53 protein-coding genes (2 of these 53 cut by a window edge) are annotated in these 57,671 nt (G+C 68.8%); 37 read left to right on the top strand and 16 right to left on the bottom strand.

The annotated features are described in order from the left end of the window. The 5 genes from AAF430_07450 to AAF430_07430 form a co-directional block, all read left to right on the top strand. A protein-coding gene (locus AAF430_07450) for an MFS transporter (GenBank protein ID MEM7410050.1) crosses the window boundary here: on the top strand, positions 1 to 363 show its end. It extends 933 nt beyond the left edge of the window; 363 of the gene's 1,296 nt are visible here — the last part of the coding sequence; its start codon lies off the left edge, out of view; the stop codon is at positions 361 to 363. Between the two features lie 77 nt (positions 364 to 440). Then, on the top strand, positions 441 to 2,174 hold the full coding sequence (locus tag AAF430_07445) for a DUF3592 domain-containing protein (GenBank protein ID MEM7410049.1): 1,734 nt from the start codon (positions 441 to 443) through the stop codon (positions 2,172 to 2,174). Positions 2,175 to 2,178: 4 nt separating this feature from the next. Continuing rightward, positions 2,179 to 2,550 carry a hypothetical protein gene (locus AAF430_07440; protein MEM7410048.1) on the top strand — a complete coding sequence of 124 codons (372 nt, stop codon included), beginning with the start codon at positions 2,179 to 2,181 and terminating at the stop codon, positions 2,548 to 2,550. 1 nt (position 2,551) lies between these two features. Beyond that, positions 2,552 to 3,217, top strand: a complete 666-nt coding sequence (locus tag AAF430_07435) for an AAA family ATPase (GenBank protein ID MEM7410047.1) — start codon at positions 2,552 to 2,554, stop codon at positions 3,215 to 3,217. Between the two features lie 23 nt (positions 3,218 to 3,240). Beyond that, on the top strand, positions 3,241 to 5,064 hold the full coding sequence (locus AAF430_07430; GenBank protein ID MEM7410046.1) for an FAD-binding oxidoreductase: 1,824 nt from the start codon (positions 3,241 to 3,243) through the stop codon (positions 5,062 to 5,064). On the opposite strand, the gene AAF430_07425 is transcribed toward AAF430_07430, so the two are convergent. From AAF430_07425 to AAF430_07410, 4 genes are read right to left on the bottom strand one after another with little or no spacing between them, the layout of a single operon-like run. Continuing rightward, a complete protein-coding gene (locus AAF430_07425) occupies positions 4,995 to 5,750 on the bottom strand; it encodes a hypothetical protein (GenBank protein ID MEM7410045.1) in 756 nt (251 codons plus the stop codon). The two genes, AAF430_07430 and AAF430_07425, sit on opposite strands and share 70 nt — an antisense overlap. 17 nt (positions 5,751 to 5,767) lie before the next feature. Then, positions 5,768 to 6,112, bottom strand: coding sequence for a hypothetical protein (locus AAF430_07420; protein ID MEM7410044.1), 345 nt, complete (start codon positions 6,110 to 6,112; stop codon positions 5,768 to 5,770). A gap of 27 nt (positions 6,113 to 6,139) precedes the next feature. Next, the gene (locus AAF430_07415; protein ID MEM7410043.1) at positions 6,140 to 6,892 is read right to left on the bottom strand and encodes an alkylhydroperoxidase-related (seleno)protein; all 753 of its coding nucleotides are present in this window, start codon (positions 6,890 to 6,892) and stop codon (positions 6,140 to 6,142) included. Between the two features lie 15 nt (positions 6,893 to 6,907). Further along, positions 6,908 to 7,327 carry a nuclear transport factor 2 family protein gene (locus AAF430_07410; GenBank protein MEM7410042.1) on the bottom strand — a complete coding sequence of 140 codons (420 nt, stop codon included), beginning with the start codon at positions 7,325 to 7,327 and terminating at the stop codon, positions 6,908 to 6,910. A gap of 81 nt (positions 7,328 to 7,408) precedes the next feature. Between AAF430_07410 and AAF430_07405 the strand changes: the two genes are divergently transcribed. The 4 genes from AAF430_07405 to AAF430_07390 are packed head-to-tail and all read left to right on the top strand — an operon-like array spanning position 7,409 to position 12,245. After that, positions 7,409 to 8,293, top strand: a complete 885-nt coding sequence (locus AAF430_07405) for an alpha/beta hydrolase (GenBank protein MEM7410041.1) — start codon at positions 7,409 to 7,411, stop codon at positions 8,291 to 8,293. Continuing rightward, positions 8,290 to 9,354: a hypothetical protein gene (locus AAF430_07400; GenBank protein MEM7410040.1), complete on the top strand. Its 1,065-nt coding sequence runs from the start codon at positions 8,290 to 8,292 to the stop codon at positions 9,352 to 9,354. The genes AAF430_07405 and AAF430_07400 overlap by 4 nt, the downstream gene beginning before the upstream one ends. 57 nt (positions 9,355 to 9,411) lie before the next feature. Further along, on the top strand, positions 9,412 to 11,211 hold the full coding sequence (locus AAF430_07395) for an ATP-binding protein (protein MEM7410039.1): 1,800 nt from the start codon (positions 9,412 to 9,414) through the stop codon (positions 11,209 to 11,211). Continuing rightward, complete coding sequence (locus AAF430_07390; protein MEM7410038.1) at positions 11,208 to 12,245, top strand: zinc-binding dehydrogenase; 1,038 nt, start codon at positions 11,208 to 11,210, stop codon at positions 12,243 to 12,245. The genes AAF430_07395 and AAF430_07390 overlap by 4 nt, the downstream gene beginning before the upstream one ends. 3 nt (positions 12,246 to 12,248) lie before the next feature. Here AAF430_07390 and AAF430_07385 read toward each other — a convergent pair whose 3' ends face one another. Continuing rightward, positions 12,249 to 12,806: a gamma carbonic anhydrase family protein gene (locus AAF430_07385; protein ID MEM7410037.1), complete on the bottom strand. Its 558-nt coding sequence runs from the start codon at positions 12,804 to 12,806 to the stop codon at positions 12,249 to 12,251. Between the two features lie 148 nt (positions 12,807 to 12,954). Between AAF430_07385 and AAF430_07380 the strand changes: the two genes are divergently transcribed. The 3 genes from AAF430_07380 to AAF430_07370 all read left to right on the top strand — a co-directional run bounded on the left by AAF430_07380 (position 12,955) and on the right by AAF430_07370 (position 16,683). Beyond that, positions 12,955 to 14,340: a Coq4 family protein gene (locus AAF430_07380; GenBank protein ID MEM7410036.1), complete on the top strand. Its 1,386-nt coding sequence runs from the start codon at positions 12,955 to 12,957 to the stop codon at positions 14,338 to 14,340. A 67-nt stretch (positions 14,341 to 14,407) separates the two neighbouring features. After that, the gene (locus tag AAF430_07375; GenBank protein ID MEM7410035.1) at positions 14,408 to 16,066 is read left to right on the top strand and encodes a GMC family oxidoreductase; all 1,659 of its coding nucleotides are present in this window, start codon (positions 14,408 to 14,410) and stop codon (positions 16,064 to 16,066) included. Further along, positions 16,063 to 16,683 carry a gluconate 2-dehydrogenase subunit 3 family protein gene (locus tag AAF430_07370; protein MEM7410034.1) on the top strand — a complete coding sequence of 207 codons (621 nt, stop codon included), beginning with the start codon at positions 16,063 to 16,065 and terminating at the stop codon, positions 16,681 to 16,683. The genes AAF430_07375 and AAF430_07370 overlap by 4 nt, the downstream gene beginning before the upstream one ends. 30 nt (positions 16,684 to 16,713) lie before the next feature. Here AAF430_07370 and AAF430_07365 read toward each other — a convergent pair whose 3' ends face one another. Together AAF430_07365 and AAF430_07360 are read right to left on the bottom strand one after the other, a co-directional pair. Next, entirely contained in the window at positions 16,714 to 18,411 is a 1,698-nt protein-coding gene (locus AAF430_07365) for a class I adenylate-forming enzyme family protein (protein MEM7410033.1), read from the bottom strand. A gap of 77 nt (positions 18,412 to 18,488) precedes the next feature. Continuing rightward, positions 18,489 to 20,900, bottom strand: coding sequence for a PEP-CTERM sorting domain-containing protein (locus AAF430_07360; protein MEM7410032.1), 2,412 nt, complete (start codon positions 20,898 to 20,900; stop codon positions 18,489 to 18,491). Positions 20,901 to 21,175: 275 nt separating this feature from the next. Between AAF430_07360 and AAF430_07355 the strand changes: the two genes are divergently transcribed. The 6 genes from AAF430_07355 to AAF430_07330 all read left to right on the top strand — a co-directional run bounded on the left by AAF430_07355 (position 21,176) and on the right by AAF430_07330 (position 26,117). Then, a complete protein-coding gene (locus AAF430_07355) occupies positions 21,176 to 21,892 on the top strand; it encodes a tetratricopeptide repeat protein (protein ID MEM7410031.1) in 717 nt (238 codons plus the stop codon). A 173-nt stretch (positions 21,893 to 22,065) separates the two neighbouring features. Continuing rightward, the gene (locus AAF430_07350) at positions 22,066 to 22,587 is read left to right on the top strand and encodes a hypothetical protein (GenBank protein ID MEM7410030.1); all 522 of its coding nucleotides are present in this window, start codon (positions 22,066 to 22,068) and stop codon (positions 22,585 to 22,587) included. Next, the gene (locus AAF430_07345; protein ID MEM7410029.1) at positions 22,587 to 23,246 is read left to right on the top strand and encodes a PspA/IM30 family protein; all 660 of its coding nucleotides are present in this window, start codon (positions 22,587 to 22,589) and stop codon (positions 23,244 to 23,246) included. Before AAF430_07350 ends, AAF430_07345 begins: the two co-directional genes overlap by 1 nt. 3 nt (positions 23,247 to 23,249) lie before the next feature. Further along, positions 23,250 to 23,987 carry a YqiJ family protein gene (locus tag AAF430_07340; protein MEM7410028.1) on the top strand — a complete coding sequence of 246 codons (738 nt, stop codon included), beginning with the start codon at positions 23,250 to 23,252 and terminating at the stop codon, positions 23,985 to 23,987. After that, entirely contained in the window at positions 23,984 to 25,753 is a 1,770-nt protein-coding gene (locus AAF430_07335; GenBank protein ID MEM7410027.1) for a flotillin family protein, read from the top strand. Before AAF430_07340 ends, AAF430_07335 begins: the two co-directional genes overlap by 4 nt. Positions 25,754 to 25,814: 61 nt before the next feature. After that, positions 25,815 to 26,117, top strand: a complete 303-nt coding sequence (locus AAF430_07330; protein ID MEM7410026.1) for a hypothetical protein — start codon at positions 25,815 to 25,817, stop codon at positions 26,115 to 26,117. Here the strand turns inward: AAF430_07330 and AAF430_07325 are convergent. Further along, complete coding sequence (locus AAF430_07325) at positions 26,114 to 27,883, bottom strand: ATP-binding protein (protein ID MEM7410025.1); 1,770 nt, start codon at positions 27,881 to 27,883, stop codon at positions 26,114 to 26,116. The genes AAF430_07330 and AAF430_07325 overlap by 4 nt on opposite strands. A gap of 207 nt (positions 27,884 to 28,090) precedes the next feature. On the opposite strand from AAF430_07325, the gene AAF430_07320 reads away from it, so the two are divergent. Genes AAF430_07320 through AAF430_07295 form a run of 6 tightly spaced genes read left to right on the top strand, consistent with a single transcriptional unit; the run spans position 28,091 to position 32,975 of the window. After that, positions 28,091 to 28,483 carry a hypothetical protein gene (locus AAF430_07320; GenBank protein MEM7410024.1) on the top strand — a complete coding sequence of 131 codons (393 nt, stop codon included), beginning with the start codon at positions 28,091 to 28,093 and terminating at the stop codon, positions 28,481 to 28,483. A gap of 39 nt (positions 28,484 to 28,522) precedes the next feature. Continuing rightward, on the top strand, positions 28,523 to 29,584 hold the full coding sequence (locus AAF430_07315) for a Gfo/Idh/MocA family oxidoreductase (GenBank protein ID MEM7410023.1): 1,062 nt from the start codon (positions 28,523 to 28,525) through the stop codon (positions 29,582 to 29,584). A 16-nt stretch (positions 29,585 to 29,600) separates the two neighbouring features. Next, a complete protein-coding gene (locus AAF430_07310) occupies positions 29,601 to 30,131 on the top strand; it encodes a VOC family protein (GenBank protein ID MEM7410022.1) in 531 nt (176 codons plus the stop codon). An 8-nt stretch (positions 30,132 to 30,139) separates the two neighbouring features. Next, the gene (locus tag AAF430_07305) at positions 30,140 to 30,604 is read left to right on the top strand and encodes a DUF3565 domain-containing protein (GenBank protein ID MEM7410021.1); all 465 of its coding nucleotides are present in this window, start codon (positions 30,140 to 30,142) and stop codon (positions 30,602 to 30,604) included. A gap of 29 nt (positions 30,605 to 30,633) precedes the next feature. Then, on the top strand, positions 30,634 to 31,647 hold the full coding sequence (locus tag AAF430_07300; protein ID MEM7410020.1) for a TIGR03617 family F420-dependent LLM class oxidoreductase: 1,014 nt from the start codon (positions 30,634 to 30,636) through the stop codon (positions 31,645 to 31,647). 5 nt (positions 31,648 to 31,652) lie between these two features. Beyond that, positions 31,653 to 32,975 carry a hypothetical protein gene (locus AAF430_07295; GenBank protein MEM7410019.1) on the top strand — a complete coding sequence of 441 codons (1,323 nt, stop codon included), beginning with the start codon at positions 31,653 to 31,655 and terminating at the stop codon, positions 32,973 to 32,975. Here the strand turns inward: AAF430_07295 and AAF430_07290 are convergent. The 4 genes from AAF430_07290 to AAF430_07275 form a co-directional block, all read right to left on the bottom strand. Then, positions 32,972 to 33,823, bottom strand: a complete 852-nt coding sequence (locus tag AAF430_07290; GenBank protein MEM7410018.1) for a DNA-binding domain-containing protein — start codon at positions 33,821 to 33,823, stop codon at positions 32,972 to 32,974. The two genes, AAF430_07295 and AAF430_07290, sit on opposite strands and share 4 nt — an antisense overlap. After that, entirely contained in the window at positions 33,820 to 34,668 is an 849-nt protein-coding gene (locus AAF430_07285; GenBank protein ID MEM7410017.1) for a DUF692 domain-containing protein, read from the bottom strand. Before AAF430_07285 ends, AAF430_07290 begins: the two co-directional genes overlap by 4 nt. A 95-nt stretch (positions 34,669 to 34,763) precedes the next feature. Then, positions 34,764 to 35,024, bottom strand: a complete 261-nt coding sequence (locus AAF430_07280; GenBank protein MEM7410016.1) for a hypothetical protein — start codon at positions 35,022 to 35,024, stop codon at positions 34,764 to 34,766. Positions 35,025 to 35,296: 272 nt separating this feature from the next. After that, entirely contained in the window at positions 35,297 to 36,430 is a 1,134-nt protein-coding gene (locus tag AAF430_07275) for a DUF1214 domain-containing protein (protein MEM7410015.1), read from the bottom strand. Positions 36,431 to 36,624: 194 nt separating this feature from the next. Between AAF430_07275 and AAF430_07270 the strand changes: the two genes are divergently transcribed. The 10 genes from AAF430_07270 to AAF430_07225 all read left to right on the top strand — a co-directional run bounded on the left by AAF430_07270 (position 36,625) and on the right by AAF430_07225 (position 50,012). Next, on the top strand, positions 36,625 to 38,157 hold the full coding sequence (locus tag AAF430_07270; protein ID MEM7410014.1) for an aldehyde dehydrogenase family protein: 1,533 nt from the start codon (positions 36,625 to 36,627) through the stop codon (positions 38,155 to 38,157). A 187-nt stretch (positions 38,158 to 38,344) separates the two neighbouring features. Beyond that, positions 38,345 to 39,220: an SDR family NAD(P)-dependent oxidoreductase gene (locus AAF430_07265; protein ID MEM7410013.1), complete on the top strand. Its 876-nt coding sequence runs from the start codon at positions 38,345 to 38,347 to the stop codon at positions 39,218 to 39,220. Between the two features lie 34 nt (positions 39,221 to 39,254). Then, a complete protein-coding gene (locus AAF430_07260) occupies positions 39,255 to 40,505 on the top strand; it encodes an amidohydrolase family protein (protein ID MEM7410012.1) in 1,251 nt (416 codons plus the stop codon). Between the two features lie 5 nt (positions 40,506 to 40,510). Continuing rightward, positions 40,511 to 41,131, top strand: a complete 621-nt coding sequence (locus AAF430_07255) for a TetR/AcrR family transcriptional regulator (protein MEM7410011.1) — start codon at positions 40,511 to 40,513, stop codon at positions 41,129 to 41,131. A gap of 10 nt (positions 41,132 to 41,141) precedes the next feature. Beyond that, positions 41,142 to 42,374: an amidohydrolase family protein gene (locus AAF430_07250; protein ID MEM7410010.1), complete on the top strand. Its 1,233-nt coding sequence runs from the start codon at positions 41,142 to 41,144 to the stop codon at positions 42,372 to 42,374. A 72-nt stretch (positions 42,375 to 42,446) separates the two neighbouring features. Next, complete coding sequence (locus AAF430_07245; GenBank protein ID MEM7410009.1) at positions 42,447 to 43,214, top strand: acetoacetate decarboxylase family protein; 768 nt, start codon at positions 42,447 to 42,449, stop codon at positions 43,212 to 43,214. A 95-nt stretch (positions 43,215 to 43,309) separates the two neighbouring features. Continuing rightward, positions 43,310 to 44,023 carry a PEP-CTERM sorting domain-containing protein gene (locus tag AAF430_07240; protein ID MEM7410008.1) on the top strand — a complete coding sequence of 238 codons (714 nt, stop codon included), beginning with the start codon at positions 43,310 to 43,312 and terminating at the stop codon, positions 44,021 to 44,023. Positions 44,024 to 44,088: 65 nt separating this feature from the next. Continuing rightward, positions 44,089 to 45,675 (top strand): hypothetical protein, encoded by a 1,587-nt coding sequence (locus AAF430_07235; protein ID MEM7410007.1) that lies wholly within the window; start codon positions 44,089 to 44,091, stop codon positions 45,673 to 45,675. Positions 45,676 to 45,956: 281 nt separating this feature from the next. Next, entirely contained in the window at positions 45,957 to 46,289 is a 333-nt protein-coding gene (locus AAF430_07230; protein MEM7410006.1) for a hypothetical protein, read from the top strand. A gap of 54 nt (positions 46,290 to 46,343) precedes the next feature. Continuing rightward, entirely contained in the window at positions 46,344 to 50,012 is a 3,669-nt protein-coding gene (locus tag AAF430_07225; GenBank protein ID MEM7410005.1) for a hypothetical protein, read from the top strand. Positions 50,013 to 50,063: 51 nt separating this feature from the next. Here the strand turns inward: AAF430_07225 and AAF430_07220 are convergent, their stop codons facing one another. Then, the gene (locus AAF430_07220; GenBank protein ID MEM7410004.1) at positions 50,064 to 50,696 is read right to left on the bottom strand and encodes a hypothetical protein; all 633 of its coding nucleotides are present in this window, start codon (positions 50,694 to 50,696) and stop codon (positions 50,064 to 50,066) included. 189 nt (positions 50,697 to 50,885) lie between these two features. Between AAF430_07220 and AAF430_07215 the strand changes: the two genes are divergently transcribed. Continuing rightward, positions 50,886 to 51,296 carry a DoxX family membrane protein gene (locus tag AAF430_07215; GenBank protein MEM7410003.1) on the top strand — a complete coding sequence of 137 codons (411 nt, stop codon included), beginning with the start codon at positions 50,886 to 50,888 and terminating at the stop codon, positions 51,294 to 51,296. Positions 51,297 to 51,326: 30 nt separating this feature from the next. On the opposite strand, the gene AAF430_07210 is transcribed toward AAF430_07215, so the two are convergent. Continuing rightward, complete coding sequence (locus tag AAF430_07210; GenBank protein ID MEM7410002.1) at positions 51,327 to 53,762, bottom strand: MMPL family transporter; 2,436 nt, start codon at positions 53,760 to 53,762, stop codon at positions 51,327 to 51,329. A gap of 144 nt (positions 53,763 to 53,906) precedes the next feature. Here AAF430_07210 and AAF430_07205 point away from each other — a divergent pair, with 144 nt between their 5' ends. Next, a complete protein-coding gene (locus tag AAF430_07205) occupies positions 53,907 to 55,175 on the top strand; it encodes a cytochrome P450 (GenBank protein MEM7410001.1) in 1,269 nt (422 codons plus the stop codon). Between the two features lie 68 nt (positions 55,176 to 55,243). Next, positions 55,244 to 56,251 carry an LLM class F420-dependent oxidoreductase gene (locus AAF430_07200; protein ID MEM7410000.1) on the top strand — a complete coding sequence of 336 codons (1,008 nt, stop codon included), beginning with the start codon at positions 55,244 to 55,246 and terminating at the stop codon, positions 56,249 to 56,251. 141 nt (positions 56,252 to 56,392) lie between these two features. Here AAF430_07200 and AAF430_07195 read toward each other — a convergent pair whose 3' ends face one another. Next, on the bottom strand, positions 56,393 to 57,196 hold the full coding sequence (locus AAF430_07195) for an SDR family oxidoreductase (protein ID MEM7409999.1): 804 nt from the start codon (positions 57,194 to 57,196) through the stop codon (positions 56,393 to 56,395). A gap of 14 nt (positions 57,197 to 57,210) precedes the next feature. Continuing rightward, positions 57,211 to 57,671, bottom strand: the end of a protein-coding gene (locus AAF430_07190) for a sulfatase-like hydrolase/transferase (GenBank protein MEM7409998.1). 1,162 nt of this gene lie beyond the right edge of the window; only the last 461 of its 1,623 coding nucleotides appear in the window; its start codon lies off the right edge, out of view; the stop codon is at positions 57,211 to 57,213.

The following is a 57,671-nucleotide window of genomic DNA, read 5'->3' as shown; positions in this document are numbered from 1 at the left end:
GTGCTGACCAACCTCGCCGTGTGGGCGCTCCTCTACCTCGAACCCAGCTACCCGCTGTTCGTCGCGACCGGCGCCCTCTACGGGTTGGGCATCGGCGCCGCCATGCCGCTCTTCGGGGTGATCCTCGGTCGCTGCTTCGGTCGCCTCGCCTTCGGACGCGCCCAGGGCCTCGGGGGCCTGGCCACCCTGCCGCTGGTCGCCGCCGCGCCCGCGATCGCGGGAGCCCTCTACGACGCCACCGGCACCTATCGCACCGCCTTCCTGATGCAGCTGGCGCTACTGTTCTTCGGGGGGGTGTTGCTGTCGTTCGTGCGGATCCCGGGCGACGAGCCCGCGGAGACGCCAGCGCCGGCCCCCGCATAGGTTCGATCCCCCCGAACAGGTCGCATCCCCCCCGACGCGGGTGACCACCTGCGTGTGTCGGAGGTTCGCCGAGGCCCGTGTCGCGACTGCGCCTACGGATGGGGAAGAGGAAGGCCAGCAACGAGCCCATGGGGTTCGGTGCGAAGCTCGTCGGAACCCTCTTCTTCGGCTTCTTCTTCGCGATGGGAGCGGTGTTCACCTGGCTCCTCGGCCAGGAGCTCCTGAAGAGCGCCGACACCTACCAGTGGCAAGAGCGTCGCTGCGAGATCCTTCACAGCGAAGTGTCACGGGATGGGGGCGAAGACCCCTACGTGCCGGTCGTGCGCTACCGCACCCTCGACGCGGGACCGGAGCTCCAGGGCCAGCAGCTGCGTCGCGACGACCCGACCTTCGGCGACTACGGAAGCGCGGCGAACCAGCTCGCTCCCTATCCGGCGGGTGCCACAGTGGCGTGCTTCGCTTCGAGCGAAGGCGATCTGGTGCTCCAGCGCGGCCCGCTCTGGATGGCGGCCTTCCTCCTGCTGCCGCTGATCTTCGTGGCGATCGGGGGGATCGGCATCGTGGCCATGTGGCGTCGCGACGCCACCGACGCCCAGGGACGCCCGCTCCCCGAGGACCTGGGACGGCACGCGAAGAAGACCGGAACCGGCCGCGGGCTCATCGGGATGGGTGTTCTCTTCGCGGCGGTGGGGGCCCTCGCCGGCTGGTTCCTCGCCTTCCAGCCCCTCCTGCAGATCCTCGACGCCCAGCGCTGGAACGCCCACCGTTGCATCGTCGAGCACAGCTCGGTCCGGTCGCATTCGAGTGACGACGGCACCACCTACAGCGTCGACATCCTGTATCGCTGGGACCGCGGTCGCGGCGAGGAGCGCTCGAGCCGCCACGGCTTCTTCGGCGGATCCAGCTCGGGCATCGAGGGCAAGCGCGAGATCGTTCGCGCGCATCCGGTCGGCGCAGAAGTCGACTGCTGGATCCACCCCGAGCGATCGAACGAAGCCGTGCTCGAACGCGGGCTGACGGCGCACGCCTGGCTCGCCGTGATCCCGCTGGTGTTCTTCGGGGTCGGGGCGCTGCTCATCCACCAGGGGCGAAGGCGACTGGCAAAGGCGGAGTCGCTCGGGATGCTCTCGGGAACGGCTCCCTCGGAAACGCGCGACGCCCACGACGCGGTGCTCCCCGAGCACGATCCGCGCTCCGGCTCGGCACCGCTCGCGCCCGAGTCGTCGCGCGGCATGCGCCTCGCCGGGATCGTCTTCGCCGCCCTGTTCTGGAACGGCATCATGAGCTTCTTCGTGTACCAGGCGTGGCAGGAGTACGCGCGGGGCCGCACCGACTGGTTCTTGATCCTGTTCCTCGTTCCCTTCGTGTTGGTCGGGATCGGCCTCGTCTTCGGCATCGGCTACGGCATCCTCGCGCTCCGAAACCCGAAGCCCGAGCTCGTCGCGAGCCAGCCGACGCCGCGACTCGGGGACGCCCTCGATCTCCAGTGGCGCTTCCACGGGAACGCACAGCGACTGCAGCAGGTGCGCATCGTGCTCCGCGGCGAAGAGCGCGCCACCTACACCGTCGGCACCAACACCCACACCGCCACCGAGACCTTCATGGAGCGTGTCCTGGCCGACCTCCCGGCGCCTGCGTGCGGGATGGGCGGGCACGTCCGCGTCGAGATCCCGGCCACGTCGATGCACAGCTTCGAAGCCGAACACAATGCGGTCGTCTGGTCGCTGGCGGTCGAGGGAGACATCCGGCGCTGGCCCGACGTGTCCGAGAAGTACCCGATCGTCGTGCTGCCACGGCGCGCAGAGGGGTGAGCGCATGATCGAGATCCGCACCGAGGGCGGCGAGACCGCCTTCGCTCCCAAAGCAACGCTGCGGGGGGACCTGCAGTGGATGTGCGACGCCGCCCCGGAGACGATCCGCCTGCGTCTGCTCTGGTACACCGAAGGGCGCGGCGACCGCGACGTCGGCATTGCGGAGGAGATCCCGCTGGGAGCCCCCGTCGCGAGCGGCTCGAGCCCCTTCCGTTTCACCCTGCCCTCGGGTCCCTACTCGTGCTCGGGGCAGCTCGTCTCGGTGCGCTGGGCGATCGAGGCCGTTTCCGACAGCCCGCGCGACGTGGGACGTCTCGAACTCGTGCTCGGGCCCGATCGACGCGAAGTCGTGCTCGGGGAAGACGAGGGCGACTGACGTGCGCGCACGCGAGAACCCGTTCCGCACGTCGCGACTCGACGCCCTCGCCTACCGCCCGCGTGGCGAGTCCATCGAGCGCTTGCTCGCGCGCTGGGAACGCCAGGGGCGCCGCGGCGTCGTGGTGGGAGCCCACGGATCGGGAAAGACCACGTTGCTGCGCGCCCTCGCAGCCCGCTTCACCGCCGGCGGGAAGCGGGTCGTCTCCTGGCGGTTCAGCGAGGCCCAGCCCGTCCCCACCGCGCGCGCGCTCTGGTCCCAGGCGCGGCGCTTGCCGCCCGAGGCGGTGCTCTTCGTCGACGGGGTGGAGCAGCTCTCCGCGGCCGCGCGGCTCGGGCTGGTGCGAGCAGCCAGCCGCGCACACGGCTGGCTCTTCACCGCCCACGACCGCGGGTCCCTCCCCGTGGTTCACGAGACCCGGGTCGATCCGGCGCTGCTCGCCGAGCTCGTACGGACGTTGCTCGGCCCCGGCGCCCGGGGCCTGGGGCCGCTCCTCGATGGACTCCGCCGGCGGCGCCAGGACAACCTCCGCGAGGTGTTCCTCGACCTCTACGACCTCGCGTCGCGCGACGATCCGCGCATCCTCGAGGCGCTCGAGCGGTCGTCGGCACCCCCCTCGCTGACCGGGCCGCCCGTTGCGCCGGCTGCGATGCCCGCGTCAGACTAGAGTCGCGCCAACGGGGGGACGTCTTGGAAGCGAAGCGCATCGTGCCCGAACCCTGGGTTCCCGACCCCCAGGACGTCGAGAGCTTCGACGTCTGGGGCTTCCGCGACACCGCCTTCCAGCTCCGCGACGACGGAACCGTCGTGCTCACCGGCTCGCGCTATCCGCTCTGCGGCGAAGAGCTGGCCGAGCTGTTGGGCTGGGTGCACGACACGATCCACCCGGCCGTGCGCTCCGACGATCGCCACCCGGCTCGCTACCCCCCCGAGATTCCGTCCGCGCGTTCCCACGCGGCCTTCGAAGACGAGATGGCGAAGGTTCTGGCCGACGATCAGATCTCCCGCGACCCGGAAGTCCGGTTGCGCCACGGCCATGGACACACCCAGGAAGAGATGTACGCCATCAAGTATGGGCGCATCGAGCGGGTGCCGGATCTGGTCGTGTTCCCCACCGAACACGAGCAGGTCGTCGCCCTGGTGGAAGCGGCCCTGCGACACGACGTCTGCCTGGTGCCCTACGGCGGTGGGACGAACGTCACCGATGCGCTGCGCTGCCCGACGAACGAGTCGCGCACGATCGTGTCGGTCGACCTCTCGCGTATGAACCGCATCCTGTGGATCGACCCCGAGAACCGGATGGCCTGCATCGAGGCCGGGGCGGTCGGACGGCAGCTCGTCGAGCAGCTCGCCGAGCACGGCTTCACGCTGGGTCACGAACCCGACAGCGTCGAGTTCTCGACCCTCGGCGGTTGGATCGCCACCCATGCCAGCGGCATGAAGAAGAACCGCTACGGGAACATCGAGCAGATCGTCCTCGATGTCACGGCCGTCACCGCCCGGGGTGTGCTCGAACGCAGCGCGACGGTTCCCCGCGAATCGGTCGGCATCGCCGACGCGCGACGCTGGATCTTCGGGTCCGAGGGCGGCCTGGGGATCGTGACCCGCGCCGTCGTGAAGCTCTTCCCCCTGCCCGAGAAGCAGGTCTACGGCTCGATCGTGTTCCGCGATTTCGAGAGCGGCTTCCGGTTCCTGCGCGACCTCGAGCGCGAAGGCATCCCGCCCGCGAGTGTGCGCCTGGTCGACAACATGCAGTTCCAGCTGAGCCAGATGCTCAAGGGAAAGCGCACCGGCTGGAAGGCCTGGAAGTCGAAGCTCGAGAAGGCGTTCGTCGTCGGGCTCAAGGGGTTCGATCCCGAAACGATGTGCGCGTGCACGCTCGTCTACGAGGGCGGCGCCGAGGAAGTCCGGACGCAGCAGCGTCACGTCCGCCGTCTCGCGTCGCGCCACGGCGGCCTGGCCGGGGGCGCCGAGAACGGTCGCCGCGGCTACCAGCTGACCTTTGGAATCGCCTACATCCGCGATTGGATCATGAACCACTGGATGCTGGCCGAGTCCTTCGAGACGTCGGTCCCGTGGAGTCAGGCCCTCGACCTCTGCGAACGGGTGAAGCAACGCATCCGCGATGAGCACCGGGAGCGCGGTCTCCCCGGGAAACCCTTCATCACCTGTCGCATCACCCAGCTCTACGACACGGGCGTCGCCGTCTACTTCTACTTCGCCACGTACTACAAGGGCGTCGAGAATCCGAGCCAAGTCTATGCCGAGATCGAGCACGCGGCGCGCGACGAGGTGCTGCGCTGCGGCGGTTCCCTCTCGCATCACCACGGCATCGGCAAGATCCGCAGCCCGTTCCTCGGCCGGATCCAATCCGGCGGCATGCTCGAGTGGGGACGCCAGCTGAAACGGGCGGTCGACCCGACCAACGTGTTCGGGGTGGGGAATCAGGGCTTCGGCGAAGGCCCCAGCTCGGGCAACAGCACCTCGCGGATCCAAGGCGAAGGCGGCGCGTAGGCCAGCCCTTCGAGGTAGTGGGCGCGGGCTTCCTCGGGTCGGCCCGCCGCTACCAGCGCCTGGCCGAGCCAGGCCGCGACGTCGACGCGCCCCCAGCCGGGCCAGGCATCGGGCGGCTCGGTCTTGAAGAGCAGCTCGGCGCGCTCCAGTTCGGCGAGCGCCGCGTCGGTTCCGCCCCCCGCGAAGCCGGGCGCGTACAGCCGGAACACGCCCCGCTGGAGGGCCGCGCGCGGGTTGCCCGGCCCCCGCGCGATCGCGCGCTCGAGCAGCTCGTAGGCGGTGCGGCCGAGCGTGAGCCGTTCCCAGACGCTGCGCTCGGAGAGCTCCCCGAGCACGGCGGCCTGGAGAACGAGCGCCTCGACGTGGTGCGGATCGGTCGCGAGCACCGCGTCGAGATCGACGCGGGCCGTCTCGAGCCAGGCGTTGCGCGCCGACGCGCTGTCAGGCTTCGCGCGGAGCACATGGTTCGCACGCCACGCGATGAACGCCCGCAGGTAGCGCCTGCGAAGCCCGAGCGTTCCTTCGCGGTCGAGCGCCTTGTACTGGGTCTCGAGCGCCGGCAGATCGTTCTGCCGGTGCGCCGTCTCGACGGCGGCGATGTCCACCCGTGCGTCTCCCGCCGCGAGGGAGACCGCGCCCAGCAGGACCAGCAGCGTCGGCAGAAGTGCGCGTCCCACAGCGCGCATCGCTTGGCTCCGTCGGCTCAGCGCGCCGCGCGCGCCTCGGGGGTCTGACCGTCCATGCCGAGCTCGCTCCCGATCGCGTAGCGCAGGTCGTGGGTGCCGCCCTCGTCGATCGGAATGCCCGTGGCGTCGGCGACCCGATCGACGATGTTGAACATCGCGATCACCCCTGCTGCATCGGCCACCGCCTGCTCGCCCAGCGCTGCTGTGACCGCATCGCGGGTGCGCGCCATGGCCTCGGGCTCGTTCGCCATCACGGCGTCGGTGAAGGCAATCAGCACGTCGCCGTGGGCGACGCCCCCGGTCCCCTTGCCGTCGGCCACGCTTCCGAGCTCGATCTCGGTTCCCGTCATCGCGCCGCTCACACGGAGCAGGCTGGCGTGCGCCGTCGTTCAGTAGAAGCACTCGTTGATCGCCGAGACGCGGGCCGCTATCAGCTCGGTCTGCAGGCGATCGAGGGTGCGGCCCGGCTCGACGTACGACGGGTCGATCACGTGCTCGAGCTTCATGTAGTGAGGCTGGGCCACGAGGTTCATCATCCGCACCTCGTCGGGGACGAGACTCAGCGCCCGGCCGATTTGCGGCACGCTCTCGCGGTCGCCGTAGACGTCGCGCCAATCCTCGCCACCGTCTTCGCCCGGCGGGATCTGCGGCACCCAGGCCCCGTCGTGCCGCGCCGTCGCCGGGCGTGCACGCGTCGGCTCGCCGGTCAGCGGCTCGTGCAGGGGCGCTGGCGTCACGCCGACGGCGAGGGCGAACACATCGAGCGCGTTCTGCAGGATCGCGACGGCCGCCAGCTCGACGTACGCGGCGTCGGTGAGGACGTCGTCGGCGAGCAGCTTCTCGTACCAGGATCGCGAGAGTCGTCCCGGATCGGTGACGATGCGATGGATCGTGTCCACGACGCGATGCGGGAGATCGGTCACCGACGTGCAGGATCCCTCGACGGCCGTCGGGGAGAGCGCCTGCTTGCGCTCCTTGTTGAACGGACAGTCGCGCGCCGCCCGCGCCTCAGCGGCAATGGCCGTTCGCTCGGCGCCGCTCCACCAGGTGCCGGGGGCCGCGATGCGTGCGCGGAGTTCCTCGTGCACGGAGACGAGGTCGTCGCGCAGAGGGTAGGGGGCGGTCGCGTCGTTCGATCCCATCGGGAGAACCTCCGACTAGCGGTCCTTCATCTTCTCGAGCATCGAAGCCATCTGCTGATGCACTGCGTTCACCGCCTGCAGCGGGCGGATCAGCACCTTGAACTCGATGATCTTCCCGTCGTCGTTGCAGGTGATGATGTCGACGCCGTTCACGTGCTTGCCGTTCATCTCGGTCTCGAACTCGAGCATGGCGTGGTTTCCGGAGAGGATCTCCTTCGTGTACCGGAACGCGCCGGTACTGCCGCCGCTCGCGTCGCCGCCACCCAGGGTGTTCCCGGCTGCGCCGAGGTAGAGCTTGGTGATGTCCTTCCCCTTCTGGGGGGTGAACACGACCGGCGAGTAGAACACCACGTCGTCGGCGAGCAGCTCGTCGAGGCCGCCGGGGAACTTGCCGGCGATGTGGGCGTGCCAGTTCTCGATGGTCTGGTCGATCATGGGGGGTCCTCCGAAACGAGCAGGGTAGCGTGACCGCTCCCGCCGGCGCCGGGCGCCCTGCCACGATAGGTTGGGACGACCATGTCCGCCGAGTCCCTCCCCGACGACCTCCTCGCCCCCCGTCCGATCGCCTTCGACGTCGCTCCCGGCGTCACCCTCGCCGGGGACGACTGGGGTCCCGAGGCGGGGCGGCCCGTCGTCCTGCTCCACGGCGGCGGCCAGACCCGGCATGCCTGGTCGGGCACGGCGGCAGCCCTGGCGAAGCGGGGCTGGCGCGCCATCTCCCTCGACCAACGCGGGCACGGCGACAGCAGTTGGGCCCCCGACGGCGACTACCACCGCACGACCTACGCCGACGACGTCGTGGCCGTGGCCCGCGCCCTCCCGCAACCGCCGGTGCTGGTCGGAGCCTCGCTGGGCGGCATGTCCTCCCTCCTGGCACTGCACCGCGGTGGCGGTGACCTCGCCGCTGCACTCGTGATGGTGGACATCGCCACGCGCATGGAGACGAAGGGGCTCGAGCGCATCTTCGAGTTCATGCGGGCGCGGCCCGACGGCTTCGCCAACCTCGACGAGGCCGCCGACGCGATCGCGGCCTACAACCCGCATCGTCCGCGCCCCAAGGATCTCTCGGGCCTCGAGAAGAATCTGCGCCACGGCGAGGACGGACGCTGGCGCTGGCACTGGGACCCGCGCTTCATCCAGGGGAAGGAACCCGCCGAGCCGCCGCGGGAGCACACCGACATCGATGCGGCCGCCGAATCGCTGCGAGTGCCCACCCTGCTCGTGCGCGGCCGCATGAGCGACATCTTGAGCGAAGAAGGCGCGCGCATCTTCCTCGATCAGGTGCCCCACGCCCAGTTCGCCGACATCTCGGATGCAGGCCACATGGTGGCCGGCGACCGCAACGATGTCTTCTGCGACGCGGTGCTCGCCTTCCTCGACGGCGTATTCGAGACCGAGTGAGGGGCGCGGCCGGGCTCGCCGCGCTGCTGCTGGCGGCCACCTTCGCGATCGCCTGTGCGCACACACCGGAACCGCGCGACGAGAGCGTGCGTGCCCAGCGACTCGTCGACGCTCCGATCATCCACCCGGGCCTTCACCCCTCGCTGGGCGAGAACATCCAAGGGCCTTCGCTGATCCGCGTCCCCGATTGGGCCCCGAACCGGCTGGGTCGCTACTACCTCTACTTCGCCGATCACAAGGGTCGCTACATCCGACTCGCGTACGCGGATACGCTCGAAGGACCGTGGTCGATCCATGCGCCGGGGAGTCTCCAACTCGAGGACTCCGGGTTTCCCACCGAACCCCCCGAGGCCTCGGACGGCGAAGTCCGCCGCATGGCGCTCCTGTATCGCCTCGCGGGCGTGAAGCTCCCCCACAGCCCCCGGCTGGATTTCACGACCCCCCACATCGCGTCGCCGGACGTCCATGTCGATCACGAGCGACGGCAGATCGTCATGTACTTCCACGGGCTCTCGGGCTTCGCGGAACAGACCAGCCGCGTCGCGCTGTCGTCCGACGGGATCCACTTCGAGGCGCTCCCGGAAACCGCTCCGAAGACCTACCTGCGCGCGTTCCGCTATCGCGACACGACCTACGCCCTCGCCATGCCCGGCCAGTTCTACCGTTCGGGTGACGGACTCTTCGATCTCGAGCCAGGTCCCCGCCTCTTCGACCGCAACATGCGGCACTCGGCCGTCTGGGTCCGGGGCGACACACTGTGGGTCTTCTGGACCCGAGTGGGGGACGCCCCGGAGCGGATCCTCCTCACCCGGGTCGAGCTCGGCGCGAACTGGCTCGATTGGCGGCAGGGCACGACCACCGAGGTCCTGCGGCCCGAGCGCGCCTGGGAGGGCTCCGCAGGGCCGGTCGAGCCGTCGCAGCGTAGTGTCGCCTACGGTCTCGTGAACCAGCTGCGGGATCCCGCCCTCTTCCATGAGGAAGGGCGCAGCTACCTGCTCTACGCCGTCGGCGGCGAGAGCGGCATCGGACTCGCCGAGCTCCACGTCCGCGAAGCGCGTTGATCCCACTCGCCCGGCGCTCGAGTCGGGTACCCTGAGGCGCTCCGACGGAGAGCAGGGTTGAACACGAACCTTCCCGAGCGCGCCTTCCGCTGGATCGACGGGTTCCTTCCGCCGGACCTCAGCGGAGCCGAACCGGATCGTCTGAGCCAGGCGCGCATCACGGTGATCGCGTGCACGTTGTCGGCCCTCATCCAGGGCGCGACTTCCGTCGTGATGACCCTCCAAGGCCAGTGGCCCGTCGCCATCGGCAACGGTGCGGCAATGGCTTGCTCGGCCGCGTTGCTCTTCTTGCTGAGCGCTGGAGTCTCTCTCACCTTCGTGGCGAACGCGCTGGTCCTCGGGCTGATGCTCTTCGTGGCCGGCATCGCAGGCGGTTCCGGCGGCGATGCCAACGCCGCGTTGCATACGGTCGCCGTGATCCCGGCGGTCTCGGTACTGCTCTCCGGCTGGCGCGTGGGGCTCGGCTGGTTGGGTGTGGCATGCGCCTTCACAGCGGGTCTCTGGTGGTTGCGCGCAAGCGGCGTCGCCTTTCCGATTCAGCTCGATCCGACCACCACCGCAACCGCGAAGTTCCCTGGCGTGATCGCCCTGACGCTGGGTACTGCCGGCGTGGTCCTGCTCTCGGAATGGGTGAAGAAGCGCGCGCTGCGCGACCTCGCCGCGGCCCAGCAGCAAGCCCTCGAGAACGAGCGCGCTCGTCGGCGTCTCGAAGAAGCGATGACCGAGTCGCAGAGCCTGGAGAGCCTCGGCGTACTGGCGGGCGGGGTCGCCCACGACTTCAACAACCTGCTCACCGGCATCCTGGGCAATGCCTCGATGCTGCCCGGCGATTCACCCGAGGACACGGCGACACTGGCCGAGGAGATCGCGCTCTCCGCCGAGCAGGCCCGCGATCTCACCGACCAGCTGATGACCTACGCCGGTCGCAGTCGCTCGGTGCGCGGCGCGGTATCGGTCTCGGCGCTCGTTCGCGACGTCGACTCGCTCGCGCGCACGGCACTTCCGGCCGACGTTTCCCTGCGCTTCCACTTGAGCGACGCCCCCTCGACGGTGATCGCCGACGCGGGACAGCTGCGACAGGTGGTGCTGAACCTGATCACGAACGCGGGCGCCGCGATCGATCGGTTCGGCACGGTCACCGTGCGCACGGGCCGAGAGGAAGCCGCGCCCGGCGGCGTCATCCCGGACATCGCCCTCGCGGGCCCGATCGTCTTCCTCGAAGTCGAGGACGACGGCAGCGGCATGGACGAGGACCTGACCTCGCGCATCTTCGACCCGTTCTTCACCACCAAACCGGCGGGTCGGGGGCTCGGCCTTTCGGCGGTTCTCGGCATCGTGCGGTCCCACGGCGGGAACATCCACGTGTACACCGAGTCCGGGCGCGGGACGCGCATTCGCGTCTCGGTTCCCTTCGTCGACGCCGAGCCCGCCCAGACCGAGGCGAAGAAGCGGCTCCACCTCGCGGTCGAGATGGCGGGGGCGGCGCTGGTCGTGGACGACGAGGAATCCGTGCGGCGCTTCGCTGGACGAGCGCTGCGCGAGCTCGGACTCGACGTGCACGAGGCTCGGGATGGTCACGAAGCACTCACCCGCATCGAAGCGCTTCGGGATCTCCGAGTCGTCCTGCTCGATGCACGCATGCCGGGCCTCTCCGGCGAAGAAGTGCTCGCGGAGCTGCGCAAGAAGCGCCCCGAACTCCCGGTCGTGCTGTCGACGGGGAACGCCCAGGGTTTCGCCCAGGCCGACCTCGGCCCCGACCAGGTGTTGTGGCTCCCGAAGCCCTACCGCGCCGCCGCGCTCCAGCAGGCGGCGATTCGCGCCATTGCGCGCCCCGAGCAGGAGGCAGACGAGACGTGAAGGCGTGGCGGGTCGAACAACACGGACCTCCGGAGAAGGCCCTGGCCCTGCGCGAGATCCCGGCTCCCGAGCCGGGCCCGGATGAGGTTCGCATCGCGGTCAGCCACACGGTCCTCAACAAGAACGACGTCGACGGCTGCTTCGGTCGCTACGCCACGGTGAACCCGCCGCTGCCCTACACCGCCGGCATGGAAGTCACCGGCCAGGTCGACGCCGCGGGTACCGGCGCCGAGGCCTGGCTCGGGAAGCGGGTCGTGGCCTGTCCCAGCGGCGCGACCGGCGGTTACGCCGAACAGGCGATCGCCCCCGTCGACATGACCTTCGAAGCGCCGAGTGCGCTGGAGGGTTCGGACGCTGCGGGCTTCTTCTACCCCTTCCATCTCTCTCACCTCGCCCTGCACGAACGCGCAGGCCTGCGCGCCGGCGAAACCGTCCTGATCCATGCCGCGGCAGGCGGCGTCGGTTCGGCTGCGGTGCAGCTCGCGAAGGTGGCGGGCGCGCGAGTCATCACCACCGCCGGCGGCGAAGCGAAGCGCGACTTCTGCGCGCGGCTCGGTGCCGACACGGCCCTCGACTACCTCGCCGAGGACTTCGCTGCGCGCACCCTCGAAGCCACCGAGGGACGCGGCGTCGACGTGGTCTTCGACACCGTCGGGGGCAGCGTCACCGAGCAGAGCTTTCGCTGCATCGCGCGCAACGGACGGCACATCCTGGTCGGTTTCTCGGCCGGCATCGAGGCCGAGGACGAAGCCGGGATCACCCCCCGCCCCCTGTGCTTCGGGAACTTCTTCGTCGGGGGCGTGCTGCTCGCCTACAGCGCCGACCCGGCCCCACTGAAGCAGGCGATGGGCTGGAACTTCATGCCGCGATCGGTCGGCGACGCCGTGCACGCCGAACTCGGGGCGCTGCTCGCAGCGCAGCGCGTGCGCCCGATCGTGGCGGAGGTGGTTCCCTTCGCCGACCTGCCGCGCTGGCTCACCGCGCTGGAAGAGCGCCGCACGGTCGGTCGCATCGTCGTCGAAGTCGCGGGCTGAAGGTCAGGCGACTTCTCGGAGCGCGGGACCCGCGGGCGCTTCCTGCGCGTATCCCGCCGCCCGGTAGGTGCGCCCGTTCTCGGCGTAGTAGCGCGCCACCGCGCCCAGCGGGGCCGACTCGTGCTCGTGCAGCTCCCGGCGCACCTTCGCCGGTACGCCCGCCGCGAGGGTATGCGGCGGGATCACGCTGTTCTCGGGCACGACAGCTCCGGCGGCGATGATGGCGCCTGCGCCGATCACAGCACCGTTCAACACGGTGGCGTTCATCCCGATGACGGCGCCGTCTTCGACCCGCGCCCCGTGCACCACGGCACCGTGGCCGACGGTCACGCCGTCCCCGATCTCGCAGGCGAAGCCCGGGTCGGCGTGGAGGATCGCGCCGTCCTGGATATTCGAGCCCGCGCCGATCCGGATCGCCTCCTCGTCGCCGCGGACGACCGCCTGGAACCAGATGCTGCTGCCCGCACCCACCTTCACGTCGCCGATCAGCGTCGCGCCCTGTGCCACGAAGGCGTCGGGGTCGAGGTCGAGGAGTGCAGGGTCGAGTCGCAGGCCGTTCATGGTCGTCTCCGGTGTGGGGCGCTTGGGGTGTTGCCGTTCGGATTCCAGCCCGGCGGCCGGGTTACGGCGTAACCTGGACCGCGAGGCCCGCATCCGAGGAGGCACTGGCGGTCGGACCGCCCCGCCTCCCGCGACCAGGAGCGACGTCATGCCCCTCGACTCCACCGACCCGATCGCCAACCCCGCCTTCGACGCATTCGCCGAGGGGGTGCGGCGTCCCTGGAACGATATGGACACGCTCATCGATCTCGCACGCGTGCTGTATCGCTACGACGACTTCCATGCCCTCGTCCGCAGCTTCGAAGACGATCCTGCGGTGGTGCGGCTGCTGATCGAGCGCCCGGATGTCGGCGTCGACTTCGATGCGCTGGCCGACTCTCCAGTCGGCAGTCTCGGTGCCGCGCTGCACGCGCGCCACGGCGACGATCCGTTCGTTTGCTTCGACTTCGGCGGTAGCCCGGTGCACACCTACCTCGTGTGTCACTTGCTCGAGACGGCCCCTCTCTGGAACACGGTGCTCGACACCGACCCCGAGGACGACACCCGCCTCCTTCAGCTCGCGTTCGTGGCGGCGCAGGTACCGACCGCACCGGTGCTCGCCTTCCTCGCGCGCAATCTCTCGAAGGTCGGGCTCGAGCGCTTCGACCGGCACGACGCGGCGATGGGCTCCCTGGTCCAGGGTTGGACCCTCGGGCGGCGCGCACGCTCCCTGCTCGGAGCCGACTGGCCTGCCTTGACGCGCCGCCCCCTCGAAGAGGTACGCGCCGACTTCGGGATCACGGCGGCCGACGCCGCCAAGAACCGCCGCTGCTCCAGTGCCCTGCGCGCAGGCGATCCGGTGTTGATGGACGACGTCGACACCGAGGCCTTCCTCGAAGCCATGGGTCGCATCGTGCTCCTGCCCTATGGCGGAACCGGCTTCGAAACCGGCGCCGCGCTGCGCGAGGCCCTCGTCAACCCGCCGCGGGTGGGTGAGTTCGCGAAGCAGATGTTCTCGCAGGAGGCGCTCGCCGCGCGCGGCCAGGAGCGCCCGCGCCTCGGCGATCTCGACCTCGCGTCACTCCACGAGCTGCCGGAGGGAAGTCTGGGACGCATCTTCGGTGACCACATGGCGCTGAAGGAGTTCGAGCCGCCGCCGGCGGTCCCCGAGAACGAGAGCGACTTCGCCCGCTATTTCACCGCGCACATCATCGAGACCCACGACCTCTGGCACGTGGTGACGGGAGCGCGGACGGACAAGGCGGGGGAATGCGCCCTGCACTCGTTCTACACGGGGCAGTTGAGCCCCCTGCCGGTGCAGCTGGCCTACGTCGCCCGCTGCATCCTGAAGACCGCGATCTGGGACATGGATCTCGCCACCCGACACCTCGATGGCGTGGCCCGCGGTTGGATTCTCGCGCGGCGGGTGGCACCGCTCGCCCTCGTGGATTGGCGCTCCGAGTTCGACCGACCGCTCGAAGCGGTGCGCGCCCGGTTCGAGGTTCCGGCCGAAGGCATCGACGCCGTCCCGCTGGATACGGGCGACCTCGTCTAGCGCACATGGCCCGCGTCGCAGGCGCTTCTGTCGCCTCGCGGAACGCCGCTTCGGGTAGAGTGGGCGCGTGGCCAAGCCTGAAGTCTTCGACGTCTGCGTGATCGGAACCGGCGCGGGCGGCGGCGTCATGATCGATCAGTTGACCGCCGCAGGCATGCGCGTGGTCGCCCTGGAGCGCGGGCCGCGGCTGTCGCTCACCGACTTCGACGACGATGAGCTCCGCAACGTGATCCGCGACCAGGTGTTCTCGCGCGATCAGCTCGAAACCGTGCGCACCGAACCGGGCGCACCCGCCCAGCAGGGTCGGATCAGTCAGATCGCCCACTGCGTCGGAGGTTCGATCACGCACTGGGCCGCCTGGTCCTGGCGCTTTCGGCCCGACGAGTTTCGGGTCCTGTCGGTCGATGGCCCTGTGGCGGGCGCGAGCCTGGCCGACTGGCCCTACGGCTACGACGACCTCGAGCGATTCTACGAGCGGGCCGAGCGCGACTTCGGCGTAGCGGGCGTCGGCGACGCCAACCCCTTCGCGGGCCCGCGCAAGAACGGGTTTCCGAACCCGCCCCATCCGACCCGGCGCTCGGCCGAGCTCTTCGCACGCGGCGCGAAGAAGCTCGGCTACACGCCCTTCCCCGTGCCGATGGCGATCAACTCGCAGCCCTACGGCGGACGACCGGCCTGCATGTACGGCGGCGCGTGCCGCTCCTACGGCTGTCCGATCCACGCGAAGGGCACGCCCTTCTCGGTCTCCATTCCCCGGGCCGAAGCCACCGGGAAGCTGGATCTGCGCGCGGAGGCGCGGGTCTTCGAGCTGCCCGTCGGCGAGGACGGGCGCCTCCTGGGAGCGCGCTACTTCGACCGCGACGGCAACACCCACGAGGTGCGGGCACGCCAGGTCGTGGTGGCCGCCGGCTCCATCGGGAGCCCGCATCTCCTGTTGCTGTCGACCTCGAGCCGATTTCCCGACGGCCTCGCGAACGGTTCGGGGCAGGTCGGCCGCCACTTCACGTTCCACCACCATCCGTCCTGCGTCGCGCTCTTCGACGAGGACGTCCGCGGCTACACCGGCTTCGAGAGCCATGCCGCGATCGACGACCTCCACGCGAGCGACCCGAAGCGCGGCTTCATCCGTGGCGGCGTCGTCGCCGAACTCAACACCTTCACACACCAGCCGTTGGCCTACGGCACGCTCGTGGCCGATGCGCTGCCTGGGCCGCGCTGGGGCGCCGCCCTGAAACAGAAGCTGCGGGGCTTCCCGCGTACCGTCGTGCTCGCCGGGATCTGCGAAGAACTCCCCATGCCCGACAACCGCGTCGACCTCGACCCCGAGGTCAAGGACCGCTTCGGCCTGCCGGTGCCGCGCATGACGAAGCGGCAGCACCCGAACGACCTCGCGATGTACCGCTGGTACGAGAAGAAGCTCGTCGAGGTCGCCGAAGCCGCCGGGGCGAGCGAAGTGCACTCCGGACGGCTGCACGGCGTGCACATCGACGAGAACACCCACCAGCCGAGCAACGCCCACAACCACGGTACCTGTCGAATGGGAGACGACCCCAAGGGCTCGGTGGTCGATGCCTGGTGCCGCAGCCACGAGGTGCCCAACCTCTGGGTCGTCGACGGGAGCGTGTTGCCCACCAACGGCGGCTACAACCCGACGCTCACGATATTGGCCAACGCCTACCGCGTGGCCGACCACTTCATCGCCGAGGCGAAGAGGCAATCGCTGTGACCGACGTCTCGCGTCGAAACTTCCTCGTGTCGGGTTCGCTGTGGGGCGCCGGCCTCTGGATCGCGGCCCAGCTGCCGAAGCCCGCGGCCCAGGCGGCCGCCGCCGAATCGAGCGAGCCCGCGACCTTCACCGCCGACGAGTGGAAGACGGTCGAGGCGATGACGGCGCGGATTCTCCCCACCGATCACGAGCCGGGCGCCCGCGAAGCGAACTGCGTGAACTTCATCGACAAGGCACTTGCTCACGAGGACGCCGCGGCGGTGCCGCTCTATCGACTCGGCCTGCCGGTGTTGAACGGCGAAGCCGAGAAGCGCCACGGCACCGCCTTCCACGCCCTCGACGTCGACCAGCAGGACGAGCTCCTGACCCGCTTCGAGGCCAACCAGGTCGACCTGTGGCCGAGTGGGGCCCCGGTGCCGCCCGCCGTCTTCTTCGAGACGGTCCGCGTGCAGACGATCCTGGGCTTCCTCGCCGATCCGAAGTACGGCGGAAACCGAGACTACGCGGGCTGGAAAGTCTCGCGCTATCCAGGTCCGCGGCATCACCGGGGCGGCTACAGCGCGGAACAGCTCGCGGGCACCGCGCCGGTGAAGCCGATCTGGGAACACGAGCATTGACCCCAAGGCGCGCTGTGCGCGCGCCCGACGCTAGACCGCGTCGGGGAGCTTCAGCTCGTCGCGGAGCTGGCGCTTCAGGAACTTGCCGCTCGCGTTGCGCGGCAGGGCCTCGTCCAGCAACCAGATGTAGCGGGGCACCTTGTACTTCGCGATCCGCTCGGCGCAGTGGGCGCGCAGAGCCTGCACGTCGATCTCGGCGCCCGGCTTCACCATCACGGCCGCGGCCACCTCTTCACCCAGACGCTCGTCCTCGACTCCGAAGACCGCGCACTCGGCAACCCCTTCGTAGGAGAAGATCGTCGCCTCCACCTCGGCGCAATAGACGTTCTCGCCGCCGCGCAACACCATGTCCTTCGCCCGGTCCACGATGAAGATGAACCCGTCCTCGTCGATGCGCGCAATGTCTCCGGTGCGAAGCCACCCGTCCTGAATCGTGTCTGCCGTGGCTTCTGGCCGGTTGAGGTAGCCACGAATCACCTGGGCGCCCTTCACGCAGAGCTCGCCTACTTCGCCGGGCGGCAGGTCGTTGCCGTCCGCGTCGATGCATTTCGTCTCGAAGACCGGCATCGCAGGTCCCGCACTCGCCGGCTTGTCGACGAAGAAATCGGCCGAATTCGCGGTGATGATCCCGCAGGTCTCGGTCATGCCGTAGCCCGTACTCGGCCGTGCGGTTTCGACCTTCGACTCGATCTTGCCCACCAGGTCGGGCTGCAGGGGGGCGCCGCCGCCGCCCAGGGCCTTGAGGGTCGACGTGTCCGTCGTCGCAAAATCGGGGTGTGTGATCAGCTCGCGGGCCATGGTCGGGACGCCGCTCAGATTGGTGATCTTCTCGCGCTCGATGATCCCGAGAGCCTGGCCCGCCTCCCACTTGTACATGAGCACGAGCTTGCCACCGCTCGCGGTCATCGAGTGAGCGACGCAATTGTTCGCGGTGACGTGGAAGAGCGGGGTCACGACCAACGCACCGAGCGTCGTGGGCGCTCCGCCGCCGCGCTCGCTCTTTCCGGCGCGCTGACTCGCCATCGCGGCCGCCGTGTTCCAGAACCCGAGGCTCATCAGGTTGTTCACACAGCCCCGGTGGGTGAGCTGTGCCCCCTTCGGCCGCCCGGTGGTGCCCGAGGTGTAGAAGATGCAGGCGTCCGAGTCCGGATCGATCTCGACGGACGGAAGCTCGCCTGGTTTCGCGAGCAGGTCGCTCCACGGGATCACCGCCTCGGGCAGCGCCTGTTTCGCACGCACCGAGACGATCTGGCATTGCGGCGCGACACCGCGCTCGGGGAGGAAACGCTCGAGCCGCTCGTCGTCGCAGATCAGCACCTTCGGCGTGGCGTCCTCGACGCCGAAGACCATCTCGGGACCGGTCCACCAGGCGTTCATCCCCACCGAAACGGCGCCCACCGCGGTCGTGGCCCAGTAGGCGAGCATCCACTCGGGGTAGTTTCGCATGGCGATGGCGACCCGGTCCCCCGGCCGAACACCGGCATCGACCAACCACCGGGCGATGGCACGGACGTCACGCTGCGCGTCTGCGTAGGTCCAGCGCTCGTCTTCGTAGACGAGGTAGTCGGCGTCGCCGTGCGCGCCAGCGGCCAGCCACAGGTCGCGCAAGGAGCCGGGTGCATTCGCGTAGGCGAGCAACGCGTCGCCGCGAACGTCGACACGGCCGATCTCGAACGGACCTCCTGGTCCCGTCAGTTCCTGCCAGACCTCGCGCAGCTCGGCGTACATCGTTCCTCCTCGGCCGCCGCGGGGGTCCTTCCCGTGTCTCCCCGGCAGCGGCGAAGGAGGAGCATACCGCGAGCGCCTCAGGCCGCGCGCTGTGCCACGCGCGCCCGCCGCCGACGGCGCCAGGCCGCGAGCAGGGTCAGCCCGAACGCGGTCAGGCTGCCGGTGCCGGGCTCGGGTATCGACCCGATCGGCCCCGCTCCCTGGGCGGGGAACATGGGTGCGGCACCCTCGACGAGCGCGTCATCCGCCCCCTCAGCGGGTGCGTCGAGGTCGTTCTCTTCGTACTGGGTGTCGGTCTCCAGGACCACGGCCCCCGAGACGGGCGTGACCACCCGGTCGCGCACGGCGAGGGCGGTCGCGTCGGCCGTGTTTCCGCTGCGCGATCTCGCGAGCGCGGTGTCGCGCGCCCAGAGGCGCGCCACGTGTTCGCTGGCCGCCGTACCGGCGGGACCGATCGCCACCTCGGCGGGGGCCCGCAGACGGGTCCGCGTCGCACGAAGCTCCGCAGCCTCTCCTGTCATGTGACCCAGGGCCCGCGACAGATCCGAACCGAGCGCTCCCCTGCGCGGCGCGATCGCGAGATTCGTCCTCGCGTGCAAGCGCTTCGCGAGGGCATCTGCGCCGGGCTCGGTGGCCAGCACGCCGATCCGCAGGCGGTCGCCCAGCGCGGCGAGACGAGACTGCAGCGTCACCGCGAGGGAGAGCTCGGTGGAGACCGGTGCGTGCACCCAGAACAGGGAGGGCGCCCGGGCTCCCTCGAGAGCTTCGAGGGCCAGGGCGAGAGCGGGTGCGTTGTCGTGGCCCCCGGCGAAGGGGAAGCGGCGCAGCGTCTGGATGGCGAGCTCGCGAGACCCTCCCGGCTCCAACAGCCAGAGGGGCGGTTCGCTGGCGATCACGATCCCGAGGTCCGTCGTTTCGGGAAGCGTGGCCAGCGTGTCGGCGATCGTGTCTGCGTGAGGCGCGAGCCGCTTCGACGCATCGATCACCACCAGGAGCCGGTCCGCGACGAAGCGCGACGGCTCGAAGCGCTGTTCGATCGCGAGCCCGCGCGGGTCGTGCGGGTCGGCCCCCCAGTAGACGAGTTCGGGGTCGCGCTCCCAACGCACCCAGGCTTCGGTGGCATGGGTGAACCCGCGTCGCTTCCCGAAACCCAGATCGCCTGGAGCGTCCTCCCAACCCGAGAAATCCCCGACCAGCGTCTTCGGTGCGCGCAGCAGGACGTCCTTCTCGAGGTGCTCGGGCACGCCGAAGTCGGGCTCGACGAGGGTCGGCAACCGCCACTCGGCCGACGAGCCGACCAGCGCGAGCGGCACGGTCATGCCGAGGCGAACGCGCATGTCGCCTTTCGCCGGGACCGGGAAGCAGCGCACCGCAACGCGGTCCTTCCCCGCGTCGGTGACGAGCAAGGGGTCGAGGCGGCGCGCGGTGACGGCTTCGTAGGCCGCGGTGACGCCTTCGGTCGAACCGAAGGCGGCCTCCCGCGGCTCGCCGCGCACCCAGAGAGTCGCGCGGGTCAGGGCGGCCCCCGGCGGCAACTCCACCACGGTGCGCGCCTCGGCGTCGAAGCCGAAGCGGTTGCGCAGCACCCAGGTCCATTCGACGTACACGAGCTGGGCCTCGGGAATCACCCGAGCGGTCAGCTCCGACGTCTCGAGGACCACGGTGGTCGTCCGGTCGAACCGTTCCCCGCCGCTGAACAGGAAGTCTTCTCGCGTTCCCAACGGCCGGCCGGGCGGCTCCGTAGTTTCCGGGGGAATCCCGCTGGCGCGGTAGAAGGCCTTCGCGTCGCGGTCGAGGGGGTTCAGCGAGGCGTGACGCAGCCAGTTGTCCCCGAAGATCCAGTGACCCGTGAGATTCGCCTGGCCCCTACCGAAGTGGAGGACGCGCAGGAGGGCGTCCTCCGAACCCAACCCGCGCAAGAGCTGAACGCCGAGGCGTTGGCGCGTGGGCTCGTGGGATTCCGCGAGTACGAAACCGGTTTGGGCCACCCAGCCCGGGAGTTCGAGGAGCGCGATCAGCGCGATCGCGGCAAACACCGGGGTCCGCCGACGGAAGGCGGGTTCGAGTTCCGGTCGCTCGCGCCGCAGCCGGCGTCGAAGCCGCCAGTTGGAGAGCAGCCCGAAGAGCGGCGCGTAGGGGAGCAGGCCCATGCCCAGGAACAAGATCGCGAGGATCGAGAACGGGAGGATGGGCAGGTAGAGGAGCGTGTAGAACCACGCGACCACCAGCGTGAAACTCGAGGCAGCGCACGCCCGGGCGACGTGCTCCTCGGAGCCGTCTCGCCAGACCCGCAGGAGCCAGGCGTTGGCGATGGGCACCGCACCCACCAGAGCGAGGTGCCACCAGGACGGGATGGGATCGAAGTAGATCGACCCGCTCGAATAGGTGAAGACCTCGAAGCCGAGGGCGAAGAGCGGGAACAGGACGCCGAAGAGGAGGTGGGCGGCGATCGTCCGCTGAGAGCGAGGGGAGGCGACGTCTTCGCTCAAGGTGTCTCCTTCGTGTGTTTCTTCGGTTCGACACGCGAAGGGCGCGAGGGGTTCCCGACGCGCGAGGGCCGTCGCATTCGCGAGACAGCGGACGGGGACCGTCGCTTGCGACGGCAAGGCGCGCGCAACTGTGGTCGGAGACCCGCTCGCGGATGCTGCCTCCCCCTTCGGCCCCGGAACGCTCGCAGCAGAACCGCCCGGGTTGCGCCTGCCACCGCCTCCAGCCGGCGCGGGCGTCCGCCGATACACCGAGGGAGTTCACAGGAGATCCCCCCGTGATCCTGCTCCTCTACGCCTGGGCTGGCTTCAAGCTGTGGATGCTCGTCGACGCGATCCAACGCGGCGTCGGTTGCATCTGGTACTCGCTGATCTTCTTCGTGCCGGGTGGCGCGATCGCCTACTTCGTCACCGAGAAGGCGCCGAACCTCGGCTGGGGGTCAGCGGCGAGCTGGTTCCAACGTCCGGTACCCACCGCCGCCCTCGAACACGCCTACCGCGAGAACCCGTGCGTCGCGAACGAGGGGCATCTCGCCGCGCGACTCCACGACGAGGGCGAGTTCGATCGCGCGCGCGAACTCTATGAACGACTCTTACGCCGCGACCCCGACTCCCTGCGCGGGCACTACGGGCTCGGCCTGTGTCGGCGCGGTCTGGGACGGGACGCCGAAGCCGTCGATGCGTTTCGCGAGGTGCTCGCGCGCGACCGCGCCTATGCCCAGTACGCCGTCTGGCTCGACCTGGCCGACGCACTCGGCGTCCTCGAACGCACCGAGGAGCGCATCGAGGCGCTGCGGGAACTGGTTCGCGCGAACCCGCGCCTCGATCACACCGTCGCCCTGTCGACGGCGCTGATCGACGCCGGGCGCGAGAGCGAGGCGCGCGCCGAGCTCTCCCGCGGACTCGACGACTTCAACCACGCGCCGCGCCACGTGCGGCGGCTGGCGCGACCCGCCGCGAAGCAGGCGTCGAAGCTGCTGGGCGCGCTCGCCTAGAAAAAGTCGCTCCCCTCAGCGACCGGCAACCGCGTCAGCCACGCCCCCGCACCCGATCGCGAATCGGGCCCGGAATCGATCGCTCCGCGTACGATTTCGTTCGCGACCCCCTTGTCGCGAAATGATTTCATTTGTATACATACGAATACGAAATCAGCAGGAGTGTCTCGCGCATGTCGAAGAACATCCCGATCAGCGTTCGGGTGCCCCAAGAGGACGCCGAGTTCCTGGCGCAGCTCCAGATGGAGGGGGCTTCCACCCCCAGTGACAAGGTCCGCGCGCTGCTGGCCGACGCACGTAGGCGTCACCAGGGGTTCCAGGACTACGCGGGCTGCCTGGGGATGGCCCACGAGATGGTGGCTCCCACCCTCAACCTGCTCCGAGACCTGGAGCAGCGGAGCTCCATCCACTCGGAGCCCGTCGCCCAGCTCGCGGACTGGCTGCCCGAGACCCTGGCGTTCTTCCTGACTGCGTTTCCCGACGACGGAGAGCACAATGACCTCGCCCAGATCGAGGCGCTCGAGCGCGGGGTCACCGACCGCGTGTTCCGCCTCGTGCAGAAGTTCCTTCGTCTTGGAGTGACCGACGAGTGCCAGGCGTACGATCCGCGCGTGGTCTCCAATCGGCTCGAGCCGACCCTCGAGGTCGCCGATTTAATTCGAAGAGGTCGAAACCCGAAGAAGGAGGAGTCGTGATGGCAGAAACTCTCGCTTCCCGTGTAGGTCGCATCGTCAGCGGTAGCCTCAACGCGCTCGTGGGCGCCGTGGAGGACAGCGCGCCCGAGATGCTGATGCAGCAGGCGATTCGCGAAGTCGACCTCGCAGTCGATGACGTTCGCACGGAGCTCGGCAAGCTCCTCGCGAAGAAGCACCTCGCCACGACGCGACTGCTCGAAGAGAACCGACGCCACGAAGAGCTGGCCGGTCAGCTCGAGGTTGCGATCGCGGAAGGCCGCGACGATCTGGCCGAGGCCGCCATCGCGCGACAGCTCGATATCGAGGCCCAGATCCCCGTCATCGAGCGGACCGTGGCCGAGTGCGCCGAGCAGGAGACCGAGTTCGAGGGCTTCATCGCCGCTCTGCTGGCGCGCCGGCGCGAGATGGAAGGCGAGCTGGAGATCTTTGCCCAGTCCCGCAAGACGCAGCCCGACACCACCGCTCCCGCGACTCCCGGAAACCGGGCGGAGCAGGCGAAGGATGCCTTCGACCGGGTCCTCGCACGCAACGCGGGTGTCGCTGGGTCGAAGGCGACGATCGATACCGAGAAGAAGCTCGCCGAACTCGACGAGCTGGCCCGGGCCAACCGTGTCAAAGAGCGACTGGCCGCCGCGAAAGCACAGCTCGGGAACGACTAGTCCATGTGGGACTTCCTCTCAGCCCCCGGAAACCAGGTCTTCAACATCGCGTTGTTGGTGATGCTGGGAATCGCGGTGCTCGAGGGGGTCGCCACCCTGCTGTGGGGCGGCGTATCCCAGGTGATCGACGCGATGCTCCCGGAGGCGGACCTCGACGTCGATCTCGATCTCGATCTCGATGTGGACGTCGACCTGGATGCCGATCCGAGCGGAGGTCCGAGTGGCCTCGCTGCGGCCGAGGCCGGGCTCTTCACGCCGATCCTGGCTTGGCTGCAGATCGGCCGCGTTCCCATCCTTGTACTGCTCGTGATCTTCCTGACCGCGTTCGGCCTGTCGGGCCTGCTCGTGCAATCGTTCGCGCGGGAGCTCAGCGGGCACGCGCTGCCCGCGCTGCTGGCGTCGGCCCCGGCACTCGCGGTCGCGCTGCCGAGCGTCCGGATCTTCGGCGGCTGGGTCGCACGCATCATGCCCAAGGAAGAGACCAGTGCCGTGTCGCGCGAGACCTTCGTCGGCCGCGTCGCGACGATCGTCATCGGCACCGCCAGGCAGCAGACCCCTGCGGAGGCCCGGCTCCGCGACGAACACGGACGCACGCACTACGTGATGGTCGAACCCGACGTGCCGGGCGAGGAGTTCGGCCAGGGAGACGAGGTGTTGCTCGTCCGCAGTGACGGTGCGCGCTTCCGCGTGATCCGACCGCCGAGCGACGCCCTACTCGTAAACAAAGGAGAACCCCGATGATCAATGGCCTGCCCATCTTCGCCGCCGTCGTCATCCTCGTCGCCATTCTCACCGTCGGGATGATCCTGGCCCGCCTGTATCGGCGCTCCACGAAGGAGATCGCCTACGTGCGCACCGGTTTCGGCGGCCAGAAAGTCATCATGGACGGCGGCTCGCTCGTCTTCCCGGTGCTCCACGAAGTCATCGCGATCAACATGAACACGCTGCGCCTCGAGGTACGCCGGGCGGCGCAGGGAGCCCTGATCACCAAGGACCGGATGCGGGTCGACGTGGCGGCCGAGTTCTACGTCCGGGTGAAGCCGACGGAAGAGGCGATCGCGGACTCGGCCCAGACCCTCGGACACCGGACCCTCGAAACCGACCGGCTGAAAGAGCTGGTCGAGGGCAAGTTCGTCGATGCCCTGCGCGCGGTGGCGGCCGAGATGCGCATGGAGGAGCTCCACGAACAGCGGGTCGACTTCGTCCAGAAGGTCCAGGCCGCGGTCTCCGAGGATCTCCTGAAGAACGGTCTCGAGCTCGAGAGTGTCTCGCTGACCTCACTCGACCAGACCGATCGGGAGTTCTTCAACCCGAACAACGCATTCGACGCCGAGGGCCTGACGCGCCTGACCGAGGAGATCGAGGCGCGCCGCAAGAAGCGCAACGACATCGAGCAGGACACCGAGGTCGCCGTCGAACAGAAGAACCTCGAGGCCGAGCGGCAGAAGCTCGAGGTCAAGCGCGACAAGGAGTACGCGGTCCTCGAGCAGCAGCGCGAGGTGGAGGTGCGCCGCGCGCAGCAGTCGGCCCAGATCGCCCAGGAGCAAGCCGCCCAGAAGCGCCACGCGGAAGAAGCCGACATCGCGGCGCACCAGGAGGTCGAGCAATCCCGCATCAAGGCGGACCGCGCGATCGAAGAGCAGCGCATCGAGAAGGAGCGCTCGGTCAAGGAGTCGGACATCGCGCGCGCCCGTGCGATCGAGACCGCCGACATTCAGCGCCAGGAGAGCGTCTCCATCACCGAGCAGTCGAAGCAGATCGCGGTCGCGCTGAAGTCGAAGGAAGAATCCGAGTCGCGGGCCGAGGCCGATCGGGCCCGCGCCCTCGCGGTCGAGGCCGAGGAGGCCGTGGTCACCGTCCGCGACACCGCGACGGCGGATCGCTTGAAGCAGATCGAGCTGATCGAGGCGCGCAAGGCCGCCGAGCGCAACGCGATCGGGATCACGGTCGCGGCGGAGGCCGAGAAGCAGGCCGCCGAGGACCAGGCCGAAGCGGTGAAGACCATCGCCGAGGCGAAGGCCGCCGAATCCCGCATCGAGGCGAGCGGTGAATCCGAAGCGGAGAAGCTCCGCGCCGACGCCGCCCAGATCCGGTACTCGGTCGACGCGGAGGGCAAGCGCGCCCTGCACGAGGCCGAGAACCTGTTGAGCCAGGAAGTGATCACGATGCGGGTGAAGCTCGCCCTCATCGAGAACCTGGATCGCATCGTCGCCGAGAGCGTGAAGCCGATGGAGTCGATCGACGGCATCAAGATCGTCCAGGTCGACGGGCTCAACGGGCTGAACGGGCACGCGCCTTCGGGCTCGGGTTCGGGCAATGCCGCGAACGGCAACCTCGCCGACCAGGCCGTCGCCGCGGCTCTGCGCTACCGCGGACAGGCGCCGCTCCTCGATTCGCTGATGCAGGAGATCGGCCTGGACGGCTCGAGCCTCTCGGGCCTGACGGCTGCCGCCTCGGAAGGCGGCAACGGAGCGGCAGATTCCAGCTCCGAGGACTCCGAAGACTAGGTAGGCGCGGGGGCGAAGCCGGGCGCGTCACTCAGCGCACCGGCAGCGGCACTTCCACAGAGTGCCCTTCGTCCCCTTCGACGCCTTCTGGCTCTGCCTGGCCTGCCTGCTCGTCTCTTCGGCGGGCTGTCTGCGCCGGCTGCGACGGCACCACCCGCAGGTCTGGGACGCACTCGGGCAGCCGGGTTTCCTGCCGTTCGGGAACTGGTCGGGGAGTCGATCCCTCACCGCCTTCTACTGGTCGGGGCAGCCCGCGCGGCTGCCCGACCCGACGCTGCATCGCTGGGTCCTCGCCCAACGCACGGGACAGCTCTGCCTCGCGATGGTCCTCGTCGCGCTCGTCCAGCTCCGGTTCGTGGGCTAGGACCGCCCCTCGGGCGGAGGCTGGGCTCCGCGCGCCGCCGCGCCCGGCGCCTCCAGGACGAGCCCCAACCCCTCGAGCGTGTCACGCAGCTCCCCGAGGCGAAACGGCTTGGCGATGAAGCGTAGCCGCGGGTCGGTCGCCGAGCGGCCGCTGCCCGCGACGTCGTAGCCGCTGCACACGACGACGGGTCGGTCCCAGCCGCGACCGCGGAGCGACGCCAACAGGTCCCAGCCGCTCATGCCCGGCATGCGTACGTCGAGCACGGCGAGCTCGATGTCGCGGCCGTACTCCTCGACGATCTCCAGCGCGCGTGTTCCGCTTTCGGCCTCGATCACCTCGAAGCGCAGATGCTCGAGCAGACTCGCCATCGTCCTGCGCACTTCATCCTCGTCGTCGACGACGAGCGCCACCCGTGCACCCTGCGACACCCCGGCCAGCGACGCCCGCACGCTGGGCACGCGTGTCTGCGCCGGGAGGTAGACCGTGACCTGGGTTCCACTCCCCTCGCGGCTCTCGACGAAGATCCGGCCGTCGACTTCCTCGATCGTCTGGCGCGCGCTGGCGAGTCCGAGCCCATGGCCCCGTCCCTTCGAGGTAAAGAACGGGTCGAAGATGCGGTCCTGGTGTTGCGCGGGAATGCCGACGCCCTGATCGACCACGCGGATCCGCACCCAGCGACGCCCCGAGATCTCGCCCTGCGGTGACTCGAGATGGATCCGAACGGGTGCCTTCGACACGGCCGTGGCCTCGCAGGCGTTGATGACCAGGTTCATCAGCGCCTGTTGGAACTGGCTGCGCGGGCAACGCACCGTCTCGCCCTGGAGCTTCGAGTGCACCTCGAGCGCGATCTCGCTGGAGACGATCGGCCGCAGCAGCTCGACGAGGTCTCGCACCTCGCCTTCGACGTCGACGAAGGCGTCCGCTTCCTGACCCCGACCCGAAAACGCGAGCAGGCGCCCTGACAACAGGCTCGCGCGGTTCGCACCACGCACCACCTCGGTCAAGGAGGTCCGGGCCGGATGCGTCCCGGGGAGATCCGCCATCGCCAGCTCGGCATGTCCCATGACGCTGGTCAGCACGTTGTTGAAGTCGTGGGCCACACCGCCGGCCACGCGATAGAGGCTCTCCAGCGCCTCGGTGTGCGCACGCAGCGCGCGCGTGCGCCGGGCCTGCTGGTACGAGTAGAAAATCACCGAGGGATAGAGCACCGCCATGCAAAGGATGGGGAGCTTCCAGTCCTCCACGTCGTGCAACCACGCGGCGAAGGTCATCCCGCTGGTCAGGATCGCGGCGAACAACGCGTAGAACAGGAAGCTGCGCTGGTGACTGCCCACACTGGGCGCCTGCACCACCATCAGCCCGATCACGAGCGCGGGGAACCACATGCTCGGCACCAGGTGCACCAGCGAGACGACCATCACGAGGTCGAAGAGCGGTTCACTCCAACCGGTCTCCGATACGGGGAAATGACGCTCGAGCCAGATCGCACAGGGAATCGAGACGAAGACCAGGATTCCAGCGAGCCAGAACCGATTCGGTCCGACTTCGGGCAGCAGGCACGCGACCGCTGCGATCGCCACCGCGCCGACGTTCCGAAAGAAGAGCATCGAGGGCGCGAGGCGCGTGGACGGCCGGAAGCCCAGGCGATGCAGCAGCTGCGAAGACCAGCGCTCCTCCGAGAGCTGCGGTGGCACCAACGGGGTGGCGAAACCTCTCCCGCGGCGCATGCCGGGACGTTCGTCGTCGGATGTCGACACCCGATCCATGGACTCCTCTCCGCTAGAACCGCTCAGCGGGCCCAGTCTGGCGCCACGGGCTCCGAGGCTCAAGACTTTGTGTCCGAAATCGAACGACTCGTTACGGTGTCGGCAACTACGACCGGACTCAGGCGCGGGGAGGCGCCGGCCGCGAGGCCCAGGACACCCCCCATTTGGAGGGAGCCGTGGGGCTGGGCGGTCTCTGGGGGTTTCGCGATGCACCACTTTCCGCGGTCACTTCCGCTGCTGCTCGGCTACGCCGCGCTGGTCATGGCCTGGCAGATCGTCGGGATCGCCCGGATCGCTGCGGGAGGCCGCGCCCTCGGCCCCTCGGCGTCCCTCGTCACCGCGGCGATCGCGCTGGCGGTAGCGGGCCTGCTCTGGTGGACCCGCAACCGGCGCGTCCCGTTCCTGGGACTCGCTGCACTGGCCGGAGCCGCCGCGCTCCAGGCCATCTCGAATGCGTTTCGGGCCGATCCGAGCCTCTGGCCCTCGGACCTCGCCCGCTACCTCGGCGTCGCGATCAACGGACTCGGGGTGTGTGCCGTTCTCGTCGCAGTCGTGGAGGGCCTCTTCCCGCGGTCCGGGCCCGCGCCGCCCGCGGAGTAGCGCGCCCGGCCGTCGCCGAATCGCCTAGCATCGGGCGCGATGGGCGACACCCTGCGCTACGGAATCATCGGCTCGGGAATGATGGGCACCGAGCACATGCGCAACATCGCGGTCGTCGACGGCGCCGACGTCGTCGCCTACGCCGATCCGCACGAACCCAGCCGCGGGTTCGGAGCGCTGACCTGTCCCGACGCGCGCGGCTACAGCGACTACCGGGACCTCCTGGACGACGCCGACGTCGATGCGGTGATCGTGGCGACGCCGAATCACACCCACCGCGCGGTACTCGAGGACCTCTTCGCGACCGGGAAACACATCCTCTGCGAGAAGCCCATGTGCACCAGCGTCGAGGACGCGCGCTGGGTCGCCGACCGCGCCGAGGCGTACGGCGGTGTCTTCTGGTGCGGCATGGAGTACCGCTACATGGCTCCCGTCGCGCGGCTGGTCGCGGCCGTGCACGACGGCGCGGTGGGCACGCTGCGGATGCTCGCCATCCGCGAGCACCGCTTTCCCTTCTTGCCGAAGGTCGACGACTGGAACCGCTTCGAGCGCAACACGGGCGGCACCCTCGTCGAGAAGTGCTGCCATTACTTCGACCTGATGCGGCTGATCACCCAGAGCGAGGCGGTGCGCGTCTATGCATCGGGCGCCCAGGACGTGAACCACCTCGACGAGCGCTATGCAGGCGAGCAGCCGGACATCCTCGACAACGCGTTCGTCGTGGTGGACTTCGCGAGTGGAACCCGTGCGCTGCTCGACCTGTGCATGTTCGCCGAAGGCTCCCGCAATCAGGAAGAGATCGCGGCCACCGGCGACGCGGGCAAGGTGGAGTCCTTCGTTCCTTCTTCCGACTTCGTCGAGGGGCGGCGCCGCGGCGAGGACGGTCTGCCCGCAGTCCGCGTCGAGAACGTCCCGGTCGACCCGATCGCGCTGGAGGCGGGCTTTCATCACGGCGCCACCTACTACGCCCACCAGGCCTTCGGTCGCGCGGTGCGCGGCGAGAGCGAAGTCGAAGTCACCGCCCACGACGGCCTGCGTGCCGTCGAGATCGGCGCGGCCGCCGAGGCCTCGGTCCGCAGTGGCCAGCCGGTGGCGCTTTGAGGAGCCGCGAGGGGCGATGAGTCGGCACTTCGGCGAGATCCGGCAGAACGGCTACGTGGTCCACGACATCGAGGCCGCGATGCAGCACTGGACCACGGTCCTCGGCGTCGGGCCCTTCTTCTATTTCGAACGCGCTCCGATCGAGGAGTTTCGCTACCGGGGCGAAACCTCTCCGCTCGAGGTCAGCATCGCGCTCGCCCAGACCGGCGCGCTCCAGATCGAGTTGATCCAGCCGCGCAACACGGCGCCGTCGATGTATCGCGACTTCCTCGAGACGGGCTCCGAGGGCCTCCAGCACCTCGCATACTGGACCGAGCGCTTCGACGACGACCTCGCCCGGCTCGACGCCCGGGGCCTCGACATCGGGCAATCGGGTCAGGTGGGCGGGCCCGATGGCCGCTTCGTCTACTACGAGACGGAAACACACCCCGGCACCGTGATCGAACTCTCGGAGATCAGCGGCACCAAGGGCCGCTTCTTTGCGCACATCGCCGAGGTGGCGCGCAGCTGGGACGGCGGCGATCCCATCCGACCGATGGGCGGCTAGTCGGGGCGGTGGAGCGACGCGTCACGGCCTTCGCCCAGGACGACGACGGCGACTGGCTCGTCTCTCTGGACTGCGGCCACCGGCGACACGTCCGTCACGACCCGCCCTGGCAGGAGCGGGCCTGGGTGCTCGAGGCCGACGAACGCGAGGCTCGGATCGGGTCCGCATTCGACTGCAAGGGCTGCGACCGGGCCCAGCTCCCGCGCGCCGTCGAGCCCTACAAGCGCACGCCCGAGTTCGACGCCGATTCCGTACCTGCGGGCTTGACCCGCGATCACCGCACCGCCGCGGGCGTCTGGGCGCGTATCGTCGTCCTGGAGGGCTCGCTCGGCTACGTCCCCGACGCCGCTTCCGACGTCCGACACACCCTTACGCCGGAGACGCCGGGAATCGTCGTGCCGGAGCTCACCCATCACGTCGTTCCCGACGGGCCGGTGCGCTTCTTCGTGGAGTTCCTGCGCGTCCCGAGATAGGGTCAGCGCCCGAAGGGAAGGGAACGCGCATGAAGGTGTACACGACCGCTCCGATGGAGAATCCGCGCGACGCCGCCGAGGCGTTCCAACGGCTCGAGGAGATCGGCTACGACGGCGCCTTCAGCTTCGAGGCGAAGCTCGACCCCTTCCTCCCGCTGGCCCTGGCAGCCGATCGGACGGACCGCTTGCAACTCGGTACGGCGATCGCGATCGCCTTCGGCCGCAACCCGATGAACCTGGCGAGCGCCGCCCACGGTCTGCAGACGATCTGCGGTGGCCGCTTCATCCTGGGCCTCGGCTCCCAGGTGAAGCCGCACATCGAGAAGCGCTTCAGCATGCCCTGGTCACGACCCGCGGCGCGCATGCGCGAGATCGTGCTCGCGACGAAGGCCATCTTCGACCGCTGGGAGGGGAAGTCGGAGCTTCGCTTCGAAGGCGAGTTCTATCGCCACACGCTGATGATCCCGGCCTTCGATCCCGGGCCGAACCCGTTCGGCCCGCCGCCGGTCTACGTGGGCGGCTTCGGGCCGCGCATGACCGAGGTGGCGGGCGAGGTCGCCGACGGGTTCTTCGGGCACCCCTTCAACTCCCGCCAATCCCTCCTCGAGAACACGCTGCCCGCCCTCGAACGAGGACTCGCAAAGGGGGGAAAGCAGCGCGGCCAGCTGGATGTGATCTGCGCGACGATGGTCGTGACTGGGGATACCGAGGAGTCCTTCGCGCACAGCAAGGAAACGGCGCGCAAGCATCTCGCCTTCTACGGATCGACGCCCGCTTACCGCTCGACCCTCGATTGCCACGGCTGGGGCGATCTGCACGTCGAGCTGAACCGCATGTCGAAGCGCGGAGAGTGGGACGCGATGGCGGAGCTGGTCGACGACGAGATCCTCGAGACCCTCGCCGTCGTCGGAGAACGTCCGACCCTGGTCGACAAGCTACGCGCACGCCTGGACGGCATCGCGGACGGCGTCAGCCTCACCCACAACCGCGCACCCGACCCCGACCACTGGGCCTCGACGGTCGCAACCCTCACGGGGCGCTAGACCGAATGGCCGCGGCGGGCCGAAACCCGCTCCTGCTCGGCGTCGTCGTCGCGGCCCTCGTGGGGCTCGCCATCGAGGCGCTCTGCTTCGGCGTCCTGCGCTGGACCGGGGAAGCGCCCCACTCGCTCGAGGAGGTCCGCGAGCGCCAGCGCGCACTCGCCGAGGCCAGCGCCCTGGATCCGCTCGACCCCGCGCCCCAGACGAACCTCGAGCGCATGATGGCGGCCGACGCACTCCACCCCTACCTGGGGTTCGTCTATGACCCGGACGACTGGAACTCGAGCGAACGCGAGGGCCAACACGGGGGCGTTCCGGTTTCGGACTTCGGCTTCGTCGACGACAAGGCGCCGATCCTTCCGAAGAGCGAAGAGCGCTTCGTCGTCGGTGTCTTCGGGGGCTCGGTCGCGTTGCAGTTCGGTCTCGATGCGGTGGCGGCCCTGGAGGCCGCCCTCGACGACAGCGGGGCATTGAACGGACGGGAAGTCGTCGTGGTGCGCGCGGCGCTGGGCAGTCACAAGCAGCCCCAGCAGATCCAGGCGCTCGCCTATCTGTACGCGCTGGGGGCGCACTTCGACGCCGTGATCAATCTCGACGGCTTCAACGAGATGGCCCTGGCGCTGGAGAACGCACGCAAAGGCGTCCATCCTGCCTATCCGCGCGGATGGTCCCTGCGCGTCGCCAGCGTCCCCGAGCCGGGTCTCCAGAAGCTGATCGGCGCGAAGGGCCTCGCCGAAGCCGAGCGTCGGGCCTGGGCCGAGCGTTGGCTCGCGCTGCCGCTGGGCAGAAGCTCGACGGCGGCGCTCGTGTGGAAGTTCCGCGACCGCGCCCTCGCTCGGCGCGCTGCGGCCCTCGGCCTCGAGCTCCAGCAGTTCGAAACCGAGTCGAGTGCCCTGCCCTACGCGGCGCGAGGCCCCGACGCCGGCCTGCAGGGCGAGGAGGCGCTGTATCGCGAGGTCGCGCGCATCTGGGCCGAGAGTTCGGTGCAGATGGCGCGCCTCGCAGAGGCGAACGGCGCGCTCTACGCCCACTTCCTGCAACCGAATCAGTACGTCCCCGATTCGAAGCCCCTCAGCGAGGAAGAGCGGCGCTCGGCGTTCGACCCGCGTCACCCGTACCGACGCGGAGTGCATCTCGGCTACCCGCTCCTGCGCGAAGCGGCGGCGCAGCTGACCGAGGAAGGCGTCCTCTTCGAAGACCTGAGCGCCTTGTTCGCCGCGGTCGAAGCGACGGTCTACGCCGACACGTGTTGCCACTTCAACGCTACGGGCCTCGAGCGGCTCGGGCGCCACGTCGGGGAATCCCTCGGACGCGCGCTGGATGCGCGCTAGGCGCTCGGTCCGTCCGTCACGATCCCGTCGGCGGCCCAACGTTCGAGCAGCCCCGCGAGTCGTCCCATCGCGCGCTCCTCGTCCCCCTCGTGATAGGTGAGGAGCGTCTCGGCGAGGGCTCCCAGACCGACGCCCTCGGCGATGAGGCGGTCCAGGCAAGCGGCTTCGTCTGCCTCCATCGAGCGGTGCCAGACGGCGAAGTCGTTTCGCCAGGCCCGGACGGCGACCGTGTCTGCCGGATCCGCGGACGGTTCGGCTTCTTCGCTCGCTTCCACGTGGCGACGCCAACGCGGCAACACGCCCACCGGCACCCGGAACGTGCGCAGGGCGGGGATCGCGTGCATCCGAAACGTCTCCGGGTCGTGCGAACCCAGCGCGATGATCGCGTCGCGGGTCAGGAGCTCGGCGTCTTCCGCGTCGAAGACATCGACGCGTGCCCACTCGAGACGCGCCAGCCCCGGAACCAGGGGATGCGATGCCCCCAATGCGTGCCCCGCCACGAAGTCGGGGAGCGCCCGCCCCAACTCGCGCAGCGACGGGTGCCGGGGTGGGTGGGCAAGCAGATAGTCGGTCACCAGATCGTTGAAGCGTCCGGTTTCGAGTTCGGCGGCCAACCCGGGAAAGTCGTCGCGCAGGCAGTCATGCAGCCGGTAGAAGTACATGTTGGCGTACACGTCGACGCAATCGACGGCCGTCATGCGCGGGGTTTCGCGCACCAGGAACGCAAGGCTCGGATCCTCGATCCGTCCTGCCCGTTGGAGCGCCGCGGCACCGGATGCCGCGCCTTCGGGAGCCGCAATCAGCTCCCAGAGCAGCTGCTGGGCCTCGGCCAGCGTGATCTCGCTCATGCCGCGGGTGCCTCGGCGAGTACGCCTGCGCGTTCTTCCCGCGCGCGCAGACTCTCGGTTTCGAGGACCGACCACGCGGGAATGTCGTCGTCCCATTCGATCAGACTGGAAACCGCGCCGACGCGACGCGTCGCGCTGCGGTAGAGCGCCCAGACCTCTTCGCGCACCGGTGCACTGTGGGTGTCGAGCAGGTGGGTGCCCTGATCGGTGTGGCCCGCCAGGTGGATCTGCCACACGCGTTCGGACGGCACCGCCGCGAGGTAGGTCTCGGGGTCGAAGCCGTGATTGTGCGCACTCACGAAGATGTTGTTCACGTCGAGCAGGATTCCGCAGTCGGCGCCCTCGGCGACGGCGGCGAGGAACTCCCACTCGGGTAGGGCGCTTCCAGCGAACTGCAGATAGGTGGACACGTTCTCGAGGGCGATCCGGCGTCCGAGGTGGTCTTGCACGCGCGCGACCCGGTCGATGACGTGGGCCAGCGCTTCCTCGGTATAGGGAAGCGGCAGCAGGTCGTGCGCGTTGTGTCCGCCGACGCCGGTCCAACACAGGTGGTCCGACACCCAGGCGGGTTCGACGCGCTCGATCAGCGCTGCGAGTTCGTCGAGGTAGGGATTCGAGAGCGGGTCCGTCGAACCGATCGACAGACTGACGCCGTGGAGCACCACCGGATAGTCGCGGCGAACGCGGGCGAGGATGTCGCGCGGGCGTCCCCCGGCGACCATGAAGTTCTCCGAGACGACCTCGAACCAGTCGACCCGGACGTCCCCCGCCAGCACGTCCTCGTAGTGATCGCGGCGCAGGCCCACACCGTGGCCGAGATCGGGTACGGAGCGACGTGCGCTCATGCGCTTCGGTCCGAGGAGGCGGTCATGGGGAGACGTCGAGCGAAAGGACGAGCGCCCCGGGCGCCCTATCGGCGACCGGGGCGCTGTGAGTCCCGCTACTCGAGGACGGTGCCGCCCTTCTCGGCGCACTCGTCGGCCGAGGTGTACACCCAGCCCTTGCCCTTGCAGCTGTTCTTGCCACCGCAGTCGTGGCTGCCGTCGGCGGCGCCGCAGGCACCCGTGCCGGCGCACGAGTTGATGCCTTCGCACTTCACCTTGTCGCCGCCATCACCGTGGTCGTCCGCCGTCGCCACACCCGGCGCAGCCGCCATCAGGCCCAGGGCGGCACTCGCCACCAGCAATCCCTTCATCTTCATGTCGTTCTCCTTGGCTGTCGTGCAGCCGTTGCGCAAGCGGCCGGAAACCCGGTCGTCGGCAGCACCCCGACGCTCGTCGGGGAACACGTGCCCCTTCCTACGCAGCCCCGGGCCACTCGGTTACCCGGCCGTCCCCCCGGGCTGTGTTGGGGTCTTCGACGCTCCGCCGAACCGGAGGTTTCACTCCCTCGCCCCCCCAACCGCAGAATAGCCCCGTACCGGGGCGACAGCGCCCGCCGTGCCCTCGGAAGGCTCGCGGCAGATTGGAGCGGTCAGGCGCCCTCGCGTCCCTGGGCCTTCAGTGACGCCACAGGGACGAGCTCGGCCTGGGGCGTGTCGATCTCGCCTTCGGGCAGCATGAAGCGCCAGAACACGAGACCGAAGGCGCGGCCTTCCGTATCGAGCCAGTTCGGGACGCCCGGGTCTTCGTGGGCGATCACGATCCGGTAGCTGCCGTCGGGCTCGAGCACCGTCTTCTTGCGGTTGAGCGTGACCGAGCGGTTCAGGTAGTCGTAGGTCTGCATGTGGGTGTTCCACAGGCACACGTTCGCGCAGCGCACATGGTCGGGCCAACGGCCGGTCATCACCAGCGCCTGATCCGGACCGACGACGAAGGGCGCCATGCTGTACGCGGCGTCGGCCGCCGCCTGGGCGAAGTTGCCCGGCTTCACCGGCTGCGGGAACTCGTTGGGCACGCGCGAGACGAAGTCGGGTTGTTCGCGCGGCGGCGGACCCATGTCGAGGGTCGACGTCCGCATGAACGCCGCGACCCGCCGGATCGCCGCCGCGACGTTGGCGTCGTTCGGCGCGTCGGGCGCCGGACCCGGGTCGAGCACCTCGATGCGCAGGTCGGTATGGCGCGGCTCGATCGGCGCCGGCTTCTCGTCTTCGTAGTAGTGGCGGGTGGTGAGACGGTCGGCGTCGGGCGGCAGCGGCAGGTAGTTGCGGTCGCGCGGTTCGCCTCCCAGAAAGATCTCGAAGCTGCCGTCGGCGGCGACGTCGAACTCGCTGTCGTTGATCACGCCGCCCGTGCTGCGGGAGAACTCCCCGTTCGGAGCGCCCGACTCGATGGTGATCGAGACGTACACGGCCCCAGCCATGTTGCCGGTCAGGCGGTAGCGATGATCCGGTGAGATCGCGGTCTCGAAGTAGACCGCGTCCGAGTTGTCGCCCAGGAACTTGCGGGTCGGCAGCGGAAACTCGCGAAACCAGGGCCGGGTCGGGTGCGACTCCTGACGCGTCACGAGGGAGGCCTCGAGCAGGTGCAGGACGGCGCGCAGGGCCTCGGCCGTGGCGTCCGGCTGTTCGACACCCCACTCGGGCCCCGCGTAGCGATCGGCAAACTCGCGCAACAGGTCGAGCAACTCGTCGAAGGCGACGCGACTTTCGGCTGCAGCTCCAGACATCCGGCTCTCCTCTCGGCGGGATCGGCCCGCCCGCTCCATGCTGCGCTCCGGCGGCCGCCGAGACAAGCGCCGCGGTGGTCAAGAGCGCCTGCGAATCCGGTTCGCGAGCCGTCGATTGCGGAGGCCCGCCTCCGATCGCATGCTGGGAGCCTACGCGGTTCGTAGGAACCGCCCGCTGCTACGAGGAGAATGCCATGGCCCTGTTCGAACCCATCGCTTCCGACGGCCCGCGCCAGCGCTATCGGATCACCAGCCCAGTTACGCTCGAACCGATCGGCGACTTCGAGGCGGGCACCGCCGACGACGTCCGCGCCGCGGTCGAGCGAGCGCGCAAGGCCCAGACCGAGTGGCGGAAGCTCTCCTTCGATCAGCGCGCCGAGTACCTGTGGCGTCTCGTCGATCAGATCGTCGCCCGCCAGGACGACATCGTCGATCTCGTGCGGAAGGAAACCGGAAAGCCGCGCAGCGAAGCGATCAGCATGGAGGTGATGGCGCCCTGCATGCAGATCTCCCACTACGCGAAGCGGGCGAAGAAGTACCTGCAGACCCAGAAGCGCCCCGCGTCCGGGATGATGCGCTTCACCACGAAGGTCACCCTCGTCTACCAGCCCCTCGGAGTGGTCGGCCTGATCACGCCGTGGAACGGCCCGGTGGCGCTCGCGGCGAATCCCCTCGCCCAGGCGGTGATGGCCGGCAACGCCGTCGTGCACAAGCCCAGCGAGGTCACGCCCTTCTCGGCGGTACTCTTGAAGGAGCTGACCGACGCCGCCGGCTTCCCGGAAGATCTCTATCAGGTGGTGCAGGGCGATGGCGCGACCGGCGCGGCGTTGATTGAGGCCGGCGTCGACAAGGTCTCCTTCACCGGGAGCGTCGCGACGGGTCGCAAGGTGGGCGAGGCCTGCGGGCGCCTGCTGATCCCCGTCACCCTCGAGCTCGGCGGCAAGGATGCGATGGTCGTTTGCAAGGACGCCGATCTCGACAAGGCGGCCGACGGAGCCGTGCGCGGCTCCTGCTTCAACAACGGCCACTTCTGCTGCGGCACCGAGCGCATCTACGTGCCCGAGTCGATCTACGAACCCTTCGTCGACAAGGTGGTCGAGCAGACGAAGCAGCTCGTGCAGACCGACGCCCCCGATGGCGACGTCGGCGCCGTGTTCTGGGACAAGCAGATGGACATCATCGAACGCCACATGGACGACGCGCGCGCGAAGGGCGCGAAGGTGCTGGTGGGCGGCAACCGCAACCCGGACCTCAAGGGCTTCTATTTTCAGCCGACCGTCGTGGTCGACGTGGATCACGACATGGAGCTGATGCGCAGCGAAACCTTCGGGCCGATCGTGGCGATCCAGAAGGTGAAGGACGAGGAAGAGGCGATCGCCCTGGCGAACGACTCGGACTACGGACTGTCGGGCAACGTTTGGACGAGCGACGCCGACAAGGGCGTCGCCTTGGGCGAGCGCATGGAGACCGGCAGCGTCAACGTGAACAACATCGCCATGACCTACGGCATCCCCGAGGCGCCCTTCGGCGGCCTGAAGGCGAGCGGCGTCGGACAGGTGAACGGCGAGACCGGCATCCGCGGCTACTGCCACGCCCACCCCATCCTCGTGGACACCGCGAAGAAGGCCCAGGGCGGGTACCCCTACACGAAGGAAGGGGCGGACGGGATGCAGAAGTTCATCAAGTTCGTGTTCGGGAACCGGCTGCTGCGCAAGCTGGTGGTCTAGCGGCCCGAGGCCGATGATCGGCCGGCACGGTCGGCTGCGCGATATTCCAAATATTCGGAATTATTGCGTTTTCCAAATTATTGAACTCCGATCATTTTTTGATTGCGGTTCACACGCCCGTCCTTCAGCATGCCCGCCTGGCCCGGTGCCGAACGCCGGGTGCGCCCACATTCGGCAGGAGGGTTCGATGCAGGAGTTTCGAGATCGCGTCGCAGTCGTCACCGGCGGTGCCAGTGGCATCGGCAAGGCCATGGCGAAGGCCTTCCTCGGCGAAGGCATGAAGGTGGTGATCGCCGACGTCGAAGAACCCGCTCTCAAGGCCGCCACCGAAGAACTGGGCGGCTCGATCACCGGGGTCGTCACCGACGTGTCCGATGCGAGCTCGGTGAACGCCCTCGCCGATCGCGTGTTCGACGAGCACGGTGCCTGCCACCTGCTTTGCAACAACGCCGGCGTGTCGGTCGCGAACCTCGACCTCTGGGAGACCGAGCCCTCCGACTTCCAGTGGGTGCACGGCGTCAACATCGCAGGCGTCGCCCACGGTGTGCAGGCCTTCGTCCCGCGCATGCTCGCCTCGGGCGAAGAGGGCTTCGTGGTGAACACCTCTTCGGGCGACGGCGGCATCTCGCCCCTGGCCCAGCAGGTCGTCTACGCCTCGAGCAAGGCCGCCGTCTCGATCATGACCGAGTGCCTCGCCGCCCAGCTGATCGGACGCGACACGAAGCTGCGCGCCGCGATCTTCTATCCCTCGGGCGGCATGCTCGACACGGGGATCTGGACGACGAAGCGGAACCGTCCGGCCGAGCTCGCGCGCAAGGTGCAGGTAGACGCTTCCCAGGAGACGACCTTCGACGCGTTCATGCAGGGCGCGAAGGCGGCGGGCTTCGAGCTGCCCGTGCAAGACCTCGACGAACTCGCCCAGTTCCTCCTCGCCGGCATCCGCAACGAGGACTTCGTGATCATGATCGATCGCCAGTCGATGGAAGCGACCCTGAAGGAGCGCGCCGAGAAGCTCGCGCGCGGCGAGTGCCCGATCGAGCTCCAGCACATGGGCCTGAGCTAGCGCGCGCGTCCGTCCGTCTCCTGGGGGAACCACCATGTCCAAGAACGTCCTGATGATCAGCTCGGATTGTCACGCCGGCGCGCTGCCCGTGACCTACAACGAGTACATGCCGAAGAAATTCCACGAGCACGCCGATCGCTGGTGGCTCGGCTACGCCCGCGAGATGGTGTCGCGCGCGGGCACCTTCTTCGACCAGGAGGCGGTCGACGCCTACGCCGACAAGGCAGGGCAGGGCGGTGAGAAGATGAAGCTGATGGCGCGCACGGTGAAGGGCGACATCGACGACGCCGTGCTCAGCGCCATGCTCACCGACGGCAACAGCCCGTTCGCTCCGCGGCAGGGCGAGTGGGACGCCACGGTCCGGCTCCGCGACCTCGAAGCCGACGGCGTCGCGGCCGAGGTGATCTTTCCCCAGATGGCGCCCTTCGGTGCCGGCCTCATGCAGTACCGCAACCCGGTGGATCCGGAGTGGAACCAGGCGGGGATCGAGGCCTACAACCGCTGGCTCGCGGACCTCTGCAACGAGCATCCGGGGCGCCATGCGGGGGTCGCGCTGATCAACGTCGACGACATCGACGTGACCGTCGCCGAGATCCGCCGGGCCCGCGAGTCGGGCCTGTGGGGCGGCGTACTGCTCCCGTCCAGCACCGGCGACCAGCCCTTCTACCACCACCCGCGCTACGAGCCGATCTGGGCGGTCTGCGAAGAGCTCGAGCTGCCGCTGCAGTCGCACTCGGGCTGGTCTCCCGACTACGGCGACCTCGAGTGCGCAACCGCGATGTTCATCTCGGAAGTCGACATGTGGGCCCACCGGCCGTTCACGGCGCTCTTGTGGTCGGGCGCCTTCGAGCGGCACCCGAACCTCAAGTACGTACTCTCGGAGACGGGCTGTTCGTGGATCCTGGAGACGCTGCGACTCCTCGAGTTCAAGAGCGCGAACCCGATCTTCAAGCACTTCACGAAGGACCTCTCGCTCACGCCCACCGAGTACTTCCAGCGCCAGTGCTACATCGGCGCGTCCTTCATGCCCGACCACGAGGGTCGCGATCGCTACAAGATCGGCCTCGACAAGCTTATGTACGGCACCGACTACCCCCACCTCGAGGGCACCTGGCCGAACACGATGGACGCGCTGCGGTCGGTGTTCGCCGAGTATCCCGAGGACGAGACCCGCGCGATCCTCGGGCTCAACGCCTTCGAGGTCTACGACTTCGATCGCGACCTCCTCGAGCCCATCGCGGACAAGATCGGTCCGTCGCTCGCCAGCATTCGGGGCGAGGCCTAGCCCCGATGGCCGAAGCGGCCGAGCTTCTGCCGAGCCGCCGCGAGCGGCGACGCCTCGAGATCCGGGAGCGGATCATCGACACGGCGATCGCACTGTTCGAGAGCCAGGGGTACGAGGCCACCACGGTCAACGAGATCGCCACCCAGGCCGACATCGCCTACGGGACCTTCTTCAACCACTTCCCGTCGAAGCTCGATCTGCTCCAGGAGATCTCGGACCAGCTGTTGCGCACCACCTTCGAGGGCATCGAAGAGGTCAGCAAACGGCCGGGCCCGTTCTCGGAGCAGCTCGTCCGCGTCTTCGAGGACGCGGCCGCCAGGGCGCTCGAGATGGGACCGCGGCGCCGCGAGCTGCTCGGCACGCTCTTGACCGTGGCGTTCCCCGAGCGCGCCGTCACCGCCGACCGGCGCTTCCACGACGCATTCCGGGAATTCCTGAGCGAAGGGCTCGCCAGCGGTGGCGTTCGCGACGACGTCGACCTCGACACCCTTTCCGAGGTGGTCGTCGGCTCCTGGTACTCGATGTTCCTTTCCTGGGTGCACTTCGACGACTACCCGCTCGCCGCGCGGGTCGCCGCGACCTCACGCTTCCTGGCCGACAGCCTCCGAGCGAAGACGCCCGCTTGAAGGAGAACCGATGAACCGCTTCCTCGTCATCTCTTCCGACGGACACGCGGGCCCGCGACCCGAGGTGTACCGCGACTATCTCGACCCGAAGCACCGCGATGCGTTCGACGTCCAGCACGCGGCGCGCATGGCCGCCCTCGAACAGGCGAGCGAACGGCTGGAGATGGCGCAGGAGAGCGCGAGGTGGGCCGAGGACAAGGCCTGGGGCCTGTCGGGCGCCTGGGATTCGGACCGTCGCAACGAGATCCTCGACGCCGACGGCATCGCCGCGGAGATCCTGTTCGTGGACGGGCTGACCGAGCGCAATTCGCCGCCCTTCGGTGGCGACCTCTCGCTCTCCCCGATGGGGGCCGACCCGGAGCTGCAGTGGGCCGGCGCGCGCGCCCACAACCGTTGGCTCTCCGAGTTCGTCGCCATGTCCCCCGAGCGCCGCTTCGGGCTGGCGCTGATCCCGCCGTTCTGGAGCGTCGACGAGTCGGTGAAGGAGATCCGCTGGGCCCGCGAGCACGGGCTGCGCGGAATCATGCTGCCCCACATGTGGGTCGACCAGGATCCCTACCACCACCCGAAGTACGACCCGATGTGGGCCGAGTGCGAAGGCCTCGGAATGATCGTCCACTACCACTCGGGTGCTGCGCCGATGCAGGACTACTTCGGCGCGAACATCTTCGGTGCGAATCCCGCCGCCGAACCCGGACCCGATCTGCCCGGCGGGCTCGGCATCTACGTCACGGAAGTCGCGTGGTGGTTGGCACGCCCGCTCTGGTACATGATCTGGGGCGGCGTATTCGAGCGGTTCCCGACGCTCAAGGCCGTGGTCACCGAGGGCAGCACCATCTGGGTGCCCGAGCTCCTCGAGCTGATGGACCACCGCTTCAGCGACCACCACTACTCGGCGAAGCTCGGCACCGGCTACAAGAGCCACCTGACGATGAAGCCGAGCGACTACTTCCGTCGCAACATCCGCGTCGGCAGCTCGGCGATGTCGCGGCGCGAGGCCGAACTGCGTCACGAGATCGGACTCGAGACGATCATGTGGGGCACCGACTACCCGCACCCGGAAGGCACCTGGCCGATCACCCAGCAGATCATGATCGACACCTTCAAGGGCTTCCCCGAGGAAGACATCGCGAAGATGCTCGGGGAGAACGCGGCCGCCTTCTACGGCTTCGACACCGAGAAGCTCGCGCCGCTGGCCGCGCGTATCGGGCCCGAGCGTCACCTGTTTCGCGACGAGGCCTGAGCAACCCCGTCCTCTTCTCTGATCCCAAACCCCAATCGAGCATTCCGGGCGCATGCCCGCAAGGAGACCGACATGGCGAACCTCGACGACTTCAAGATCCAGCCGGGCGACATCATGGGCTGGCCGATCCTCAAGATCGACTACCCGACCGACCCGAAGAACATCGCGGCACTGCTCCCGCCGGGCATCGACCCGAGCGCCGAGTCGAACGTGCATCTGTCGATCTACTGCGTACCGGTGCCGGACGAGCCCGAGTACGGCGTCGTAGTCAGCGTCGACGCCGACTATCGCGGCACGCCCGGCGTCTACTCGCTGGTCTACGGCATCGACCAGGAGTCGGCGGTGCACATCAGCAAGGAGACGAACGGCCAGCCGAAGGTGCTCGCCGAGATCGAGTACTACCGGCTCGGCGAAGCCGTGCGCGCGCGCTGCATTCATCAGGGCTACACGTTCATCGAGTTCCAGGGGAAGACGGTCGGGCCGGCCGAGCTCCCCGAGACCCAGCTCGAGTACGAGTGGTGGATCAAGGCCTCGCGCGCCGTCGGCGGCGCCGAGAAGGCCTACGACTTCCCGCCCCACGTCGTGCAGGTGCGCGCCGACTACCAGCCGATCCACCGCGAAAAGATCGAGGGCGAACTCCGCCTCCTCGAGAGCCCCTGGGATCCGATCGCCCAGCGGCTGCCGATGGCAGGCCCGGCCTCGGCCTATCTCTCGTGGGCGATGCCCACGGCGCGGGACATCACGCTCGAGGGACCGATCGACCCGGAGGCCTTCTGGCCCCACGTCGACACCATCAGCAGCTCGCGCTGGCCGGGCACAATGGGCGGCCCGAAGCGCTAGATCCGTGAGCCGGCCCTGCGCGGGAGTTCCCCTGCGGGGCCGGCCTTTCACATGAAAGTGACGCCCGAAGCGACCGTCCCGCGTAGGATGGCCGCATGCGCGACCTCCCTCGATCGCGTCGCGGTTCCCTCGGAAACCGCGCCGCTGCTGTCTTCGTGTTCGGTGTCGTCGGGCTCCTGGCGATCCCCGCCCTGGCGAATTCCTTCGCCGCGAACATCGCCTACACGCTCGAAGCGAGCGTCGTCTCTGCCGCGGGCAATGACGACGAACTCTTGCAGCAGACCGAGCTACTCCCGGTCGACGTCTCGGTCAGCGCTGGCTTCATCTCCCCTGGGGTCGTCGTGGCCACCGCCTCACTCGATGTCGAGGAGATCACCGCCCCCTTCGGCGGCGGCATCTCCTTCAATGGCCTGAGCGGCGCCAACGCGAGTCTCGAAGGCCTTCCCGGAACGGCATCCGGCCGCTCCGCGTTCTCGATCGATCTCGTTTCGACGACGACATCGCCCTTCGCGCTGCGGATCGATCGCGTCCTGGAGGGTGCCAGCTCGATCCGCTTGATCGAGCTCCTCGGCGGTGGCGGCGAGCAGGAGATCCTGAATCTGACGACCAGCGGCGTCACGGACATCACCCTCGGCATCCTCACCGGGTATCGCCTGGAGTTCGAGTCCGTATCCCAGGCCGACGCCGAAGGCATCACGACGGAGATCGGCCAGTTCACCGGCACCGCCAGCTTCGTGCTCGTCCCCGAACCCGCGACGGCCAGTCTCTTGCTCGCCGGCCTCGGGTTCCTCGCCCGCCGCAGGCGCTAGCCGCCGCAAGAGGCCCGTTCGACACCGGTTTGCCACGCCAGCGGCGCGCGCCGTAGCATGCGCGCGTGTGGACCCGTGAGAACGGAATCGCGTGCCTCGTCCTCGCTGTTCTGACGCTGGCGGTCTACGGCCAGGCGCTCGGCTTCGAATTCGTCCGCTTCGACGATCCGCGCTACGTCACCGAGAATCCACAGGTGCAGGCTGGGCTGACCGCGGACAGCGTCCGCTGGGCGTTCACCACCTTTCACAAGTCGAACTGGCACCCGCTCACCTGGCTCTCGCACATGCTCGACGTCGAGCTCTTCGGACTCGACCCGTCCGGACACCACGCGACCAGTGTCTTGCTGCACCTGCTCAACGCGTGGCTCGTCTTCTTCGCGCTTCGCGCCCTGACCGGTGACCTCGCGCCGTCGTTCGGGGTGGCGGCGGTGTTCGCGGTGCACCCCCTGCACGTGGAATCCGTCGCCTGGATCGCCGAGCGCAAGGACGTGCTGAGTTCGACCTTCGGTCTGCTCGCCCTCTGGGCTTACGCGGGCTACGCGTGGGAAGACCGCCGCCGTCTCTGGTGGGTGTCGCTCGGTTGCTTCGCACTCAGTCTCCTGGCGAAGCCGATGTGGGTCACGCTCCCCTGCGTTTTCCTGCTTCTGGACCGCTGGCCCCTCGCGCGACTGGGATCCTGGCGTGAGGGTTTGGTACGTGCGCTCGAGAAGCTCCCGTTCTTCCTGCTCTCGGCCGGATCGAGTGTCGTCACGCTCGAAGCCCAGCGCGCGGGCGGGGCCACCGCGTGGCTCGACCCGAACCTGGGCGAGCGCCTCGCCTCCGGTGCCGTCGCCTACGCGACCTACCTATGGAAGGGCGCGATGCCCATCGGGCTGGGCGTCTTCTACCCCCATCCCTATTCGGCGAGCGGGGTGGCCCCGTCCTCGGGCGAGGTGACCGCGGCCCTCGCCTTGCTGGCGGCCATCACGGCGCTCGTCGCCTGGAGCCGCCAGGGCTCCGCCTGGACCGGTTGGCTCTGGTTCATCGGAACGCTCTTCCCGGTATCCGGGTTCGTGCAGGCGGGACTGCAGGGGATGGCGGATCGCTACACCTACTACCCGAGCCTCGGGCTCTCGATCGCGATCGCCTGGGCGATCCGAGCGCAGCTCCGCGACCGACCTCTGCGGCTACGTCGCGCGGCCGCCGTCTGCGGCGTCCTGCTGCTCGCGGCCTGGACCGTCGCCGCCTGGCACCAGACGCGCACCTGGCGCGATTCGGTCACGCTCTTCGAACATGCCCTCGCCGTGGCGCCGAGCGCCACGATCCACAACAACCTCGGCGCCGTGCACGGCGATGCGGGCTCCCTGGACGCCGCCCTCCACCACTACGAACGCGCCGTTGCGCTCGACCCGGGCCACCGCGTCGCCCACCGCAACCTCGCGCTCCAGCTGCGCGCGCGCCGCGAGTTCCGACGTGCCACACGGCATTGGCTCCTCGCCCAGGACATCCCGCTCGACTCGGCCCAGGGCGAGCTCTCGCTCGGGGTGGCAGACGAGGCCTCGGGCGACCTGGACGCCGCCGTCGATCGCTACCGCCGTGCGCTCCAGCTCCAGCCCGAGCTCGCGGCTGCGCGTGAGCGACTCGAGGCCGCCGAAGCCGCGCGCGATCGCTGAGCCAGCCCCATCTGCCTGGCGATTCCAACCCGGTTGGAACTCGCCGGTGGCAGCGGACGGCCGCCCCGACCGACCGGCTCGCCCACGCAAACCGCTGTCGGTGACGCTGCGAAACAACTTGCAGCGCTCGCCAGGCTTTGCGGAACCCCGCCCATCCGACGATGTGCAGTTCGGGCTCCAACCGTTCGCGCGGTCGACCGATACGAAGGTCCGGCACGAGTTGGTACGGCGCTTGCTCCATGGGGGGCCACGGCGCATCGCCCCAGATCTCTGGAGGAATCATGAAACGCTTCGCAGCCCTTCTCCTCAGCAGCCTGCTCCTCGCATCGGTCGCTCAGGCCGGACCCATCAACGGTTCGGGACTGATCGAAGGCAAGGACGCCGCGACCGGACGCCTGATGATCGAAGGCACCGTCTATCTCGTGGATCCGGAAGCCCAGCTCCTCTGGGAGAACGGCGACGCGTTCACGATGAGCTCCCTGATGGCGCAGAACATCGATGCGCCCGGCGGTCTCTGGCCGCTCCTGCGTGCCGAGTACGAGGGCAGCGACGGCGCGACCCGAAGCGACCCCGACGTCCTCGACCGCATCGTCATCCGGTACGCCTCCGAATAGTTCCGCTCCACTCGAGCGCGCCCTTCCCCAGCCCCCAAGCCACACGGGAATCCCATGAAGACCATCGCCACCCGACACAAGATCCTTCTGGTTGCCTTCGCGGCCGCGCTGCTGTTTCCGGCCAGCGCCAGCATCGCGCAGGACACCGACCTGTTCACCAACCGCGTTCCCCCGAACGTGATGCTGGTGGTCGACAACTCGGGTTCGATGAACAACCTGGTGTGGCACCCGGCCTTCAACCCGACGGTGAACTCCACCTGCGTGGCCAACTTCGGCTTCGATATCGACAACGACGTCAGCTACTCGTTCACGGGCAACCTCACCTCGACCCAGTGCGGCAACACCCGCACCCTCTGGGCCGACGACACCATTACCGGCAGCACCCGAATCCTCGGCCGCTACCTGAACTGGTACTTCAGCGACGAAGCTGCGCCCGTCTTCAAGGGTGTCGGCAACAACGACGTCGACAACATGGACAGCCTCGCGAACGGCACCCGTTCGCAGTGCCTGATCGACGAGGGCTACGCGACCACCTACAGCCGCTACCGCCGCTCGCGCATCACCGCCGCCCAGGAAGTGCTGCGTGAGGTGATCTGCCAGGTGAACCTGGCCGGTGCGGTGCGCTTCGGCCTGGCCCAGTTCCGGGACGACGACGACCCGGAAGGCGGCTTCGTCGCGGTCCCGATCGACGACTATACCACCGCCCACGCCACGGCGATCGACACCTTCATCGACGACCTCTCGGGTGAGACGTGGACGCCCCTCGCCGAGACCCTCTACAACGTCTACCGCTACTTCCAGAGTCGCACGAACCCCGCGGACGGCGTCGACACCAACGATTTCCCGGCCTACGACTTCGATACCGCCGGTGTCGAAGTGGCGATTGCGAGTGCGCCTGTCACGCCAGTCCAGCTCGAGTGCCAGAGGAACTTCGTCGTGATCATCACCGACGGTGAGCCGACGAAGGACGACTTCAACAACATGGACGGCAGCTACGACGACCTCGTCGGCAACTTCAACCCCGACGACCTGCTGCCGGAGGCCGGCGACGAAGAGCCCGACGACTCCTGCTCTTTCTGCAACGACACCTCGCTGTACCTCGACGACCTCGCGATGTACATGCAGACGGCCGACTTCCAGGAAGATTTTGCCGGGACTCAGACGATCGACGTCTACACGGTGGGCTTCACCACCGGCGGCCCGGCGAACCAGCTGCTGCAGAAGACCGCGGACGTCGCCAACGGCCTGTTCCGCCAGAGCAACAACGCGGAAGAGCTCGCCGACGCGCTGATCGAGCAGATCGTCGACATTCTCCAGAAGACCCAGGCCTTCACTTCGGCGACGGTGCCCGCGAGCCGGACCACCGACGGCGACTCCTTCTACACCAGTTACTTCCGCCCGAGCGGCCTGACCCCCTTCTGGGAGGGCCACCTCAAGAGCTTCAAGTTCACGGCGACGGGCGACATCCTGACCGCCGACGACAAGTGCGCGATCGGCGACGATACGCTCGACCCGCCCTGCCCGACCAACGGCAACCTGCTGACCGAGTCGAACGCGGTGTGGGATGCCGCGGATGAGGTCCCGGACCCGGCGGACCGCAAGCTGCGGGTCGGCTTCAGCTCGCTGGCCTTCGGTGCGGGCGCCTCGAACTTCTTCAACAACTCCTCGGGCACCATCACCCACACCCAGACGCGCGCAACCCTCGGGCTCGACACGGCTCCCGACGCCCAGCTGGCGAAGGCGCCCTTCAACCTCCCGAACCCGAACTCCACGGCAGATCTCGACGGGCTGGTGCCCCAGCTGGTGAGTCAGATCGCCGGCTGCCAGTTCGGCACCCTCTTGGGGACCGACTGCGACAACCGCGAAGACGCGAACGGCAACGACGTGCTGCTCGGCGACATCTTCCACTCCACTCCGGTGATCGTGGACTCGCCGAACGCACCCATCAACAGCCTCTCCTACAAGCTCTTCGCCAACGACTACCGCGAGCGCGACCGCGTGATCTACGCGGGCGCCAACGACGGCTGGCTACACGGCATCCACGCCGGCATGTGGGACAACGCGCTCACGCCGAAGCGCCATGATCGCGGCACTGGCGCCGAGCTGATGGGCTTCATGCCGAGCGAGATCCGCGACAAGATCTGGTCGCTGCCGCTCAGTCAGCCGCCGGGCAGCGTGCGTACCGACACGTTCGTGGACGGTCCGCTCGCCGCAGGCGACGTCTGGATCTACCGCACCATCAGTGGCGGTCAGTTCACGACGGTGGTCGACCCGGATGCCGCCACGAAGCAGAAGGAGCAGTGGCGCACGGTGCTGATCGGCGGTCTCCGCGACGGCGGCCGCAGCTACTACGCCCTCGACGTCACCGACCCGAGTGACACGGCCTACCCGCGCTACTTCTGGGAGTTCCCCTGCCAGAGCTGTGGCGTCGCCGTGAACCCGAATTCGGACGACGACGTCGTGACCGGCGGCCCCGATCCGAAGCAGCTGATGGGGAACACCTGGAGCGAGCCGGTGATCACCCGCGTGCGGGTACGGGTCGACGGTGACCCCAACGGCTCCCACGACCGCTGGGTAGCGGTGTTCGGCGGGGGCTACGACGTCTGCGGCGACCCGAACAACATCGCCTACCACCAGCAGACGGCGGGGCTGGCCTGCGACAGCGCCGACCCGGACAAGTACCTGCGGGGTCGGGCCATCATGATGGTCGACATCACCACCGGTGAGCTGCTCGGCATCAAGGCCTTCCACACCTCCGACGTGAGCGTCGGCGGCGGCCAGGTCACCTACGACGAGATGAACTTCGCCTTCGCGTCGCAGCCCGCGGTCTTCGATACCAACTTCGACGGCTACGCGGACGTCATCTACATCGGAGACCTGGGCGGCAACATGTGGCGCTGGGTGGTCTCCCCCGTCGGCGACGACCCGGTCAACAACGCCATCGCGAACAAGAGCCTCGGTCAGCCCGACTGGCCCTTCCAGCTCTTCTTCAAGGCCAACCACAGCAACGACGAGGTCTCCCCGCCCGCCGCGTGGGACAGCAGCACGCACTTCCAGAGCTTCTTCTTCCCGCCGACGGCGACGAAGAAGGGCAACACGCTGACCCTGGCGTGGGGTGCGGGCGAGCGCGCGGCTCCTGACGCGGGCGTGGACGACACGCCGGGCTCTCCGCCGGCGGGCAAGTCCAACAACAACCACTTCTACGTGGTGAAGGACACGGACCCGCTGGCTGCTGGCGGAACCGCGGCGGTGATCACCGAGGACGACCTGCTCGACATCGCGGACATCGACTCGGGCTTGAAGAACTGCACGGACATCGGCAAGGGGTTCTTCGTGACGGGTCGCGACCGGGAGAAGTTCATCTCGAACAGCGTGATCTTCCTCGGCGACATCATCACGACGTCCTACGTGCCGGCGCCCACCTCGGCCAGCCTGTGCAACGCGACCGGCCAATCCTTCCTCTACCGCTTCTCCTTCGACTGCGGCGATCCGGGCTTCCCCTCGAACCCCGGCACCGCCGAGGACAAGCGCCGGAAGGCGATCGGTCAGGGTCTCCCGACCCGTCCGCGGGTCTCGGTGGGCGACCTGAACACCGGCGGCGCATCGGGCGGCTGCAAGAACAAGGTGGTGGTGATCACCAGCGACGGTCAGATCGAGAACGACTGTCCGGGATCGCTGCCCACCAGCGGCATCCAGATCCGGAGCTGGCGCGCGAACGACTAGCTCGAATGAGCGGGGGTCCGGCAGGCGCCGGGCCCCCGCTGCCGCTTCGCACTAGCCGTCCCCCAGGTCCCGATGCCAGTAGGCGCGCAGCACCCAGAGCTGCACGACCAGCCCGGCGTTCGCCAGGACCAACGCGCCGAGGGTCCACGCCGACGCGGCGCCGGTCGCCGAGACGAGCCAGGCCAGAAGGCCGAGCGCGACGACCATCACGACGCTCGGCACGAAGCTCTCGATCTCGACGCCGACCTCGGGATCCGCGACCGGATCCTCGGCGATCGCCGCCGTGAAGGTCTGATAGGACACGACCGACGCGACGCCGAAGACCACGGCGAGCAGCAGGAACCACCGCCCGGCGTGCTCCGGCGCCATCGATTCGATGAGCATGAACTGCAGGCCGCCGAGGACGAAGGGGAAGATCAGGTCCCGGAAGCGCGGCAGCCATTCGAAGCGCAGCACGACCGTCGCGAACAGCACCCAGATCACCACCACGCCCATGAAGACGGCGAGGGCCTGGAGCACGCCCGCCGCCAGGGCGTCGACCTCGCGCCAGCGGTCGAGGCTCAGCACCCCGCGTTCCCACAAGAGCTCGAGGGCGAGCGCCTGCAGGATCCCCAGCACCGCGAGCAGCACCTGGGGAAACTGCTGCTTCGCGCGGTCCCTTCGCGTCGAGATGGGCGCGCTCATCTCGGCAGGGTTCGGCCTTCGCCGCGACATTGCAAGCATCGTGTCGCCCGACCGGCCCGACGCGAGCGGCCGCTCCCCGGGTACGGTACGCATCCGGGCACGGGCGGCGCCGGCTTCGATCGCCCGGAACCGCCTCGGTCGCGCCCCGAGTCACGCCCGCTGTTCGCGTCGGCGGCGAAAGGAATCGTCTTGCCCACCTCGCTCCCGCTTCCCGAGCATCCCGCCATCGGCTGGCTGGGACGTCTGCTCTTCACGCTGATCTTCTTTCTCTCGGGCGTCACCCACTTCACCGACATCGAGGGCTATGTCTCCCTGATGCACGAGCAGATCCCGTTCCGCACCTTCTGGGTGCTCGTGTCCGGAGTGGTCGAGCTGGCCGGCGCGGTGCTGATCCTCTTCGATCGCCACGCACGCCTCGGCGGCTGGCTGATCGTGCTCTTCCTGGTGCCGGTCACCTTCACCGTGCATGGCTACGAGATGCTCTACGCCGATACCGAGCGGATGCGCGCGATTCAGCTCTCCTTCTTCTTGAAGGGCCTCGCCATGACCGGCGCCGCACTGCTCATCACACAGCTCGGCGTACGGCGCGAAGCAGACTGAGCGTGCGCTACGCCCTGCGTTCTTCTTGACCTAGGCCGCCAATGGCGCCTTCCCCTCTGCGCGGGTCACCAGCACCATCAACGCCGGCGCGAGCAGGATATCGGCCCCGAAGGCGGCGACCGTCCCGAAGAGCGACAGTCCGCCGAACCACATCGTGTTCTGCATGTACGAGAGCAAGAACACGCTGAAGCCCATCGCGAGCACGATCGAGGTGAAGAGCAGGGCGGTCCCCGTCGTCAGCAGAGTCTCGTGGACGGCGTAGCTGGCGTCGCCGGTTTCGTCGTAGTAGCGGCCGAAGCGGTGCATGAAGTGGATCGTGTCGTCGACGGCCAGACCGATGATCACCCCACCGATCAGGAGGGTGCCCGCGTCGATCGGGACCCCCCAGTAGCCCATCAGCGCGAGCACCAGGTACACGGGGATCAGGTTGGGGATCATCGCGACCAGCCCGCGTCGTAGATTGCCGATCAGGAACACCATCAGCGGCGTGATCACGGCCAGTGCGAACACGTACGAGCGGCTCATGCTGTAGATCACACCCTCGAAGACGCGGGTGAAGAGCACGGCGCCCCCGGTGAACTCGTACGCGAGGTCGTCGCCCAGAATCTCGGTCCAGCCACGGTGCATCGCCTCGAGGAAGCTCGGGTACTCGAGCGCGTCCACCCAGGGCGTGCGCACCGTCACCCGCGCCTGCTGGAAGCGGGTATCGGTCCACTCTTCGAGGTCGTCGCTGCCGCTGTTCTCGAAGAGCAGCATCTCCTGGGCGATCACCGCGCGCTCGGTTGGCAGCCGATAGAAGCCGGGGTCGCCGCCGTTCAGCGCCTGGTGCGTCTCTTTCACGATGTCGACGAGGGAGAGCACCTTGCCGACCGGGCGCCCGGCGACGTCGAGCGACTCGCTGAAGCGCATCGCCCGGTCGATCCGCGCCATGCCGTCCGGATCGTAGAGTCCGTTTTCCCCGGGCGTGGTGATCACCACCTCCAGCGACGATGCTCCCTGGAAGTGGGCGTCGAAGGTCTCCTCGGCGACGCGCACGGGATCCTCTTCGGGGAACCAGCGGATGCCATCGTGGCTGAACTGCACCTGGCGAAACCCCGGCCACGCGAGCGCGAGGAGGATCGCCGTCGCCACGACCACCGCCGTCGGATGGCGCGTCGAGAGCGTACCCAGGCCCGCGAGGAAGCGATCCGCCGGGCGGGGCTGGTGCTTCCCGGCGCGCGCGGTCCGCGCCCGGAGCGGCGTGATCGAGAGCAACGCCGGGAGGAGCGCCAGGCTGTAGAACATCGCCAGCAGCACGCCGGCCGGGGCCAGCACACCGAGCTGGGCGATCGGCGCGAGCTCGGCGAGTCCGAACGAGGCGAGCCCGGCCGCGGTCGTCAGGCTCGTCATCACCACCGCAAGACCCGAATGGCGCAGGGCGAACACGATCGCCTCGGACTTCGCATCGCCTTGATCGAGCCGCCGATAGGCGATCGATTGGATGTGCACGGCGTCGCAGACGCCCACCACGAGCAAGAAGGCCGGCAGGACGTTCAGCGTGATCGAGAACGGAATGTCGAGCCATACCATGAAGCCCATCGTCGAGAGCATCGAGAGCACGACGACGAGCAGGGGCAAGAGCATCCCGGAGACGCGCCGGAACAGGAAGAAGAGGAGCAGCGCTTCCAGCACCAGCGACACCGACATCAGCACGCTCACGTCGTTCTGGAGCAACGCGTTCATGCGGTGGTCGAAGATCGGTCCGCCGATCACGTGCACCTCGACGTCGTCTCGGCCGTTCCGGTCGAGCAACGCGTAGAGCGCGTCGCAGAGGGCGTTCCCTTCGACGTCGGTCAGGTACTCGGGTGACGCGCCCTCGCCGACCGCGTCGGCTCCCTCGAAGCCCGACAGCACGTCGTCGGAATCGTGCTGGGTCGAGTAGGTGAAGGGCTTGATCGAGATCACCGTGAAGCGGCTGTCCGGCGTCACGAGGTTCCCCTGATAGAACGGGTTCGCGAGCGCCCGCGCTCGCAGCTCGGCGAAGTCGGCGGGCGAGGACGGCCAGTCCTCCATCAACTCCTCGACGATCAGCTCGTCGCCCTCGCCGCGGGTGTTCCGGGCGTTGACGAGGCTCAGCACCTCTTCGACGTAGGGCACCTCGGCCTCGATGGCGCGGTGAACCTCGCGCAGCCAGGCCGCGAAATCCGGTGCGAAGACGTCATCGGCGCCCAGCAGTACGAGGACGCGATCCTCGCGATCGAACTGCTCCTTGAACCGGTCGTAGCGCGCGCGTTCGGTGTCGTCCTCGTGGAGGAAAGCCTCGCTCGAGTTGTCGACCCGCAATCCCGGCAGCTGGGCGATCCAGAACGCCGAGAAGAGCGCGCAGACGAAGATCACGCGCCACGGGTGATGCACGACCCATAGCGACCACGCCGCGATCCCGGCGTCGATGCGGCTTCGAAACCCTCGGGACCCTCGCGTGGACACGGAACCTCCCCGACGGTGGCGCGCCCGATGGGGCGGCCCGCTAGCGTACACTGGCTCGTGCACGCGGTCCGGCGGGCGAAACCCCGCGCTTCGTTCAGACGCGGGACCCGACGGAAGGGTTGAAGTGTCATGACGGATTCGGCGGTGCCCGAACCCCCCGACGGAGCCGAGACCCCGCGCGCGCGCCTCTACTCGGAGGATGCGCGCGAGCTCCTGCGCACCGAGACCCTCGACGACCCCTACCCCCTGTTTGCCCGCCTCCGGCGCGATGCCCCCATCGCGCGCATCGCGGACACCGGGGTCCACCTCGTCGCGAGCTGGGACCTGGTGGAGGAGGCGCTCGGCCGCGAGGACGACTTCTCGGCGAATCTCACCGGCGTGCTCGTTGCCGACGCGAACGGCGCCCCGAGTACGTTTCCGCTGCCCGACTCGGGCGCGAGCCACGTGATCGCCACGGCGGACGAGCCCGAACACGCGCTCCACCGCCGCATCGCCCAGCCGCGCCTCACGCCTGCCCGGGTCGCGCGGCTGGAGGCCGATCTCCGTCGCTGGGCCTCCGAGTCGCTGGGGCCGTTCGTCACCGCGGGTGGGGGGGAGTTCGTGCCGATCGCCGAACGCATCCCGGCGCGCGCCGTCGCGCGCATCCTCGGGTTGCCCGATGGCGATGTCGAGCGACACCGGCGCTGGGCCATGATGGGGGGCGAGATGCTGGCCGGCCGCCTCGAGCCCGAGCGCCTCGGGTTGCTCGCACGCGAGTCCGCAGCGATGGCCGACTACCTGGGTGCCGCGCTCGACGCGCCCGCGCCTGCCGGAGACGACGACGAACCCATGCGGGTGGCGCTCGCGCGCGCCGCGGCGGCCGGAGACCTCCCCCGCGAAGCGGCCGTCGGCATCGCGATCGTCATGTTCGGTGCGGGTGGTGAATCGACGGCCGCGCTGTTGGCGTCAGCGGTCTGGGTCCTCGCCCGGGGTCCCGAGCTCGTCGAACGCCTGCGCCGCGACCCGGGCGGGATCCCTCGCTTCGTCGAGGAGGTCGCGCGTCTCGAATCCCCCTTTCGCTTCCACTATCGGGTGGTTCGCCGCCGCTGCGTGCTCGGCGGGGCGCGGCTGGAACCGGGCGATCGGCTGATGCTCTTGTGGGCCTCGGCGAACCGCGACGAGCAGCACTTCGAGGCGGCAGACCAGCTGCGTCTCGACCGCCGCCATCCGAAGCGGCACCTGGGCTTCGGTCGGGGCGGCCACTTCTGTATCGGGGCGCCGCTCGCACGGCTCGAAGCGCGGGTGCTCCTCGAGGAGCTGCTGGGCCGCACGTCGTCGATCGCGCTGGCGGGCGCTCCCGTCTTCGCGCCGAGCGTCTTCGTCCGGCGGCTCGAATCGCTCCCCCTGCGGGTCGTGGCGACCCGCCCCGACTGACGCCGGGACGTTGTGCTAGCCCATAGGCCTCGCCGCGCGGTCCCCGCGCGCCCCCAAGGAGAATCGCCGTGAAGCTCGGAGTGCAGCTCGGATACTGGCAGGCCCAGCCCAATCCCAACTTCGTCGAACTCGCCCAGGAGGCCGAACGCTGCGGCTACGACTCGGTCTGGACCGCCGAGGCCTGGGGCTCGGACGCCTTCACCCCGCTCGCCTGGATCGGCGCCCACACCGAGCGCATCAAGCTGGGCACGGCGATCGTCCAGATCTCGGCGCGCACCCCCACGTCGACGGCGATGCACGCCCTCACCCTCGACCATCTCTCGAAGGGCCGGCTGCTCCTCGGCCTGGGCGTGAGCGGGCCCCAGGTCGTCGAAGGCTGGTACGGCCAGCCCTTCTCGAAGCCGCTGTCGCGGACCCGCGAGTACGTCGACATCGTGCGCCAGGTCTTGAAGCGCGAGAAACCCGTCGAGAGCGCCGGACCCCACTACCCGCTCCCCTACAAGGGCGAGGGAAGCTGGGGGCTCGGGAAGCCCCTGCGCCCGATCACCCACCCGCTGCGCGCCGACGTCCCGATCTACCTTGGCGCGGAGGGTCCGAAGAACGTCGCGCTCGCGGCTGAAGTCGCCGACGGCTGGCTTCCCCTCTACTACTCCCCCTTCCGACCCGAGGTGTACAGCGAGTCGCTCGGAAGCCTGAAGCCAGGCTTCGAGATCGCGGTGGGCACCAGCGTCAACATCACCGACGACGTCGAGGCCGGCTTGATGGCGACGAAGTTCATGCTGGGCTTCTACATCGGCGGGATGGGCGCGAAGAAGCGCAACTTCCACAAAGAGCTGATGGCGCGGATGGGCTTCGAGGCCGAAGCCGACCAGATCCAGGAGCTGTTCATGGCGGGCAAGCGCAACGAAGCCGCCCAGGCCGTCCCGAACGAGTTCGCCGACGAGATCACGCTCACCGGCCCGATCGAGCGGATTCGCGATCGTCTCGACGCCTGGAAGGAAACGCCGGTCACGTCGATCCTGGTGCAGCCCACCAACGTAGAAACGCTTCGCGCCGTCGCGGAGATCGTTCTTTAGTCTCCGCGTCCGCGTTGCGGACGCTGCGCGCCGAGCGAGCGCTGGCGGTGGCACGGGGAAGCCCGAGACCGCGCCCGCGTGGGAGCGGCTTGCTCGGTTCTGTGCCTTGCTCGTCGCTAGCGATGCCAGCTCGCGAGCGCTTCAGCCAGAAATTTCGTCCATCGCGTTCAATACGTTCTGGAAGCGCGTTGCGAAGAGCTCGCGCATGTCGTCGTGGGTGAAGATGTAGGCGAGGTTCTTGCGGATTCCGCGGACGACGATCGGACCGACGTCGTCGGGCTTCATGCCATCGCGGATGAACGGGGCGAGGGCTTCCGACACCGCGCCACTCTGGTCGGAGGCGCTGCGCAGCCGGTCGGAGGCCGGTAGCTCCGTGTCGATCGGACCCGGACACAGGGTGGACACCCCGATGCCGTGGGGCTCGAGTTCCCCCCGGAGCGCTTCGGAGTAGGCGACGACGCCGTACTTGCTCACCGCGTACGCCACGCCCTCACCGTGGGAAAGGAAGCCGCCGATGGAGGCCGTGTTCACGACGTGGCCGCCGCGTCCCTGCTCGCGTAGGAGCTGCGCGAAGCGCTGACCCACCCGGAACATCCCGTCGAGGTTCACGTCGAGCACGAAGCGCCAATCGTCGAAGGTGAGCCCGCTCATCGGCCCGCCGAGGTAGACCCCGGCGTTGTTCACGACGACGTCGGCGCCGCCGAAGTGCTCCTGGCTTGCAGCGACCAGGGCCTCGACCGATTCGGCATCGCGCACGTCGACCGCCACACCGTGGGCCTGGGCACCGCCCTGGCGCAACTCGTCGGCCGCGGCTTCGACGGTTGCTGCGTCGATATCCCCGAGCAGGACCCGCATCCCCTCCGCCGCGAAGGCCCGCGCAATCCCCAGACCGATGCCGCGCGCGCCGCCCGTGATCACGGCGACCTTTCCTTCGAAGTGTTCCATGGCGCGTACGCCTCCTACTTGCAGAGACCGCCGCCGAGGATCGCATACGGCTCGCAGTCATAGATCAAGCGCCCCGCCTCCCCGTGCTGATAGTCGAGCACCGGGAGCGCGTAGGTGGGGGCCATCCCGGGCGCCGGCTCTTCCTGGAGATCCTCGACGGGAACGGGGTAGGTCGACCAATCCTTCGGCGCGCGCCAACCCGGCGGCGGAACCAGACTGTGCCGGGTGCCCGACACGGGGTAGAGGTTGCGCCACTCGTGAATCGCTTCGGACATCTCGGCCACGACATCGGGGTGGGCGCTCGCCACGTTGTTGTGCTCGTAGGGGTCCTCGGCGATGCGAAACAGATGCGTCTGGACGTCCGCACCGAGTAGCCCCTGGTCGATCACCTGGACGAGCTTCCATTCGTCGTTGAAGGCGGTGATGTTGAAATGGCCGCGGATCGGCGTCTCGGACGCGAAGAAGAGGTACTCCT

This window comes from Myxococcota bacterium (genome assembly GCA_039030075.1).
Lineage (GTDB): Bacteria > Myxococcota_A > UBA9160 > UBA9160 > SMWR01 > JAHEJV01.
This window is presented reverse-complemented; position numbering and strand designations above follow the sequence as displayed.

Coding starts and splice junctions, on each gene's coding strand:
- AAF430_07265 (MEM7410013.1), top strand. CDS start 38,345: ATGCAGGAGTTTCGAGATCGCGTCGCAGTCGTCACCGGCGGTGCCAGT.
- AAF430_07415 (MEM7410043.1), bottom strand. CDS start 6,892: ATGGGATCGAACGACGCGACCGCCCCCTACCCTCTGCGCGACGACCTC.
- AAF430_07345 (MEM7410029.1), top strand. CDS start 22,587: ATGGCAGAAACTCTCGCTTCCCGTGTAGGTCGCATCGTCAGCGGTAGC.
- AAF430_07275 (MEM7410015.1), bottom strand. CDS start 36,430: ATGTCTGGAGCTGCAGCCGAAAGTCGCGTCGCCTTCGACGAGTTGCTC.
- AAF430_07220 (MEM7410004.1), bottom strand. CDS start 50,696: ATGAGCGCGCCCATCTCGACGCGAAGGGACCGCGCGAAGCAGCAGTTT.
- AAF430_07295 (MEM7410019.1), top strand. CDS start 31,653: ATGGCCGCGGCGGGCCGAAACCCGCTCCTGCTCGGCGTCGTCGTCGCG.
- AAF430_07440 (MEM7410048.1), top strand. CDS start 2,179: ATGATCGAGATCCGCACCGAGGGCGGCGAGACCGCCTTCGCTCCCAAA.
- AAF430_07280 (MEM7410016.1), bottom strand. CDS start 35,024: ATGAAGATGAAGGGATTGCTGGTGGCGAGTGCCGCCCTGGGCCTGATG.
- AAF430_07270 (MEM7410014.1), top strand. CDS start 36,625: ATGGCCCTGTTCGAACCCATCGCTTCCGACGGCCCGCGCCAGCGCTAT.
- AAF430_07300 (MEM7410020.1), top strand. CDS start 30,634: ATGAAGGTGTACACGACCGCTCCGATGGAGAATCCGCGCGACGCCGCC.
- AAF430_07350 (MEM7410030.1), top strand. CDS start 22,066: ATGTCGAAGAACATCCCGATCAGCGTTCGGGTGCCCCAAGAGGACGCC.
- AAF430_07255 (MEM7410011.1), top strand. CDS start 40,511: ATGGCCGAAGCGGCCGAGCTTCTGCCGAGCCGCCGCGAGCGGCGACGC.
- AAF430_07385 (MEM7410037.1), bottom strand. CDS start 12,806: ATGAACGGCCTGCGACTCGACCCTGCACTCCTCGACCTCGACCCCGAC.
- AAF430_07225 (MEM7410005.1), top strand. CDS start 46,344: ATGAAGACCATCGCCACCCGACACAAGATCCTTCTGGTTGCCTTCGCG.
- AAF430_07425 (MEM7410045.1), bottom strand. CDS start 5,750: ATGCGCGCTGTGGGACGCGCACTTCTGCCGACGCTGCTGGTCCTGCTG.
- AAF430_07290 (MEM7410018.1), bottom strand. CDS start 33,823: ATGAGCGAGATCACGCTGGCCGAGGCCCAGCAGCTGCTCTGGGAGCTG.
- AAF430_07405 (MEM7410041.1), top strand. CDS start 7,409: ATGTCCGCCGAGTCCCTCCCCGACGACCTCCTCGCCCCCCGTCCGATC.
- AAF430_07195 (MEM7409999.1), bottom strand. CDS start 57,196: ATGGAACACTTCGAAGGAAAGGTCGCCGTGATCACGGGCGGCGCGCGC.
- AAF430_07230 (MEM7410006.1), top strand. CDS start 45,957: ATGAAACGCTTCGCAGCCCTTCTCCTCAGCAGCCTGCTCCTCGCATCG.
- AAF430_07380 (MEM7410036.1), top strand. CDS start 12,955: ATGCCCCTCGACTCCACCGACCCGATCGCCAACCCCGCCTTCGACGCA.
- AAF430_07410 (MEM7410042.1), bottom strand. CDS start 7,327: ATGATCGACCAGACCATCGAGAACTGGCACGCCCACATCGCCGGCAAG.
- AAF430_07340 (MEM7410028.1), top strand. CDS start 23,250: ATGTGGGACTTCCTCTCAGCCCCCGGAAACCAGGTCTTCAACATCGCG.
- AAF430_07320 (MEM7410024.1), top strand. CDS start 28,091: ATGCACCACTTTCCGCGGTCACTTCCGCTGCTGCTCGGCTACGCCGCG.
- AAF430_07310 (MEM7410022.1), top strand. CDS start 29,601: ATGAGTCGGCACTTCGGCGAGATCCGGCAGAACGGCTACGTGGTCCAC.
- AAF430_07325 (MEM7410025.1), bottom strand. CDS start 27,883: ATGGATCGGGTGTCGACATCCGACGACGAACGTCCCGGCATGCGCCGC.
- AAF430_07240 (MEM7410008.1), top strand. CDS start 43,310: ATGCGCGACCTCCCTCGATCGCGTCGCGGTTCCCTCGGAAACCGCGCC.
- AAF430_07245 (MEM7410009.1), top strand. CDS start 42,447: ATGGCGAACCTCGACGACTTCAAGATCCAGCCGGGCGACATCATGGGC.
- AAF430_07315 (MEM7410023.1), top strand. CDS start 28,523: ATGGGCGACACCCTGCGCTACGGAATCATCGGCTCGGGAATGATGGGC.
- AAF430_07365 (MEM7410033.1), bottom strand. CDS start 18,411: ATGTACGCCGAGCTGCGCGAGGTCTGGCAGGAACTGACGGGACCAGGA.
- AAF430_07260 (MEM7410012.1), top strand. CDS start 39,255: ATGTCCAAGAACGTCCTGATGATCAGCTCGGATTGTCACGCCGGCGCG.
- AAF430_07285 (MEM7410017.1), bottom strand. CDS start 34,668: ATGAGCGCACGTCGCTCCGTACCCGATCTCGGCCACGGTGTGGGCCTG.
- AAF430_07335 (MEM7410027.1), top strand. CDS start 23,984: ATGATCAATGGCCTGCCCATCTTCGCCGCCGTCGTCATCCTCGTCGCC.
- AAF430_07250 (MEM7410010.1), top strand. CDS start 41,142: ATGAACCGCTTCCTCGTCATCTCTTCCGACGGACACGCGGGCCCGCGA.